Annotated in this window: 41 protein-coding genes (1 of these 41 only partly in view); 25 read left to right on the forward strand and 16 right to left on the reverse strand. The window is 45.5% G+C overall.

The window, feature by feature from the left end; all coding sequences use genetic code 11:
- The first annotated feature begins 112 nt into the window (after positions 1-112).
- The 4 genes from uxuA (at position 113) to JJU34_RS06190 (ending at position 5906) form a co-directional block, all read left to right on the forward strand.
- On the forward strand, positions 113-1273 hold the full coding sequence (uxuA, locus tag JJU34_RS06175) for a mannonate dehydratase (RefSeq protein WP_228691459.1): 1161 nt from the start codon (positions 113-115) through the stop codon (positions 1271-1273).
- A 294-nt stretch (positions 1274-1567) separates the two neighbouring features.
- Positions 1568-3457: a malate synthase gene (locus tag JJU34_RS06180; protein WP_228691460.1), complete on the forward strand. Its 1890-nt coding sequence runs from the start codon at positions 1568-1570 to the stop codon at positions 3455-3457.
- A gap of 27 nt (positions 3458-3484) precedes the next feature.
- Positions 3485-5188: an L-lactate permease gene (locus JJU34_RS06185; RefSeq protein ID WP_228691461.1), complete on the forward strand. Its 1704-nt coding sequence runs from the start codon at positions 3485-3487 to the stop codon at positions 5186-5188.
- Between the two features lie 112 nt (positions 5189-5300).
- Positions 5301-5906: a hypothetical protein gene (locus JJU34_RS06190; RefSeq protein WP_228691462.1), complete on the forward strand. Its 606-nt coding sequence runs from the start codon at positions 5301-5303 to the stop codon at positions 5904-5906.
- A gap of 73 nt (positions 5907-5979) precedes the next feature.
- On the opposite strand, the gene JJU34_RS06195 is transcribed toward JJU34_RS06190, so the two are convergent.
- Positions 5980-7491, reverse strand: coding sequence for a Gfo/Idh/MocA family oxidoreductase (locus JJU34_RS06195; RefSeq protein WP_228691463.1), 1512 nt, complete (start codon positions 7489-7491; stop codon positions 5980-5982).
- Positions 7492-7714: 223 nt separating this feature from the next.
- Between JJU34_RS06195 and JJU34_RS06200 the strand changes: the two genes are divergently transcribed.
- On the forward strand, positions 7715-8422 hold the full coding sequence (locus JJU34_RS06200; RefSeq protein ID WP_228691464.1) for a glycosyltransferase family 2 protein: 708 nt from the start codon (positions 7715-7717) through the stop codon (positions 8420-8422).
- A gap of 95 nt (positions 8423-8517) precedes the next feature.
- Here the strand turns inward: JJU34_RS06200 and JJU34_RS06205 are convergent, their stop codons facing one another.
- Both JJU34_RS06205 and JJU34_RS06210 read right to left on the reverse strand, forming a co-directional pair.
- Positions 8518-10359: a RagB/SusD family nutrient uptake outer membrane protein gene (locus JJU34_RS06205; protein WP_228691465.1), complete on the reverse strand. Its 1842-nt coding sequence runs from the start codon at positions 10357-10359 to the stop codon at positions 8518-8520.
- 25 nt (positions 10360-10384) lie between these two features.
- Positions 10385-13531, reverse strand: coding sequence for a SusC/RagA family TonB-linked outer membrane protein (locus JJU34_RS06210; RefSeq protein ID WP_228691466.1), 3147 nt, complete (start codon positions 13529-13531; stop codon positions 10385-10387).
- 835 nt (positions 13532-14366) lie between these two features.
- Here JJU34_RS06210 and JJU34_RS06215 point away from each other — a divergent pair.
- The 3 genes from JJU34_RS06215 (at position 14367) to JJU34_RS06225 (ending at position 21562) form a co-directional block, all read left to right on the forward strand.
- On the forward strand, positions 14367-17558 hold the full coding sequence (locus tag JJU34_RS06215) for a TonB-dependent receptor (protein ID WP_228691552.1): 3192 nt from the start codon (positions 14367-14369) through the stop codon (positions 17556-17558).
- A 33-nt stretch (positions 17559-17591) separates the two neighbouring features.
- Positions 17592-19151: a RagB/SusD family nutrient uptake outer membrane protein gene (locus tag JJU34_RS06220; protein WP_228691467.1), complete on the forward strand. Its 1560-nt coding sequence runs from the start codon at positions 17592-17594 to the stop codon at positions 19149-19151.
- 299 nt (positions 19152-19450) lie between these two features.
- A complete protein-coding gene (locus JJU34_RS06225; protein WP_228691468.1) occupies positions 19451-21562 on the forward strand; it encodes a carbohydrate binding family 9 domain-containing protein in 2112 nt (703 codons plus the stop codon).
- Positions 21563-21655: 93 nt separating this feature from the next.
- On the opposite strand, the gene JJU34_RS06230 is transcribed toward JJU34_RS06225, so the two are convergent.
- From JJU34_RS06230 to JJU34_RS06255, 6 genes are read right to left on the reverse strand one after another with little or no spacing between them, the layout of a single operon-like run.
- On the reverse strand, positions 21656-22234 hold the full coding sequence (locus tag JJU34_RS06230) for an HmuY family protein (RefSeq protein ID WP_228691469.1): 579 nt from the start codon (positions 22232-22234) through the stop codon (positions 21656-21658).
- Positions 22235-22275: 41 nt separating this feature from the next.
- The gene (locus JJU34_RS06235; protein ID WP_228691470.1) at positions 22276-24612 is read right to left on the reverse strand and encodes a TonB-dependent receptor; all 2337 of its coding nucleotides are present in this window, start codon (positions 24610-24612) and stop codon (positions 22276-22278) included.
- A 42-nt stretch (positions 24613-24654) separates the two neighbouring features.
- A complete protein-coding gene (locus JJU34_RS06240) occupies positions 24655-25701 on the reverse strand; it encodes a ChuX/HutX family heme-like substrate-binding protein (protein WP_228691471.1) in 1047 nt (348 codons plus the stop codon).
- Between the two features lie 2 nt (positions 25702-25703).
- Positions 25704-26510, reverse strand: coding sequence for a heme ABC transporter ATP-binding protein (locus JJU34_RS06245; RefSeq protein WP_228691472.1), 807 nt, complete (start codon positions 26508-26510; stop codon positions 25704-25706).
- 1 nt (position 26511) lies between these two features.
- Positions 26512-27582 (reverse strand): iron ABC transporter permease, encoded by a 1071-nt coding sequence (locus JJU34_RS06250; RefSeq protein WP_228691473.1) that lies wholly within the window; start codon positions 27580-27582, stop codon positions 26512-26514.
- 4 nt (positions 27583-27586) lie between these two features.
- Positions 27587-28435, reverse strand: coding sequence for an ABC transporter substrate-binding protein (locus JJU34_RS06255; RefSeq protein ID WP_228691474.1), 849 nt, complete (start codon positions 28433-28435; stop codon positions 27587-27589).
- 412 nt (positions 28436-28847) lie between these two features.
- Here JJU34_RS06255 and JJU34_RS06260 point away from each other — a divergent pair, with 412 nt between their 5' ends.
- The 4 genes from JJU34_RS06260 to JJU34_RS06275 all read left to right on the forward strand — a co-directional run bounded on the left by JJU34_RS06260 (position 28848) and on the right by JJU34_RS06275 (position 35799).
- Positions 28848-30131, forward strand: coding sequence for a Gfo/Idh/MocA family oxidoreductase (locus tag JJU34_RS06260; protein ID WP_228691475.1), 1284 nt, complete (start codon positions 28848-28850; stop codon positions 30129-30131).
- A 26-nt stretch (positions 30132-30157) separates the two neighbouring features.
- Positions 30158-32320, forward strand: a complete 2163-nt coding sequence (locus JJU34_RS06265; RefSeq protein ID WP_228691476.1) for a TIM-barrel domain-containing protein — start codon at positions 30158-30160, stop codon at positions 32318-32320.
- Positions 32321-32438: 118 nt separating this feature from the next.
- Complete coding sequence (locus JJU34_RS06270; RefSeq protein ID WP_228691477.1) at positions 32439-34313, forward strand: sulfatase; 1875 nt, start codon at positions 32439-32441, stop codon at positions 34311-34313.
- Positions 34314-34317: 4 nt separating this feature from the next.
- Entirely contained in the window at positions 34318-35799 is a 1482-nt protein-coding gene (locus JJU34_RS06275) for an alkaline phosphatase D family protein (RefSeq protein WP_228691478.1), read from the forward strand.
- A 621-nt stretch (positions 35800-36420) separates the two neighbouring features.
- On the opposite strand, the gene JJU34_RS06280 is transcribed toward JJU34_RS06275, so the two are convergent.
- Positions 36421-36600, reverse strand: coding sequence for a hypothetical protein (locus JJU34_RS06280; RefSeq protein WP_228691479.1), 180 nt, complete (start codon positions 36598-36600; stop codon positions 36421-36423).
- A gap of 100 nt (positions 36601-36700) precedes the next feature.
- A complete protein-coding gene (locus tag JJU34_RS06285; protein WP_228691556.1) occupies positions 36701-37018 on the reverse strand; it encodes a hypothetical protein in 318 nt (105 codons plus the stop codon).
- On the opposite strand from JJU34_RS06285, the gene JJU34_RS06290 reads away from it, so the two are divergent.
- Positions 37013-37162: a hypothetical protein gene (locus tag JJU34_RS06290; RefSeq protein ID WP_301005335.1), complete on the forward strand. Its 150-nt coding sequence runs from the start codon at positions 37013-37015 to the stop codon at positions 37160-37162. The genes JJU34_RS06285 and JJU34_RS06290 overlap by 6 nt on opposite strands.
- A gap of 677 nt (positions 37163-37839) precedes the next feature.
- Here the strand turns inward: JJU34_RS06290 and JJU34_RS06295 are convergent.
- Complete coding sequence (locus tag JJU34_RS06295) at positions 37840-39543, reverse strand: amidohydrolase (RefSeq protein ID WP_228691480.1); 1704 nt, start codon at positions 39541-39543, stop codon at positions 37840-37842.
- Positions 39544-40070: 527 nt separating this feature from the next.
- Between JJU34_RS06295 and JJU34_RS06300 the strand changes: the two genes are divergently transcribed.
- The 7 genes from JJU34_RS06300 (at position 40071) to JJU34_RS06330 (ending at position 47206) form a co-directional block, all read left to right on the forward strand.
- On the forward strand, positions 40071-40274 hold the full coding sequence (locus tag JJU34_RS06300; protein ID WP_228691481.1) for a hypothetical protein: 204 nt from the start codon (positions 40071-40073) through the stop codon (positions 40272-40274).
- A gap of 79 nt (positions 40275-40353) precedes the next feature.
- The gene (locus JJU34_RS06305; RefSeq protein ID WP_228691482.1) at positions 40354-41517 is read left to right on the forward strand and encodes a DUF4221 family protein; all 1164 of its coding nucleotides are present in this window, start codon (positions 40354-40356) and stop codon (positions 41515-41517) included.
- 547 nt (positions 41518-42064) lie between these two features.
- Positions 42065-43273, forward strand: a complete 1209-nt coding sequence (locus JJU34_RS06310; protein WP_228691483.1) for a glycosyltransferase — start codon at positions 42065-42067, stop codon at positions 43271-43273.
- On the forward strand, positions 43263-44039 hold the full coding sequence (locus tag JJU34_RS06315; protein ID WP_228691484.1) for an FkbM family methyltransferase: 777 nt from the start codon (positions 43263-43265) through the stop codon (positions 44037-44039). Before JJU34_RS06310 ends, JJU34_RS06315 begins: the two co-directional genes overlap by 11 nt.
- 3 nt (positions 44040-44042) lie before the next feature.
- Positions 44043-45257 carry a glycosyltransferase gene (locus tag JJU34_RS06320; RefSeq protein WP_228691485.1) on the forward strand — a complete coding sequence of 405 codons (1215 nt, stop codon included), beginning with the start codon at positions 44043-44045 and terminating at the stop codon, positions 45255-45257.
- 534 nt (positions 45258-45791) lie between these two features.
- Positions 45792-46001: a hypothetical protein gene (locus tag JJU34_RS06325; protein WP_228691486.1), complete on the forward strand. Its 210-nt coding sequence runs from the start codon at positions 45792-45794 to the stop codon at positions 45999-46001.
- A gap of 59 nt (positions 46002-46060) precedes the next feature.
- Entirely contained in the window at positions 46061-47206 is a 1146-nt protein-coding gene (locus JJU34_RS06330) for a DUF4221 family protein (RefSeq protein WP_228691487.1), read from the forward strand.
- A gap of 104 nt (positions 47207-47310) precedes the next feature.
- Here the strand turns inward: JJU34_RS06330 and JJU34_RS06335 are convergent, their stop codons facing one another.
- Entirely contained in the window at positions 47311-47619 is a 309-nt protein-coding gene (locus JJU34_RS06335; RefSeq protein ID WP_228691488.1) for a DUF4221 family protein, read from the reverse strand.
- Positions 47620-48062: 443 nt separating this feature from the next.
- Here JJU34_RS06335 and JJU34_RS06340 point away from each other — a divergent pair, with 443 nt between their 5' ends.
- From JJU34_RS06340 to kdsB, 5 genes are all read left to right on the forward strand, one after another.
- Complete coding sequence (locus JJU34_RS06340; RefSeq protein ID WP_228691489.1) at positions 48063-49484, forward strand: glycoside hydrolase family 97 N-terminal domain-containing protein; 1422 nt, start codon at positions 48063-48065, stop codon at positions 49482-49484.
- A gap of 29 nt (positions 49485-49513) precedes the next feature.
- Positions 49514-49972, forward strand: a complete 459-nt coding sequence (locus tag JJU34_RS06345; RefSeq protein ID WP_228691490.1) for a glycoside hydrolase family 97 C-terminal domain-containing protein — start codon at positions 49514-49516, stop codon at positions 49970-49972.
- A 303-nt stretch (positions 49973-50275) separates the two neighbouring features.
- Positions 50276-51901: a sulfatase gene (locus tag JJU34_RS06350; protein WP_228691491.1), complete on the forward strand. Its 1626-nt coding sequence runs from the start codon at positions 50276-50278 to the stop codon at positions 51899-51901.
- Positions 51898-53832, forward strand: coding sequence for a sulfatase (locus tag JJU34_RS06355; protein ID WP_228691492.1), 1935 nt, complete (start codon positions 51898-51900; stop codon positions 53830-53832). The genes JJU34_RS06350 and JJU34_RS06355 overlap by 4 nt, the downstream gene beginning before the upstream one ends.
- 1138 nt (positions 53833-54970) lie before the next feature.
- On the forward strand, positions 54971-55711 hold the full coding sequence (gene kdsB / locus JJU34_RS06360; protein ID WP_228691493.1) for a 3-deoxy-manno-octulosonate cytidylyltransferase: 741 nt from the start codon (positions 54971-54973) through the stop codon (positions 55709-55711).
- A gap of 1 nt (position 55712) precedes the next feature.
- Here the strand turns inward: kdsB and JJU34_RS06365 are convergent, their stop codons facing one another.
- From JJU34_RS06365 to truB, 3 genes are all read right to left on the reverse strand, one after another.
- Positions 55713-56198, reverse strand: a complete 486-nt coding sequence (locus tag JJU34_RS06365) for a hypothetical protein (RefSeq protein ID WP_228691494.1) — start codon at positions 56196-56198, stop codon at positions 55713-55715.
- A gap of 180 nt (positions 56199-56378) precedes the next feature.
- Positions 56379-57305 (reverse strand): bifunctional riboflavin kinase/FAD synthetase, encoded by a 927-nt coding sequence (locus JJU34_RS06370; RefSeq protein WP_228691495.1) that lies wholly within the window; start codon positions 57303-57305, stop codon positions 56379-56381.
- Positions 57292-57671 carry the 3' portion of a tRNA pseudouridine(55) synthase TruB gene (truB, locus tag JJU34_RS06375; RefSeq protein WP_228691496.1) on the reverse strand. 298 nt of this gene lie beyond the right edge of the window, so the window shows 380 of its 678 coding nt (coding positions 299-678); its start codon lies off the right edge, out of view; the stop codon is at positions 57292-57294. The genes JJU34_RS06370 and truB overlap by 14 nt, the downstream gene beginning before the upstream one ends.

Genomic DNA, 57671 nt, shown 5'->3' on the forward strand with positions numbered 1-57671 from the left:
GAAAGCCATGGTTTTACCCGCTCAGGTCTCTCCAGAGAGCGCTTGGCAACGGTAAGGGCATGGTTTTTTTTTGCAATTATCTTGATACCTACCATTTTAACTTAATAAAAGCATGAGTTCACTAGTGGAGACCTGGCGTTGGTTTGGCCCCAATGACCCGGTTAGTTTATCAGATATCCGCCAAGCTGGAGCAAAGGGGGTGGTGTCCGCCCTGCACCACGTGCCGCACGGTGAAGTATGGAGCCTGGAGGAAATCCGGGAGCGAAAGCTCATCATTGAGCAGGCAGGCCTGAAATGGATGGTAGTAGAAAGTGTTCCAGTCCACGAAGCCATCAAAACCAGAGGTGCCGAATGCGAGAAATATCTGGAGAACTACCGAACGTCGCTACGAAACCTCGCTGCCTGTGGGTTGCGCTTGGTATGCTACAATTTTATGCCGGTACTGGACTGGACTAGGACGGATCTGGGCATCACTCTGCCCAACGGAGCAAAAGCACTTTATTTCGATTGGAGGGATTTGGCGGCTTTTGACATGTTCGTTTTGAAACGGCAAGGAGCAGAGCAGGATTATCGGCCTGAGGTATTGCGGCAGGTAGAAGCCCGATATGCAAACATGAACGAGGCAAGAAGAACGGAACTGTCGGATATTATCCTCATGGGTGTTCCTACCGAAAAGGGGATCAGTCTGGAGCAACTTCAAAGTAGCATCGATCGGTACGCTGTTATTGGAAAAGAGGGGTTGCGGGATAACTGGGCTTATTTCATGAAGGCCATTGGTCCTGTATGTGAAGAGGAAGGGATTACGATGACCATGCATCCAGATGATCCTCCCTACGCCATTTTAGGCCTACCCCGTATCGTATCTCATATCGAGGACTTGGAGTACTTGGTTCAAGCAGTGCCGGAATCGTACAACTCCATTTGTTTTTGCACCGGATCTCTCGGTGCCGGCCCTTTCAATGATCTTCCAGCCATGCTCGACCGCATCGGAGAGCGAGTGGAATTTGTCCACCTTCGGAACGTACGCAAGGATGAAATGGGGAATTTCTATGAATCAGATCATTTGGATGGAGATGTGAACATGGTACAGGTGATGGATAAGCTGCTTCAGCTAACTAGCCGAAGAAAATCACCTCTACCTTTCCGGCCAGACCATGGGCATCAGATGCTGGATGACCTCCACAAAACCACCAATCCCGGATACTCTGCAATTGGCCGATTGAAGGGATTGGGTGAGCTAAGAGGGCTGATCGCAGGACTCGCGACGCACTGAAACATAGCCATGGGTCCAACTGCCTAGGTAAGTACATCAAAGATGGACTGGCCCTTTTTATGTATATCGGTAGTAGGGATGGTTCTTACCAATTTCCATTCAGATTACATAGTAGCAGTCATTCGTTGATGATTTCAAGACGTTCTATCGGTGTTTTGCAGGTAGATGGAGGAAGAATGCAGAATATCTACACAAAGCGTAGAAAAGGAGGAAAATTAGGTATATTTCTTTCTAAATTGGAATTAAGTCGTAATTTAAAACTTTGAAAACAGCGCATTAACCCAAATAATTTCTATGACTAACCCAAAGACCATCGTTATCAGAGATCATCTAGTTGACACGTATCGGGATGTGTATACTACCGAGGTATTGGCTGCCCTGGAGTTTATGGCCCTGTTTAATCAGGAGGTCAAGGAGTTAATGAGCAAACGCTTAGAACGGCGAAATAGGCGGGCAAAAGCAGGGGATCGGATAGGGTTTTTGGGCGAGCACGAAACCATTGGTGGGACGTCGATTCGAGTTAAGGATGCCCGTGAGGGGAATTTTGAAGGAGCGGTGGTGCCTGCTGATCTGCAGCGTCAGTGGATTCAGGGTACCGGTCCGGGAGCGAAGCCCGGAGCCCCGTTGGAGAATAGTATCCGAAATGTAGCGTATGCCTTGTTATCAGGTGCAGATGGCTGGATGTTTGACGGTGAGGATGCGTTGGGTCAAACAGGAACCATGTCCCTGGACAATCAGCGTAACCTGAAGCTTGCCATCCATCAAGACCCACTTTTTCTTAAAGTCGCTGAGCGGGTAGCCCAACAGATGAACGATTGGTCACAATCTTTTTTTGGAGAGGCGAAAATTCAGGATTGGAAAAGTCAACTGGGGTTTACGACCAAAATTTTTCGGGCCCGAGGATTACATTTGGATGATCGGCATATCCGCGAGGCTGGCGGTAGATCCTTTTCCGCTTCCATCGCCGATCTTACCCTCTATGTCACCAATAACTACCGCATGCTGATACAGTCTGGTGCCTCTATCGTGCTTTATTTGCCTAAAATCCAAACAGCCGAGGAAGCTGGGCTTTGGAATCGGATGATTTCCGCACTAGAGCAGCACTTGGATTTGGAAGTGGGAACAGTGAAAACGTATGTTTTGGTGGAGCAATTGGAGGCTACCTATCAATTGATGGAGATTCGAGCGGCTTTGGGGAAGCATTTTGTTGGGTATAACACTGGCAGGTGGGATTACATCAACAGTGTTTCGGATGCGTTGGCCTGGAATAAGGACTTTATCAATCCAAATATTGAATCCATTGGGATGACATATGGGTATATGAGAAACTACGAAGACCGCGTACGCCGTGCGGTGAATACACCTGATAAAAACGGCAACTTTGCCCTTTGGCAGGGCGGAATGGAGCCGAATATCCCTGTAGGATCCAAGGAAGGAGTTGCGTCAAGTATGGAAAAAGCAGTGGCCGGAGCCGAGCGAGAACAACGAGAGGGAGCTAGTGGCAAGTGGGTGGCCCATTGGAAGATGGTACACATCGTACGTCCCGTATGGTCCGAGGTGGGCCAAGATAATCAAATGGGGCGTACTTTTCCACCGCTAACCTATACCCAAGCAGATGCAGATGGCCTGATCCTCCTTGAGCCGGCACCAAGAAATATTCGGGGTGCACGAAACCTAATTAGCGTGGCGGTGCAGTATGGCAACGCCTTTGGGCAGGGCATGCAGGCAGCGGCGTTGAAACCTGCTGATTTTTTTGGTAACGAGGATGTATTGTATCTGATGGAGGATATGGCCACCGGTGAAATTCGTCTGAGCATCCTTTGGGAATGGGTACACAAGCAGGCCCAACTAACTGAAGCTGATGAGGAGTCCGGTTTGAAATTGGGTACCGTATTTACCTTGGACTTGTACCGGAAATTGCTCGCCGAAGAGTACAATAAGCTGCTGAAAGCAGGAAATAAGGATGTACATGATTCTTCTAAGAAGACTACGTTGCCAATTGCACGTGAAATTGCAGAAAGGTATGTGGCGGAGCCTCAAAAGATCCCGTGGTTTATTGATTTGCTAAATATCAATCTCAACAATCTGGATTTGGACTTGGCAAGGGAGCGGATCGCTCTTTACCTGAAAACCTGGAAGGAAAAAAATGATCGCATCACAGAAAACCTGGATTTTCGGGTGTAGTGGGGGGAGCTCCGAAAACCTAGCATTATGTCACTGACAGGTTTGTTTTTACTGGGCACCCTGCCTATCGCTGTGGCGGCAGTCATGTTGGTTGGCTTCCGCGTATCTGCTAGGAAGACCATGCCGGTCACGTTTTTGTTCACAACCCTCATCGGTTGGTTTTTTTGGGAAATGTCTTGGATACAGGTGATCGCATCGGTGTTTCAAAGCTTCTTCATTACCTTTGACATCCTGTACATTGTTTTTGCCGCTATCTTGCTTCTGAATTTCCTGAAGCATTCCGGTGGTGTAGAGTCCATCCGGCGTGGATTTGCGGGCATTAGTCCCGATCGTCGGGTACAGGTCATACTCATTGTTTGGTTGTTTGGCTCCTTTATAGAGGGGGCCGCGGGATTTGGTACGCCGGCAGCCATCGTCGCTCCGCTGTTGGTGGCATTGGGTTTTCCGGCTTTGGCAGCAGTGATTTTGGGCATGATGGTGCAAAGCACTGCAGTCACCTTTGGAGCGGTAGGTACACCCGTGCTCGTAGGCATACGGGGAGGTCTCCAACACCCCGAACTGGATGCATTGCTTGCATCCGGTGGGTATACGTTTTCGGATGTGTTGCAGGCAGTAACTGTAAACGCAGCCATCACTCATGCACTGGTGGGTTCCTTGATGCCATTCTTGATGGTGCTTATGCTCACGAAGTATTTCGGGAAAAACCGATCTTGGAGGGAGGGAATGGAGATGTTTCCTTTTGCGTTGTTTGGCGGACTGGCTTTTACTGTGCCTTACTTGCTAACCGGCATATTTCTGGGGCCAGAGTTCCCCTCCCTGTTGGGGTCCCTGGTTGGGATGTCAATGGTCGTGCTCGCGGCGAAAAAGGGTTTTTTAGTCCCCAAACGGATTTGGGAATTGGAGGATAGGGATCAGTGGCCTACTGCTTGGCTGGGTACTCTTGAGTTCCGGCTGGCGGAAAATCAGAAAACCCTGTCGCTTGGAAGAGCTTGGATGCCCTATGTGCTACTGGCGCTCCTTTTGGTGCTCAGTAGGCTGCCAACGTTACCTGTAAAGGCATTCCTGACTTCTATTTCATTCAATTGGGATCGAGTGCTGGGAACCGGGATTTCTGCGAGTAGCACGCCCCTATACCTTCCCGGATCCATTATCTTGGTGGTATGTCTGATTACCTATTTTATCCATGATATGAGGGCAAATCAGGTCCGGCTTGCGTTTTCGGAGAGTGGAAGCATGATCTTCAAAGCCGGTTCGGTCCTCCTTTTCGCAGTTGCCATGGTAAGGGTCTATATCAATTCAGGTGAAAATGTATCGGAATTGGCATCAATGCCCATCGTGATGGCCGAGTGGGTAGCGTTGAAAGTGGGTGAGGTGTATCCTTTTTTTGCCCCGTTGATCGGCGCGCTTGGGGCATTTATTGCCGGTAGCAATACGGTCAGCAATTTGATGTTTAGTTTGTTTCAATACGGTGTGGCAGAAAGGCTAAACATGGCGCCAACTTGGATTATCGCGTTGCAAGCGGTGGGAGCAGCTGCCGGGAATATGGTTGCCATACACAATGTAGTAGCGGCCTCGGCAACGGTAGGGCTATTGGGAAAGGAAGGAATGGTATTACGTAAGACAGTTATTCCTACCGTTTATTACCTGGTGCTTACTGGTATCATTGGTCTATTAGTGATTGGGTTTTGGGATGTGGCTGATCTTTTGATGCAGGTGGATACGGGACGTTAGGTGTTTTAATGTTAGTTGTGATGAAATCGAGTATGACGTAGCCGTCACACACTGGGATGACTATCGACCATGCGAGATTCCATGTGACCTTTGAAAAATCAATTATAAACACATGAAAACGGTAATAACAGGGGAAATTATAGGTTTGGATGTCATGCAGCCGGGTAGTTGGTTGGATCAGCTTGGTGCGGTTTTAGCCCGTTGGGGCATTGATCCTAGCCGTTTTCAGGTGTTTCGGGGAAATGGCTTTCAGTTGTTGTTACAACCGGACCAAACGTGGGACGCATTGATATGGCTAAAAGCGGGGATTCGGGCCATTCCCGGTTTAGATTTGCGGATGGGTGTAGGAGTCGGAAAAGTATCGGAAACCGAAGGTATCAATGTGTCCGATGAGGAGGCTTATGTCTATTCGTTGGAGGCCTTTGAGCGATTGGCGCAGTTGCGTCAGTACATGGTGTTCAAGAGCCGTTGGCCTGACCTGGACGGGGAGGTTAATCTGACGTTTAAGATGATATTAACCATTATGAATACTTGGACACCTGTGTCCTGTGAAGCGATATTGGAGAAGTTGGAGTATGCGACCCTCTCTCAAAAGGAGTTAGGCGTTCGGTTGGGGATATCGCAGCACGCAATCAGTACGCGCTTCAGCCGTGCCCAGTTTGATTTGGTACAAGAATGGGCAGCATTCTACCGGGCTAAACTGTTGGGCGGAATATAAACTAGCTATCACCACAGCCAAAAATCCGGGAAATGCCCTACTTACTTAATTCACCTACGGCAAAGCGGGTAGATTAGGGCATGGGCGGTAGGTCCCAGCCAGTTCGGTAGGTGTGTTTGATGTATTCCGACGCCGTTTCCTTGGCGTTGAAATCAGCGTACTGGGTTTCAAACGATGGCTTTCCGTTTTTGATCAAAAACCGGTCTCGTACCATGACGCGGAGTTTATCCGTAGCACCGATATTGGTAAAGGCCATGGCATCACCGTCCCATTCCAAGGTTTTATGCAAGCTTTGTAAGCGGATAGCCAATACACCCAGAAGTACCATTTCGTTGAATGGTCCCGATACCCCAAAGTGGGATCCAGCTTCTGTCCTATTTGAAGGGGATTCTTTGCAGGCTCGGATCCAATCCTGTTCGTGGGGACCGTCTTTATAGCCTTTTGCTTCCGGGATTCGCCGGAGAGTGGGCGCTACCTTGGGTTCCCTTCCAGAAAGCGACCTGCGACCTACGCCGCCGCACCCACAATACAGTGTGTCTTTACTTCCAACGAAAATGCAGCCGCCCAAACGGTCTGCCATCATGTCTATGCCTGCCGGCAAAAGATCTGGACGGTAGGGAAGCAATCCACCGTCGTACCAGTACACGTCCACGGCAGGGAGATTCAATGTAGGCAGGGCGGTACGCGCTGGAAACCTAAATTTAACCTGTTCTGCTTGGGGTGCACTTTCGGTGTTTAACGGAGAGGAATTGCCTTCTATGTGGCTGGGGTATTTCAGGTTCAGTGCAGTATAAACGGGATCAAGTACATGGCATGCCATGTCACCAAAGGCTCCCGTGCCAAAATCCCACCATCCGCGCCAGTTCCAGGGCGTATAGATTTCGTGATAGGGTCGCATAGCCGCAGGACCAATAAAGAGATCCCAGTCCATGCTGTCCGGCACCGCCATACCTTGCTCGGGCCGCTCCAAACCCTGCGGCCAAATGGGTCGGTTAGTCCAAGCGTGTACTTCCTTCACTTCACCGATTTCACCGTTCCATATCCATTCGCAGACTTCTTTAGCATCAATCCCCGAATTGCCCTGATTTCCCATTTGGGTGGCAACCGGATATTGTTGGGCGAGACGGGTTAATAGGCGTGATTCATAAATGGAGTGGGTGAGGGGCTTCTGACAGTACACGTGTTTGCCCAAGGTCATGGCATGAGCCGCAACCACCGCATGGGTATGGTCTGCGGTAGCGACCATGACTGCATCGATGTCTTTGCCCATTTCATCCAGCATACGTCGCCAGTCGCGGTATTTACGGGCGTCCGGGAAGTCCGAAAAGCACCCTTTGGCGGTATTCCAATCCACGTCACACAATGCCACGATATTTTCACTTTTCATCGCGTTTAGGTTGGGTCGTCCTTTTCCTCCTACACCGACTCCTGCAATATGAAGCTTGTCACTGGGAGGGGTGTGGCCTAAGCCGCTCACTACGTGACTAGGCACAATGTAGAAGGATGCCAAGGCTGCGCTACTTGTTTTTAAAAAGTTTCTTCGCTCTTCGCGCTGTTTCTGGGGTGGGTTGTTTTGGGATTGCATAAAGCCAAATTAAGTGGAAAGCGTGGTATTTCCAATAGGGACGTGAAAAAGGCGGAAATTGCATAAATGGTAGACATCCTTCGTGGGTGAATGCCTACTTTTGGGATGAAATCGAGCACGACGTATCCGTCACACACTGGGATGCCCCGATAGCTATCGGGGTAACCATGCGAGATTCCATCTGACCACTGAAAAACAATTATAGACACATGAAATAGCTAGTATGATAGAAGCTTCCAATGTAACCCCACCTATTATTGATGTACTGATTCCGGCCTACAACGAAGAAGGTTCTATTGGCAAAGTAATCGCAGCTATTCCGTCTGTAGTTCGTCAAATAGTTGTCGTCAATAACGGTTCGGAAGATCGGACAGCTGAGGTTGCCACTGACTTTGGCGCTTTGGTGGTGGACGAGCCGGTAAAGGGATATGGCCAAGCTTGTTTAACGGGTATGGCGTTTCTGACAAGACAGGAGGTTACACCCCATATACTGGTTTTTTTGGATGGGGACTACAGTGATTTCCCGGAACAATTGGAAGAGGTTATTCGGCCTATTCTGGAGGACGGGATGGATATGGTGATCGGTTCCCGTGCACTGGGTACTAGGGAAATAGGCTCCATGACGCTTCCACAGGTATTTGGGAATTGGCTTTCCACCACGCTGATGCGTTGGATCTACGGTACGCATTACACGGATTTGGGTCCATTTCGCGCGATCCGATGGGAAGCTTTGTGGGATTTGGGTATGGAAGACAGGAACTATGGCTGGACGATTGAAATGCAGATAAAAGCAGCGAAAAAGGGCATGAAGACCACCGAGGTTCCGGTAAATTACCGGCGGCGGATTGGTGTTTCGAAAGTAAGTGGAACGGTAAGGGGAGTTATTGGTGCGGGTTACAAAATATTGTGGACTATTTGGAGGTATAGTTAAAAGTATTTGTAACATTATTCAAGAAATGTAAATGCGGTATAAAAAAACCCGGAGTATTGTGCTCCGGGTTTTTTACTATCTGCCAAAATCAGGTATCAGTTTCCTGGATCCTCAATCGTGGTCAAAGGCGGCACGTTGTCTTCGAAGCCCGAGTACCCTTTATTTTGGTTGATTTGCCCTCTGGTATTCGAATTGATTGCATTGGCCGGTACGGGCCAAAGCACGTGGTAAGGACTCATGGTGTAGGTATCGCCGTGGCGGGTAAATACGCCTTTGTTATAATAGTCCGTAACCGACATAATACGATCGTAGTAATAATTGTCCTCTGCGAAGCTGGCCATATTATACGTTTTGCCGTTGGGCGCCTGAATACCGGTTTTTGCATAGATAAAGGCAATTCGGGTGAGTTCTGTGTTCCGTGGCTCTTCGTAATACAACTCTCTGGCTCTTTCGTCCAAAACAGTTGCCATGGTTACCTGATCCGGTGTATAAGGTGCTGCACCTGCACGGGTTCTCACCGCATTTACATCCGCCGCAGCGGCAGCCGCATTGCCTTTCCACATATGGGCTTCAGCTCTTAGCAAGTAGGACTCAGCCAAGCGGAATATATACCAGTCACTATGACCACCAGCAGGTCGGATATTTTGCGGTTGGGGGACGAATACTTTGTAATGGGGCCAGGAAAACCAACTTCGGATGGTATCCACCACCAGCACTTGGCCTTGCGCATTTCTGAATTGTAGTGGTTTACCATAATATTCATCGGTACCTTGAATACCGGGGTTATTATAAACCAGGTCTTGCATGTTCATCCAGTTGCCTGGCGCATGGCGCAGGTCGTTTTCGTCGTCCCAGATCATGCTTTGATGGTACCAAGTACCTCTCATGCGTCCAATTCCCCTGCCATAATTGGTTACGTGGTCGAATTCGATCCCAGGCTGGTCAATGGTACCCCGGTTACCGTTTGGCGTATTGATATTTGTCAGCCAAAAAGGTACTGCTTGCCGCATGGAGGACATTCCTCCGGAATTTCCGTCGGTATCTATACGGTCCATTACCATTAATATAGCCTCCTTATTTGCGTTTAGGGACTTATTTTCCGGGCGGTGAAGATCCCAGATTACATTTTTGCCAGGATAGCTGGAAATAGCTCCGAACCGTTCGGTCATCAATGCGTACTGTCCACCGTCGATAAGCCTAGAGGCAGAGGCAATGGCGTCGTCAAATTCCCCCAATGCAAGATTTACCTTAGTCAAAAGGTGTTGAATAGCCCCTTTTTGTACCTGTCCCCTATCCATTACTTCCGGAACCCAAGGTTCTGCCCATTCCAGATCTGCTTTCATTTTTCGGAGAATCACTTCCCGATCGGTAGAATAGAAATCCAGTCTCGGTTCCAAAATTTCCTGAAGGATAAGAGGAACATCGCCAAACTGATGGGTCAACCGATAATACCTAAGCGCCCTGTGAAAGTAAGCTGTTCCCAAAATATGGTTTCTTTCCGCCTCGGAGGAATAGTCCGTAGGATCGTCTATCCTTGATATCACCGTATTGGCGTACTTTATTCCATTATATCCTTCGTACCAGTACCATCCGATTCGGTTGAAATCCGCACTGTTCAGGTTGGCATCGGGTGTAATCAATAGGTTGAGGTCCTGTGCCGGTCCGGACTTATCGGTGGTACCTTCAATAGCTACTTCCGAGAAGATATGTTCGGTGAGTATCGGAGGTCCGTCTCCAGTGTATTCGTGGCGCATATTTCGTTCGCAGGCCACTAAGGCACCCCAGAGTCCACTCGCAGAGTTGAAAGTGTTTTCAGGTGCGTAAAAAGACAATGGTCTCGGCGTCAGCCACTCATCGTCACAAGATGGGGCGATCACCAAGATGATCAGCCCTAGTATCCAATGAAGGGGCTTTTTATGATTGAGTTGATTTTTCATGATTCAGAAATTTTTTGTCCAACAATTACAGGGTGATATCCAATCCCAAGGTAAATAATCTGGGAGTAGGAGCGGCGGTCTCTGGATCCCAGAAGTTAAACTCCGGCGCAAAGAATCCCAGGTTCCGAATATTTCCATAGACCCGTAAATTCTGGATACTAAACTGATTTACGATGTTTTTTGGAATGGTGTAGGCCATGGAAACGTTTTCGAACCTGATAAAGGAACGCATTACGTACACGTTTAATGGGCTAGACCCACCTTGGCTGGAATACAACCTCGCCCATTCGTTGTTGGGGTTTTCTGCTGTCCAATAAGGCAGAATGTGGGAGTTTGACCGATCTAGGAAGCCTTGGCGGTTTTGACGCTGATTGAAGGTCCCCATGTGTCCCCAATACGCATACATCATAAAGGAAAGGTCAAAGTTGTTGAAAAGCTTGAATTCGTTTCGCAAGCTCCATCGGGACCTGGGTTCCGTGAATCCTAAAAACTGACGATCCGCGTTGGTAAACACTCCGTCGTTATTGACATCTTCTACCTTAAAATCACCGGGTCGTACGCCGTAGGCAGCAGCTTGGTCGGCCTCATCACTCTGCCAAATTCCCTGGGTTCTGTAGTCCCAGATTTCGTCTATTGCTCTTCCGATAAACCAGCGGTTTCCGATGTCATCCAGCTCTCTGCCGTCTTCATCTAGGTCACCATACAGACTGACAATACGGTTTCTGTTTAGTTGGAAGTTCAGGTTTGATCTCCACGTGACATTTGCCCGGTTAAGGTTCAGCGAGTTTAAAGTAAGTTCCACCCCACGGTTTCTAACCTCACCTAGGTTATCCCACACAAAATCAAATCCTAGGATATCAGGTAACCTTCGCTGCACCAACAGGTCGGTAGTGGACATGTCATATAACTCAAGTGTACCGTCCAATACACTATTAAACAGAGAGAAATCCAACCCCAAGTTAACAGAAGTGGTTCGTTCCCAACGTAGGTTTCGATTTTCCATCGAGTTCACATAGAGTTGACTGACAAAGTACAATTGGCCGTTTGGGCGTTGGTAAAAGTACTTGCCGGTTTGCAGGTTAGACAATGCTGCATATCTACCGATGTCCCGGTTTCCGTTGCTACCCCACGAAGCACGTATTTTACCGTAGTCTAGCCAAGGGATGTTGATAAAGTCCTCATCCGTAAACAACCACGCGAAGGCAGCAGATGTAAAAGTGGCTCTTGGATTACTTTGTCCAAAAGCAGAATAACCGTCCCTTCTGACTGATACGGTAGTAACGTATTTGTCGTTAAAAGAGTAAATCATACGTCCCATCAAGGCGTCCGCTGTATGGTATTGGTCGTTACTTGAAATGATCGGGTTGATACCTGCGCCGATGTTGTGGAAGCCCAAGCGGTCATGCGGCTCAAAACCGTTATTTGTCATGGTATTGTCCCAACTCTGGAATTTCTCGGCATTGGCAAGGAAGGTGAAGTCAAAGTTGTGGATGTCGTTGATACTTTTGTTCCAACTCAAGATATTATCCACTTGCCAGAAATACACCTTACGCTGCTGTCGACTAGCTCTTCCACCCATAGGGCCAAAATCTTGGTGCTGTGCAGATTCGTGGTTGTAGCGCTCATAGAACTCATATCTAGGAGTGAAGTTTGTGCGGAATTTAAAGCCCAAGGGTAATTCTAAGGCTGCGTAAAGCGTGGAGTTGATGGTGGTTTCCTTTTGCAGCCGGTCGGTGTATCCGGGAGTGTAGTAGGGGTGACGTCCACCACTGACCTCTTCGTTTGGCATAAATCGTAGGGAACCATCTTCCATAAATGGTTCCGCCCAAGGGGAGAGGTTTACCAGGTTGCCCCACGCTACGGGCACCTGACTTTCGTCTCTGTCTGCAAATTGGGTGTTCATACCGACTGTTAACCACTTATTTACTTTACCCTCTATATTAAACCGGCTTCGGATAGTGGTGAATTTATCGCCTACGATCAACCCGTCATTGTCCAAGTAGCCCATAGACCAGTAATATTGAAAATCCTCGCTTCTTCCAGCCAAGCTGACGGTGTGGTCTTGCCTTAGACCGTTTTGAAACATCATGCTGTACCAGTCGGTTTCCTGTCCACGCTTGAAGTTGGCGATTTCAAGAGGTTGCATGTTAAGCCGTTGAAGCCATACAGTCTCCGGGTCACCTTCGGAACCGTCGTAGCTCATCCAAGTATCTAGTGAGATATCCGATGGCAGCGTGTTGGGGTTGGAGAACCGGTAAGGTTCGTAACCACCCGCAAAGATGGATTTCATCACATCCTCTCGCCAGGAGATAAAGCCAGCACCATCATAAACGGGTTCATGCTTTGACATGCCTTGGGTACCCCAGTTGGTATTGATCTTGATGGTGGGTTTGCCCAACGTACCTCGTTTGGTGGTGATCAGGATTACCCCGTTGGCCGCCTTGGCTCCAAAAACCGCTGCAGAAGAGGCGTCTTTCAATACATCCAAGGTTTCGATGTCGTTGGGGTTGATATCCGCCAATTGACCGTAGTAGATGGCACCGTCCAAGACAATCAGCGGGCTTCCTCCTGCGTTTAACGACGTTCTACCTCGTACTTCCAGGTTTCCGCCACCTTTAGCAGATGTGTTAAGACCCACATTCAACCCGGCGGCATTTCCCCGAAGGATATCTTGCACCGAGTTAGGGTTTTCATTTTCCAGGCGAGTAGCAGTGACCGATGAAACGGCACCGGTGAGGTCTCTTTTCCGGGCAGTACCGTATCCGATGACCACCACTTCTTCGAGTGATGCCATGTCGGTCAGTAGGGTAATGTTCAGTTGGCTCTGATTGGTAATTTGGATTACTTGGGTAATGAATCCAACATAGGAAACGGTAATCTCCGAACCCTCTGGTACCGTCAAGCTGTACTTTCCGTCAATGTCTGTGACCGTTCCAACTCCTGTTCCGGCGATAAACAACGTAACACCTGGAATGGGTTCGCCACCTTCGTCTGTTACAATTCCAGTAACGGTGACATCTACTTCATTTGCCAACAAACTAGTGGTTAGTAGCTCGGTGTTACTGGTTGGTGTGGCTGCTTCAAGGCTTTGATGGAAGCCCGTAACAGCACCAATAGATAGGTAAATCAGACCTTTAGAGGCCCAATTTAGTCTGGGTATGATTTTTTTCATAAAGATTGAGTTTATTAATAAAATTGACTTTTTGAAATGATATTACAGGTGTCTATTCCTCATAGGCAGTTGAAAATAAGGTAAATAAGAAAGTTTTTGGATACATAATAGGTGTTAATAGGTTGCTAATATTAACCATACATACCTAAACATGCAACCGATTTCATAAAATTTAAATACTAAAAAATTAGAAAATAATGAATTAAATTTTTAATATTAACTAAAATAAGAAATATTGTATTATAGTTTGATTAGAATAATTAGTCTCTTGAAATAAAATTCCGAAAAAAAATATTTTTCAGTATAAAATACTTATTGTGCTCATCGTGAAAAAAATGAAGAGATTTTGATGGCTGATTGGAAAATGAGGAAATATTATTTGCTGCGATGGTTAATGAACAGCTATACAATTTCATCTTACTGTCAATCAGCTATTAATAACTTTATTGTTAGTTTTAACAATTAAATAATTTGCAGAAATTGATTTATTTTATTTTTTATTTTATATTTACACTACAAATTAAAATTTGATTTTACAACTCTCAATTTGTAAAATATATAATTTTATTCATGCTAAAAATTGTACGAATTTATGATGTTTAGCTTTTTTTCACCAATAAACCCAGATCTATGATAATATCCTTTGACACAGGGTAGCTTATTCAGACTACCAATCTTCGTTACCAAGTTATTTATTAAACCTTTCAACAAGTATCCCAAATAACTGATTTGTAAGTTTCTAAGGTGATTTTTCTACAACACCTATTCTTTTGAACCTACGCAAGCCAGCATTTTCGAAGGCTGTTGATACAAACACTACATCCATATGTTTACAATGTTACTATCACCCCCCAAGAGGTGGGGGGTATGCTTGTTGGCTTCCGCATGTTTGTTGGGAAGTCAGGCAATGCACGTGCAGGCGGCTTCGCCACACACGTCAACCGTGACCACGCTGGACGACGTCTTCTTTGATGTCACCGTTCGGGGTAAGATCACCGATGAAACGAATCAGCCCTTGCCAGGGGCGACTATTTCTGTACAGGGAACTTCCCGGGGTACGGTTTCAGACATCGATGGGGAGTTTTCTATCGTTGTGCCAGAAAATGCCACCTTGGTGATCTCTTTCATCGGGTATGAAACCCAGATGATTCGCATCACCAATCAAACTGTACTTAACATTAAGATGCAGCAAGATGCGTCCGCGATGGAGGAAGTCGTGGTGATTGGATACGGTACGCAGCGAAAATCTGACTTAACGGGTTCGGTAGGCTCGGTAGGTGCGCAGGAACTTAGTGAGCGCCCGGCCCCATCGCTTAACCAAGCCCTCGCAGGAAGGGTAGCAGGGGTGCAGGTAAACACCAATTCCGGTCGTCCGGGTGGCCGTACCAACGTACGTATCCGAGGATTCAGTTCTATCAACTCTTCCAATAACCCACTTTATGTGGTGGATGGCGTGATGTTACCCATGGGAACCATGGATCAAGCCAGTAACCCCATCGATTACATCAATCCCAACGACATTGTGTCGGTAGAAGTGTTAAAGGATGCTTCTTCCACGGCCATATACGGTTCCAGGGGTGCGAACGGTGTGATTCTGGTCACTACCAAAAAGGGCAAAGCCGGAGAGGGAACGGTCACCTACAACGTGGATTTCAGCGTGAATACCATTGGACCCAACCGACCGGAAGTATTAAATGCCCGCGAATACCTAGAGGTAGAAGATCTGGCATGGAGAAACATGGCCAAATACGATCCGGAAGGATGGGCAGCCGGTAGGTGGGCCTATTTGAATCCGGCCCTTAGAAGGACAGATCCCCGGATTTTTGATGCAAACGGAAACCCACTCCACGATACCAACTGGTTGAAAGAGACCACTCAAAATAAGATCTCCCAAAATCATCAGCTGGGCTTTACCGGAGGTAACGAGCGCACGACATACTCGCTATCCTTAGGCTACAGGGATGATCAGGGTCTGTTAAAAACCTCTTACCTCACCCGATATGCCACTCGGTTTACCATCGATGATCAGGTAAAGTCCTGGCTAAACATCGGCGGAACCATAAGCTACAACAGCCAGGAGGAAAACCTAGTGGACGTGTCGGATGCGGTTCCAAGACAGATAGTGGAGGATTTTCCTTTTATGCCGGTCCGGTACGAGGACGGAACCTTTGCCAACAACAGGGATTACCCCTTTGCCGAAGGTACCATGAGTTCCATGCACCGCCTGTATGGCAGAAGGTATGTTTTAAATACGCAAACTACCCTCGGAAGCGCATACACCAATATCACTTTTGCAAAGGGTCTGGAGATGCGCACGGTGCTAGGCGTGAATATCATGACCCAGGAAAACAGTCAATCCAGTACACGAACCCTGTCTATTGCGCAAAACGGCACTGCTTCCAAAAGCATGCGTAGAGACAGTTTTTGGTCGTTGGAAAACTACCTGACCTACAATAAAACCTTTGCGGAGCGACATGCTTTCACAGGTTTGTTGGGGATTTCTTGGCAGGAAAATACGCTCACTTCCATGAGTGCGAGCATTCAGAATTTCGCGACTGACTTCTTCACCTTTGACAACTTAGGTGCCGGATCTCAATTGCCTCGGGTAGGTTCCGGCGCTTCCCGTCATGCGTTGAGTTCTTACTTTGCACGGATCAACTATAGCCTAGATGGAAAGTATCTCTTCACTGCGACAGGTAGGGCAGATGGTGCGTCGAAGTTTGGTGAAAACAACAAATTTGCATTCTTCCCTTCCACCGCATTGGCGTGGAGGCTTTCCGAGGAGGGTTTCCTAAAAGGCAACGCCACCATTTCTAATTTAAAGCTGCGGGCCAGCTACGGATTGACCGGAAACTCAGAAATTCCACCGTATTCCTCGTTGGCCTTGTTGAGTTCGAACTATTCTGCGATCTACAACGAATCCCAAGTGGGCGGTACCGGTATCAACCGATTGGCTAACCCAAACCTAAGATGGGAAAAGACGGCACAGAGCGATATTGGCTTGGAATTGGGCTTGTTCCAAAATCGGATTACCATCGAAATGGACTATTATTACCGGAAAACTACCGACATGTTGCTTGACTCCCCGGTTCCAAGGACCAGTGGGTACGCCACGATTCGAAGCAATGTAGGTTCCATGCAAAACAAGGGTATCGAATTTACGCTGAATACCGTAAATGTGGAGAAGGCAGACTTTAGCTGGAATACTTCCTTTAATCTATCTGCCAACCGAAATAAAGTGTTGTCGCTAGCTACACCCGCAGATATCTTTGGTGTAGGAGGACCGAATTTTACCAATCAGACCAATATCATCCGTGTAGGTGAGCCTGTAGGATCTTTCTGGGGATTGGTGCGACTCGGTACTTGGAGTGAAGCCGAACGGGATGAAGCCGCCGAATTTGTCAGTTATCGGAATGGTCTTACCATTTTGCCAGGAGATATCAAGTACCTGGATGTAAACGGTGACAAAGCCATCAATGACTCTGACCGGATGATTATTGGAAACGGCAACCCAAATATGTGGGGAGCTATGAATAACAGCGTGCGCTACAGAAACTGGGACTTCACTCTGGAACTCCAATACATGTATGGCAACGACCTATTGGATATGAACCTCCACCCCAGTGAAGACCGACAGGCTCTAGCAAATAGCTATCGTACGGTATTGAATGCGTGGACACCCACAAACCAAAACACGCCGATCGCAGAGATTCGGGATACTCGGGCAGGGTACGTGACGAATGTGGACTCCCATTGGGTGAAAGATGCATCGTTCCTTCGCGGTAGAAACCTGCTGATTGGCTATACCTTCCCAGTTGATTTTGCCAATCGAATCAAGCTTAGTAGGCTCAGAGTCTATACCACAGCTCAGAATTTCTTCTTGGTAACCGGCAAAGACATCATCGGAGACCCCGAAGTGGCACCTATCCGAGGCGGGGATGGCAACAACGTGTTTTCGCAGGGCATGAACTGGCACGCGTATCCAAAGCCTACTACCTACATGCTGGGCCTACAGGTCACCCTTTAAATTTTTGAGGATTTACCCAAAACGATTAAAAAAATGAATTTAGATAGTATATATAAAGGCTGGACCTACCTGATTGTGGGAGTGGTCTTGGCAGGCACCTTGGGATGTTCCGACTTTCTCAAGGAGGAAGATCCCTCTAACTTGACGCCGGAATCGTTTTATACCATTCCAGACCATGCAGAGGCGGCACTAGCATCCGTTTACGCGGATATGCGGTTTTTTGGCAATGACGGAGGGATTTTCTCCTCTACTTGGCAGCTATTGGAAGCCCCAACGGGAACATCTACCACAGAAACAGCCCAGAATTCTGACTTGAACAACCTCTATGGGTTGATTTACGATGGACGTACCCAGCACGTGATCAACTGGTGGAACGGGCTTTATAAAGTGATAGCACAGGCTAATCTGGTGTTAGACCGAGTTCCGGCCATTACCCCAATGGATGAAGCACAAAAGCGAAAGATACTGGGAGAGGCGAGATTTCTCCGCGCGTGGGCCTATTTCTATGCGGTTAGGCTTTGGGGAAATATCCCCTTGATCACAGCGCCGCAGACAGCCAGTTCGGAGGATTTCCGACCTTCTCCGGCACCGCAGGAACAGGTGTACGATCTGATCGTTGAAGATTTGATTGCTGCGGAGGCAGCTGGTATGCCTTGGATGGATCATAGTGGCAGGGTATCCATGGCGGCTGTGAAATCACAGCTGGCCAAAGTATATCTGACCATGGCCGGTTTTCCCTTAAATAGGGGAAATCAGTACTACCAACTGGCTGCCAACAAATCGCTCGAAGTGATCGAGTATGCCAACGGCAATCCCGGTTCCATAAACCTGTATCCCAATTACGGTGACCTGCACAATGAGAACAACGGTAATCGCTTGGAACACCTGTTTATGATCCAATACAATGTCATTGTAGCGGGAAACCCGATGAACAACATGTTTCCAAACTTTAAGCCGGTGACCTTTCAGGGTCCATCAGGCACAGGAAGTACCGTTCCAACCATCGAGTTTTACAATTCGTATGAAGCCGGTGACCGCAGAACAGTAAACCAAGAGGGCTTTTTCTACACCAGCTATTACACCAATGGCAGCGGTGATCCCTTTGATCTAGGGGCTCCTTATATCTTCAAACACTTCAATCGTGCAGCCTTGGGAACTTTTGGAGTTCCTGGAAATCGCGCAAATAACCTCAATGTTCCGTTAATTCGCTTTGCAGAGGTGTTGCTGATGTATGCCGAAGCGCAAAACGAAGTGGGTGGACCCAATGCGTTGGCGCATGAAAGCCTCAAGCGGATAAGAGATAGGGCCCGGCTAGCCACTCCTTCGCTTGGCGAGTTTACTACAGACACTTTTCGAGAGGCCGTATGGAGAGAGCGGTGGCACGAACTCTGCTACGAGCAAATTACCTGGTTTGATATGATTCGACTCCGGAAGGTTTACAATGAGCTAACCAACGGATTCGATAATTTTGTGGGGCATGTGAACCTCAGTTCTAATCAGCCGCTACGTAACATGCATTTACTGATGCCTTTTCCGCTGCCGGAGATGCAAAACAATCCGAACCTGACTCCTCAGAATCCGGATTATCCATAAACAATACAGATCCTGTATTCAAAAAGCGGCTGATTTTCGGCCGCTTTTTTTATTAGTCTACATTCCTGATTCTCTCTTGGCGCCAACGATAAAAGTATACAAATTGCACTTTTTAACCCAGGTGCAACCTGGTTCCTACTAAAAAACCACTATTCCATTCATATAAAAAACTCCACCATGCCTTCAGTATTCCGTTAATTTCGTCTTTCTGTTCATCCATGCTTGTAAGATATTCTTTTTTATGTTGGTTTTTGTGTTGTGGCACCCTCCAGGGAGCAAATGCTCAGCAACCGGGAGAATTGGAAGCTTATCGCCTCACTGACGATGAAGCCCTGGAGCTGGACGGTCGGCTTGACGAAGCGTTTTGGTCCAAGGTGCAGGCGGCTACCGGATTTAGGCAGCAGGAACCCCTAGAGGGACAGTTGGCCTCTGAGCAAACCTCCGTTCAGATTGCATTTGACGATAAAAATCTCTACCTAGGCGTCAGGCTATACGATAGCGAGCCGGACAAAATCAAGGCTTTTCAGAAGAGAAGGGATGCGGTCTTGGATACCGACGATATGTTCGCTTTTATCTTGGATACCTACAACGATCAGCGGTCTGCATTTTATTTTGAGATTAATCCTCATGGACTGATGGGAGACGGTATCTTACGTACCGGGCAAGGGTCCCAGATAAACCGGGACTGGAATGGTATTTGGCGTGCGTGGGTCACTCGGGATGACAAAGGATGGTCTGCAGAGATCCGTATCCCGTTTATGACCCTAAACTTTGACCCTAGCAACAGCACTTGGGGCGTGAATTTTCTTAGGACGATACGACGAAAAAACGAAATTACCCTTTGGGAAGGCTTTAAGCGAAACCAAGGTATTCAGCGGCCACAAGATGCCGGTAAATTACTGGGCTTGAAAAGTATAAACCAAGGTATTGGCGTAGAGGCGATTCCGTACGTGATCAGTTCCCAAACCAGGGTTCGGTCAGACCCCGAAGCTCCCATGGATCCGGTTACCCGTTTCAATGCAGGTGGAGAGCTCAATTACAACATTACCCCCAATCTAAAAGCAGGTATTACGGTAAACACGGATTTTGCCGAAGCCGATGTAGATGATCGGCAGGTAAATCTAACGCGCTTCCCGATATTGCTGCCCGAACGACGTGATTTTTTCCTTCAGGGCGCCAATGTGTTTTTATTTGCACCTTCCAGCAATCCCAATCCGTACTTTAGTCGACGGGTGGGGCTTCAGGATGGTCGCCCGATTCCGATCCAGCATGGAGGGCGTCTGATCGGACGAATCAAAAACACTGACATTGGCTTTTTGCAGGTACGGACCGGGGAGTTGGGGGAGTTGCCGGGGGAGAATTTCACCGTGGGGAGGGTGCTCCAAAATATTTCCGCAGAAAGTACCATCGGGGCAATGTACACCCGGCGGGATACGGATGGAGACAGTTTGCCTGTCCGGGAGACCTTTGGTGCAGATCTTAGCTTGAATACGTCGCGTTTTTTCGGGAATAGAAACTTCCAATTTGAGACCTTTTTTGTGGGTCACACACCTTCCTTCTTCATGGATAGTAGCAGCTTATTGGACCGTTCTGTAAGGGGTTTCCGCTTTAACTTTCCCAATCAGCCGTGGAATGCGCATGTTTCATACAGGGAATTTGGGGTAAACTACGACCCGGCGGTTGGATTTGTACCAAGGGTGGGTTTTCGTAGGCTTCAGCCTTCTCTTTCCTATAACCCGCTTTTGGAAAGGAGTCCAGTGCTTCGGGAACTTAGCTGGCAGTATTATTTTGAGTACTTAATGTTGATGGATTGGAGACCAGCAACGGTAAATCATCGGGTGCGGGTTTTAGGGCTACGCTTTGAAACGGGTGATATTCTCAATTTCTCCCTGTTGCATAACTACGAATACCTTGATTTTACCTTTGATATTTTAAGGGATGGGGTCTATCTGATTCCAGAAGGGATTTACCAAAATAGGGGGTATTCGGTTGAGTTTTCCTCGGCACCATTTCGGAAAATTGGAGGGATCGCCACCCTGACAGAAATAGGATTCTGGACCGGGAAGCAATTACTTTTAGAGGCAGATGTGTTTATGCGGCCGTTTGTGGGGCTAAATATGACCGCCAGCTATATTCACAGCAACGTAAGCTTGGAGCAGGGAGCATTTCAGACCCACTTGGTCCGTTTGAATAGCAGCTATGACTTTTCCCCTTGGGTGTCGATCAATTTTAACATTCAATACGATAATGTCACGGAGCAAATAGGTACCAACAGCCGCTTTTCATGGGTTATTGATCCTGGTAATACCCTGTTTGTAGTTCATAACCACAATTGGCAACGCTTCTCCGATAGGTTTACGGTAATGGAAACCCAGTCCATCTTAAAACTAGCTTATACGCTACGGTTTTAGGGAGACATTATACCGAAAAACACCCCTAGATGCCTCAAAAAAGACCTCCAGGCTTTCGGGAGCGAGAGCCTGGAGGATCATCCTATTGGTTACCTAAAAGAATGTTGATCCATTGGGTTGAAGGACATACCGAAAGGTGTAATATGGGCTAGGAGTAGATAACCCATTTACTTCGGATAATGGTGGGTTATTCTCGTAGTAGGAAAGGATCTCAATTTTTGCATAGTTTCCTGCATTGGTCTTAATTAACAATACCCGGCCGGGAATGGGGCTTACAATATGTGTTTGGAAATTGTAGTTATACCAGCCGTTGCCCGATCCTGTAGGAATAGCTAGCCCCTCTGAACCATCACTGACAAAGGTAGCTGATGCAGGGATGGCATCCATTTCATCGAAAATGCCTGTGGCTACCGTACCTTGGGCACTGCCGGATCCGCTAACACCGCTATTGACAATTATCGTGGTGCCTTTGAATCCAATATCCCAATTTCCTCCCTGACTTTCGACCAACTGGTTGTTTTCAAGACTAAAGTATCTAAAGGGCCTTGCCTCGATGACCTCACCGGTACTCCGGTCGATCACATCGTTTGGTGCGTAGATATTTTCTACCATCAGTGCCTCCAGTACAATTTCTGGTTGTGGGTCATCGCTACTGTTACAACTTGTCGTCATACCAATAGCGATTAAGCTGGATAGGATTGCATTCACTCGTTTCATTTTTTGTTTAATTTATGGGTTGTTTTTATTAGTTGGTGTAGGGGTATCTTGGCCCCTACAAAAAAGACCCTGCCCGGATTAGTAGGGTCAAATAGGTTGAGTTGGTTTAATAGATTGTAGCCCCCCGCTTCAAGCATCAGGCTATTTACCAGGGTTTTGCTTAGTGTGAGGTTCCAACTGGCAAGACCTCGGGCATATTCCTTAGGGTCATCCAAAATCAGGTTGCCGTTCACATCTCCAAACCCGAATTTTCCGCGGTAAATGGCCCTCAAAGCGAAATTGATACCCGAAGCCGGTTCCCGATAGGTTACTTTCAGATTACCGCTGTGCCTACTTCTGTTAAATAATCCCCCATAATCGCCGCGGTGAACCCGTTGGGTGCGATTTTGTCCATCCCTTTTAAAGATTTCTCCGTTTGAAATCCGCTCAACTACCTCCCTATCTCTGGCATCCAAAAACACATATCCCATGGAGATTTGGAGGTTTTCGGTGATCCGATAGGTCCAATCAATCTCGGCTCCGCGGGTCACGACGCTAGCAACATTGAAGTAAGAGAAGGCATTCTGACCTGAAGTGAGTCTAGCCACCGGGGCCGTTTCAATCAGGTTTGTGATGTGGTTTAGAAAAAAATTACCTGTTACCAACAGATCATTGGTAATGTTCCAACGGAAGCCTGTATTGACGGCTTGGGAGCGCTCTGCTTCTAATGTACCGAATTGACCAGGGTCAATCAGGATTTGCTGAACCAACCCTTGGGCTTGCAGCCGGACGAGACCTTCTTGGACCATATTGGCGCCAAATACGTAATATCCGGATGAGGCATTGTTGAAGTTTAAAAGCAACTGACGAAAGTCCGGGGCCTTGAATCCCGCTCCTACAGAGGCCTGCCACCGAAACCGCTTGCTGAAGGCATACATCCCAGCTACCTTGGGACTCAACTGTTGCCCATATTGGCTATGGATATCCGCCCGGAGTCCCGAAACAATATTCCAACGATCAGTGGGATCCCATTGATGTTGTAAAAACAGGTATCCTGCATCGAAACGATTGGTTTCGTCATAACGGGTAGCATTTACAGACTCCATCAGGTGGCCCATGCCAATGGTGAGCAATTGCTTGCTCGTTAGTTGATGATCTAGTTGAAGTTCGCTCCGGTGGTAGTATTGCCTGAAATCCTGATTGTCTAGCACGGAATGATCCTCTTGAAAACTAGTAAGCATGGCAGTTTCAAAGATCGAACTCATACCCCGCAACGTGAGTAACCAATGCTTGTTTGGTCGAAAGCTGAGGGTAGGATTGACGTTTAATTCGCGGCGTTCCCCCGTTAGGTTGGCTAGTCTCGAGGTGCTACTCTCCCGTATTTCTAGGGTGTTTTCGGAATTTTCTAGGTAAAACCGGGAATAGACCTTCAGATCCCATTTATTAAACTTTTTGCCCAATTTCAATTGAGCCGTATTTGCCTGAAAAGGGCTTTGCGTCATGCCCACTACCTCTGGTGTAAGGTCAAATCCATCCGTTGTATACCGGTTGTAGTAGGCATAGAGACTCCAATCTGCTTTGTTGAGGCCAACTTCAGCACTGAGGTCCGCGGTGTTGAAGGAACGATACCTGGTATCAAGGTTTGCTATAACCGGTTCGTCGCTGCTTTTGGTAATGATATTGATCACCCCTGCCATGGCTTCACTGCCGTAGAGGGAACTGGAAGGCCCTCGTAGAATCTCGATGCGTTCAATGTTAGAAACCGATATTCGGTCTAAGTCAAAGGTACCTGCGGTACGTCCAATCAGTGGTTCTCCATCCAATAGAATCAGGATATAGTCCGAAGAAAGACCCTGGATCTGAAGTCCCGAACCATGGTCAGCGACTACCTGTAGGCCCGTTTGCTCTCTAAGTACCTCGGACAGCCGCATACCACCGGTTTCTTGAATTGCGTTTTTGCCGATGATGGTCACCGGCATAGGCAAGTGCTCTACACTTCGGTCGGTTCGGGTTGCCGATACGACTACTTCTCCCAACTGACCGATTCTTTCGGTTAGGGTTAGTACGGAAGTAGCAAGGAGCTCTTTGACTTGAATCTTCAAAGGATCGTAACCAAAGGCCGTAATCTCCAGCCAAGTCATTGGATCCAGTTGGCTGGGCAGTTCAAATCGGCCATCGGGTGATACCGGTATGGTTTGAGTACTTTCTGTACGTACAATGGCGTGAGGGATGGGTTGTCCGCTACGGTCTCTCAGCAAGATCAGGTCACCAGGATTTGCCAGACCCTCCACCACTACCATGAAAAGTAGCAGCCAAGTGGCGGTTTTATATTTATTAAGACTAATTCTATACATGTTGCAAATTTTTTTCCCGGTGGAGTTGCCCACCGGGAAGAATTACAGGCTATCAACCAGTTGCTTCCATCGGTCATTCTGTGGAAGTCCCGGTTTTCTGAGACCAAAGAATTGGGCTATAAGCTCTTTTTGATCGTCAAATAATTCAATGGAGGAAACCAATCCTTCGTCGGTATTTTTATGAACTACCCACGCGGAACCTACGTGGGATTCATTTAAGTGCATATTGAAATCGGGATCCATAACATTCAGCCAGTTGCCCAATTGCCGGATGGTTCGAACCTTTCCTTGATGAATTTGGATGTTGCCTTTATTGCCTACAAAGATCATGATCGGCATCTTTTCGGCTGATGCAGTTTCCAAGATGGTTCGAACCGATAGTTTGTCAATTTGGTAGGCCCATTTTTTACCTATCCACCGGATAGCATCGAGCCGATGCAGATTGAACTTTTTGAGCATACCGAAGAAGTCGTGGGTGTCTTTCATGCTTTCCCATGCTTCGGAAAAGGCTTTTCGATCAATGTCAGAGGCAAATTCCTCTGCAGGAAATACTTCCACCTTGATGGGCTGGGACGGCTCGGGCATCTTGAAGGTATCCACCAGTTTGGTGTAAGCATCGAGGTTACTCCGTTCCTGTAAGTATATTTTCAAGACAGCCTCTCCTGCTTGGTCGAAAAACTGCAAGCTTCTTAGGGGACCTCTGGAAGTTTCATTTACGACGGCAAATCCATATTTCCATTTTCCTAGGAACACCCGTTGCTCTATGGGGCCAATGACCGTGGCGATTTGGTTGGGCGAAGTTCCATGTACGGTAATTTTCTGAAATGTGCCTTTGTGTTCCAGCACACAACCTTCGTTTCTAGTCAGTGACATCACTTTTCCAAGTTCTCGGCAGGAAAGAAGTATATTCGCCCAGTCTTCTTTTAGCCGCACAGTGGTTGGTCCTAAGGTGGTGGCGAGAAGTTCCAGCTCAGATACCCCGAGTTTTTTTGCCGCATCTCTGATTCGTAGGTTTGGTTCGTTTAGTCGTAACGTAGCCCAAGCATCGATTAGGGCGGTTTTAGAAGGAGTAAGCAGTGTGGTGTCCATAATTATGCGAGTTTGTAGTTGTACATAGGGGCAGTCCGGTTGGTTGGCAGACTGCTGATAAATATTGGTTTATGTGGGCCTTGTGAGTTGACTTGAATCGGGTAGTCAAATACCTGCTGAAGGTTTTGAGAAGTCATTATCTCTTCGGTTGGGCCTTGGTGAAGGATAGTGCCATTTTTGAGAAGTACCACCTTGTCTGCGTAGTTTGCAGCCAAGTTAAGATCGTGGAGGATGGCCAAAATGCCTATCTGTCTTCTTTTGAGTTGGGAGACGACTTGCAACACCAAGTGCTGTTGAGCGATGTCCATGCTGGAAGTAGGTTCATCTAGTAAGAGGTACCGCGGGAAGGGTTTCGCCTCCCATATTTGGGCTAAAACCCGGGCCAATTGTACCCGCTGTCGTTCACCTCCTGAAAGGTTGTCCACTTGCTGATCCCGGAGGTGCCAGGTTGAGGTAGCTGTCATCACCTCTTGAATGCTAGTAGGGCAAAAGGATTGTTTTGAAAGCAATAAACCAAGCTCCACGACCTCCAGCGCCCGAAACGGAAAAGTAACCGTACTTTGCTGGGGCATCACGGCCCGTAAAGTTGCTAATTGGGTTGTTTTTAGGTCTCTTATCCGATTGCCGTTGTAGGTGATACGTCCATATTGGCAGCTAAGCTCACCCGAAAGTAGTTTGAACAACGTGGACTTTCCTGCGCCATTTGGGCCTATCACAGCCGTAAATTCACCTGCTTTGATGCAGATATTGGCCTGGTCCAAAATAGGCCGTCTTTTGATGCAGAAATGAAGGTTTTGTGCTTCGAGCATGTCAGATTTGGTTTTTTTTTACGTTCAAAATCAGCCAAATAAAGAAAGGGGATCCTAAGATGGCGGTGATGATGCCTATAGGCAATTCAGCCGGCATCACGATGGTTCGGGCAATTAGGTCTGCAACCGTCAGCAGACCGGCTCCCAGAAGAAAAGATCCAGGTAACACCAGTCGGTGGTCAGCGCCAAATTTCAGTCGGATTAGATGGGGAACGATCAATCCCACAAATCCAATGGTACCGGTCATGGATACGCCTACCCCCACAGTAAGCGCACTGAGAAAGAGAATGGTAAATTTTACTTTCTGCACGTTTACGCCCATATGAAACGCCTCATTTTCACCCATGGAAAGGGCGTTTAGGTTTCGGTGTTGAGAAACGATCAACGTGGCGGGAATAAGAATGAGGAGTAGGGCAATGCGGACCTTATTCCAATTTGCTCCGCTTACGTCTCCCAGACTCCAGAAGGTGAAGTTTCGCAATGCAGCTTCGTCGGCATAAAATATTGTCAGACCAATAAGGGCTCCGGAGAGCGCCGTTAGCGCCACGCCAGCTAAGATTAGAAGAGAAATGTCGGTTTTACCTCCGCTATTAGCTGTACGGTATACTAGTAGCACGTTTACTAGGCCGCCAATAAACGCAAAGAGAGGGAGTCCAAAGTTGCCCAATAGTCCGCCTGCCCAAGGAACGTGGACACCAAAGACGATGAAGACGACCGCAAACAGGGCGCCACCACTACTGACACCGATCAATCCCGGTTCTACCAGCGGATTTCTAAAGAGTCCTTGTAGTGCAGCACCTGCCACGCCAAGTCCTCCACCTACCAAAATGGCCAGTAGTACTCTAGGTAAGCGAATATGTAGCAATACATTTGCTTCCTGAGGCGAGTGCAGAAGGGAGGCAACTCCCGCTTGCTCTAATAAAATAGAGACGGTGTTCGCCCACGATATTGGAAAGGCACCAACTGTCACCGAAAAAAGGGCTACCAGCATCAATGAAAACGCCATCCCTGCTAATAGCCTGTTTTGACGGGTAGTCTTCGAAATAGTGTTGGTTTGCAAGGTGCGGATCATACCGTTAGTTTTTCACGGCTTTAGCCAATTCCAACGCTGCTTTACCTACTCGTGGTCCAAAACCAGATAGATAGAGCCCATCAAAGGCAAGAATACCTTCATTTTTAAATGCATTGGTCTGCTCGATCCCTCGGATTTGTCGGACACCCTCTTTGCCCCCAAGTGTCTGTAGGCCTGACTCGAAAAAAAGCAAATAGTCGGGATTCATGGAGATAAGCGCTTCTGGAGTTAACGGGATAAATTCCTTGAAACCCCGCCCTACGGACTGAATACCGGCTAGCCTAAAAAGCGACTCTGCAAATGTGTCTTCTCCGGCCACGAAAACCGTTTCGGTACCTCGGGCCATCACAAAGGCCGCCTTGGGCGCTCTATCTACGGTACTGAGATACTCCTCCAATTCACGAATATCCTTGCGGAGCTGATCGCGTACTTTTGCTCCTTTTTCAGGAACATTTAAAAATGTGGCCAGCTCTTCGATGATTCGGTAAGTACCTTCCAGGTCTTTTGGCTTTTCGAATTCATGTATTTCAAGACCTGTTTGCCTGAGTTGCGTGATAGCTTCCTCGCTGAGGTAGCCTTTTTCTGTCAGCAGCTGATCTGGTGCCAAAGCCAAGATGCCCTCGGCTTTGATCTGGTTTCGGTAGCCGATTGATGGGAGCTGCTGCATGCTAATCGGGTAGGTGGACGTAATGTCCGTGGCAATGATGGATGCTCCAAACCCAAGCTCGGCCACAATTTCAGTGATCGTTCCCCCGGCGGTGATTAGCTTCTGCTCGGTGGATTGTTTTTCGGTAGCAGGTGAGGTACAGGCCAAGACCGAAATGAGGAGGTATATCAGTAGGGTAGGTTTCATTTATTTAGATCAATTTTAAATAGTACGCAAATATTATATTAATTAGATTAAATCCAAATAAAAATAAATTGATATTTTCTATCGGGTTGGATTTTCAATTCGTCATCAATTAGGTGGGTATTTATTATAGAAAAAATCTATAATAAATTGTTAAACAGTATGATAGCACAGTAATTGTCTTCACTTAGCAGCTATTGGTCAGGGTGGATTTAAATAGAAAGCTTGCTAAGGCACTACCATGTGCCAAGGAATATGACAAAAAACTACTAAATTGTCATGCATAGTCAGATCTGCCAACAAGTTTCGCATGCAATAGTGAGGTACAAGCTCCTAACTTGTTGATAAAGTCCTATAGATACTTTCTTCGGTTGGCAGGTTTTTTAATGCCCAACGCTTTAAACAATAATACCCCATGATTTCAACAAACAGAAGATCTTTTATCAAAGGCGCAGCGGCCCTGTCCGCATTTACGGTACTCAGCCCCACAGCGGTTTTCGGCTTCGCCGCAAACTCTGCCATTCGGGTAGGGATTATTGGTTGTGGCAATCGGGGCACCTCAGTCATCACCTCCATGTCCAAGCATACTTCCATCCAAATAGTGGCTATGGCGGATTTGTTTCCGGATAAATTAAAAGAGGCAAAGCCAAAATTTGATGCATTGAATGCGGCCAAAGGACTCGCTGCTGTTTCGGATTCCCATGTTTTCCAGGGCTCTCAGGCTTACTTGAGGTTGCTGGAAAGAGCTGACGTGGATGCAGTGCTTATTTCTTCGCCTGCCTATACCCATCCAGAGATTGTGGAGGCTGCCGTTGCGGCGAAAAAACATTTTTACTGCGAAAAGCCCGCTGCGATGGATGTATTTGGTTGTAGGCAAATAGCTGCTGTTGGAAAGGAACTTAAGAACTTAAGTGGAGTCTTTGGCTTTCAAATCCGCTACGCAACTCCCTATGTGGAGCTGATGCAGCGGATCCACGCGGGTGCCATCGGCGATATCATCAACGCGCAGCTGTACTATTTTTCCTCCGGGCTGCCTGTTGTCCAAAGTCCGGAAATGTCCTACGATGAGGTACGCATCCGTAACCAGTTTTTCTTTCGTGACCTTTCGGGCGGCATCCTGCTGGACCAAGGGGTACATATGCTGGACGTCTGCAATTGGGCTTTGGGGATGACACCCGTAAGTGCCATTGGCATGGCGGGTTACAATGGAGGCAGCGGCTTTGGGGACGCGTTTAAGAATTACCAGGTGATCTATAAATACCCGCAGGACATCAGTGTCAGTTTTCATTCCACACAGTTTGGAGGAACCTTCGGCGATGTATGCGCCCGGTTTATCGGATCAAAGGGTATCGCCGTGGCGACCTACAGTGGAGGCGTATACATCAATGGAGAAAATGCCTGGGATTCGGGCATTCTTCGGGAAAGCACCAGTCAGGCCAGCCGGGAACAGCAAGCAGCGGGCGTGTTCACATCCTCCTTACACGACTCCAATCAGAAAAAAGTAACCAGCTTTGTAGAAAGCATCGAGTCCGGAAATTTTCTAAATGAATTGGATACGGCTGTAGATTCCACCCTCACTGCTATTTTGGGGAGGCAGGCAGCGACCATGCAGCGGCCTGTGACCTGGAATGAAATGCTGTTCTCGAACGAGCGCATTGATCCTAGCTTGGATCTTTCTCAGTTTGACCAATCTCGCTAACCAATTTCTTTCTAAATCTCAGCGAAATGTACCAAAATGCCTTCTTTACCCTCGCCCTTTTCCTTTTTCTGTCCCTTGCCGTGAGTGCCCAACATGGTTGGGAGGAAGTAGCTCCTGGCGTTTGGAAGATAGTGGTTGGGACGCCGGATGATTTTGACCTATTATCGGCTGCGGCAGTTCCGCCTAGGCTAGAAGGTTTGCGCAAGCTGGGAGCGGCTCCATTTCCATTGGATTCAGCTCAGATTGTAGGTGAGGTGACGGAAAATCAAACGCAATTGAGACTGCCGTTGGTACGAGAGGAGCAGATTTTTGGGTTTGGACTGAATTTCAAGACGGTTCATCAGCGCGGCCGAATCCTCCGCCTGCATGTGGATCACTATGGAAATAGCGACAATGGCCGTACCCATGCGCCAGTCCCTTTTTACGTATCTTCTGAGGGTTATGGGGTATTTGTAAATTCCGCCAGATACATCGATGTGTATGCCGGCACAGGGTCGCGACAGGACAGTCCAGATCCTCCCGAAGCCCGCGACCGCAACACCGACAATGCTTGGACTGCCCGTCCTTATTCGGATGCGGTAGAAATGCGCATCCCTGTGGGCGGGGTGGAAGTGTATTTGTTTGCCGGGCCGACTCCCCTAGACGCCGTGCGCCGCTACAACCTTTATACCGGTGGAGGCCCTCTGCCGCCCCGGTGGGGTCTTGGCTTTACCCAGCGGGTACACCGTCTATTTTCTGATGAGCAAGTCAGGCAGGAGGTCCAAGAATTTGAAGACCGGGGGTTTCCTTTGGACTTTGTGGGGCTGGAACCCGGATGGCTAAGCAAGTCCTATCCCAATACCTTTGTGTGGGATTCCGGAAGGTTTCCCGACCCGGAAGGATTCATGACAGATTTAAAGAAGAAAGGTATCCGGATTAATCTTTGGGTAAATCCTTTTGTATCCCCCGAATCGCCCATATATAATGATATTTTGCCCTATACGGGAACCCATACGGTGTGGGCGGGCGTGGTGCCCGATTTTACCATTCCCGCTGCACAGCAGGTGTTTTGGGGAATATTCGAACGAGAACATCTGGCCAAGGGAGTCAGTGGGTATAAGATCGATGAGGTGGATGGCTACGATGAGTGGCTTTGGCCGGATGTCGCCCGATTTCCATCTGGCATTTCCGCCGAGCAGATCCGACAGACCTACGGGCTATTGGTACAAAAGCAAAGTGCTGATCTGTATAGGAAAAAGAACGAGCGTACCTATGGCTTGGTGCGCGCATCCAATGGAGGTGGGACTTCTTTTCCCTATGTGATTTATAACGATTATTACAATCACCGAGATTTTATTACTGCATTGATCAATAGCGGCTATGCAGGGGTGCTGTGGACGCCAGAGGCGAGGGCCTCCAAGTCAGCCGAAGAGTGGTTGAGACGCATGCAAACGGTGGTCTTTTCGCCCATGGCCATGATCAATGCCTGGGCTAGCGGGACCAAGCCATGGTCTTTTCCCGAAGTAGAGGCAGAAGTGCGGCAAATGGCCGTTCTGAGGATGCAGATGATGCCCTATTGGTATACCGAGTTTGCCAAATACCACCACGAGGGAACGCCGCCTTTTCGCGGGATGAGCTTGGAAGAAGGTTTTGCGGTAGGCAGTGGGCCGCTTACGATAGCTGATAGTGAGGCAGATTTGGAAACCAACCCCTATGCGGAGGCTGTACGGAAGGAAGTAAAGGATCAGTACATGGCGGGGGAATACCTGCTCGTAGCTCCGATGTTTGAGGGGGAAACCACCCGTCAGGTGGTGCTGCCGGCCGGAAGATGGTATGATTTTTATTCCGGGGAGTTTGTCGGAGAGGGAGAGGTGATTACGGTAACCCCCGGTTTGGATAAGATTCCGGTATTTGTCAAAGATGGTGCGCTGATTCCGCTGACGGATGCCCGATTACATGCTCCGGGAAATGGAGAGAAATACAATTTGGAAGTCAGGCATTATGGCGAAAAGCCAGGCGAGTACTTGCTTTATGACGATGACGGGGAGACCTTTGACTACGAGAGAGGGGCCTATTCCTGGAGACGTCTGTCGGTAACCAGGCAGAAGAACGGTAGCTGGAAGGGTGAAGTGTCCAATCCGGAAAAAGGCAAGCCGAACAATTTGTCAACGGTTAGCTGGCGGTTTATGACGGCAAGGCAGGCTTTGTAAGGTGTATATTGATGCAAAATAATTTTGAAATAGGGTAGAAATAGCGTGGAAATATGGCCTGCGGCCGAATTATTTTTTATCTTTCTGATTGTTTCCTATTTACCCAATTAACCCGGACATGAGAAATCTTTGCCTTTTGTTGCTCCCATTTTTGAGTCTTTTTTGTTCCCCACCCGAAGAAGTGGAATTACCTCTTCCAAATATTCTTTGGATTACCAGTGAGGATAACAGTCCTTTTGCAGGCTGCTATGGGGATGATTTTGCGACTACTCCGAATATGGACAAGTTGGCGGCGGAGGGATTCCTGTATACCCACGCGTATGCCAATGCGCCGGTGTGTGCGCCCACCCGCAACACGATCATTACTGGGGTATATGCCAATTCGGGAGGTCACGAACACATGCGCAGTTACTACGATAAATCATCCCTTGTCAAGCTATATCCCGAATACCTCAAAGAGGCGGGATATTATTGCACCAACAGTCAAAAGGAGGATTTCAATATCAACCCGGAACTAACGGCAAATACCTGGGATGAATTGGGGCGAGATGCCCATTATAAAAACAGACCGGAAGGAAAACCCTTTTTTGCGATCTTCAATTCCACCATTTCCCATGAGAGTTCCCTGCACAAACGTACTCCTTTGGAAGAGTTGCGGCATAATCCCGAGGAAGTGAGCCTGCCCCCTTATCATCCGGATACACCGGACATGCGGCACGACTGGGCCCAGTATTACGATAAGGTGGAAGACATGGACACCTGGATGGGAGGTATCTTGAAGGAGTTGGAAGAAAGCGGTGAAAAGGAGAATACCATTATTTTCTATTATGGAGATCATGGGGGCGTATTAGCCAGAAGTAAGCGCTTTGTCTATGAATCCGGCACACAAGTTCCCTTTATTGTCCATATACCCGAAAAATATAAGCACCTCTATCCTGCCGAAAAGCCTGGATCAAAAGTAAATCGGCTGATCAGTTTTGTGGATTTGGTGCCTACGCTGTTGAGCATCATCGGAGTGGAAATCCCCGAATACCTACAGGGCCATGCCTTTTTGGGAAAGCAAAAGACGGCAGATCCCGAGTATGCTTTTATGTTTCGGGGAAGAATGGACGAGCGCTACGACATGAGTAGGGCGGTCCGGGACCAAAAATACCGGTATATCAAAAATTATATGCCGTATCGGATTTATGGACAGTTTATTGATTATCTCTGGAGGGCACCCTCCATCCGGTCTTGGGAAGCAGCTTATAAAGCTGGGGATTGCAATGACGTCCAATCCATTTTTTGGAACACCAAGCCGGTCGAGGAATTGTATGATACCGAAAATGACCCCTGGGAGGTAAATAATCTGGCGGGGGATCCCGCTTACAAGGAAGTATTGGAGCGCATGCGGGCTGCCAATCGGGACTGGATTATGGACGTCAAAGATGCGGGCTTTATTCCGGAAGCAACCATGGTAGATCTTACGAAAGATACCACCCCGTATGACTACATGCGTTCCGGAGAGGTGGATTTGACCGCGTTGGTGGATGCTGCCGAATATGCCACCAACCCCAATCCGGATCCCCAAAAACTTGCAGCTATGCTAGATTCTGATAGCCCCGCACTGACCTATTGGGGGGCGACAGGCTTGTTGATTTTGGGTGAAAAATCCCGTCCTGTTTTAGCCAACTTAAAGAAACTTGCATCGGATCAGGAACATAATGGAGCCATTGTTGCCGCGGAATGCCTGTACCTGATGGGTGAAAAAGAAACGGGTAAGCAGACCCTCTTACGGGCGCTCAAGTCAGAAAACCCCTTTGCCAGAGGACACGCCCTCAACGTGGTAGACAATGTGGATGACAATAGCCCTGAAATGCGGCAAGCGGTAGTGGATATGGTTAAAATGGTTGGGGAATTTAAAAGCCACAACTATGACCTACGCATGTCCAAGTTTCTTTTTGCCAAATGGGACATAGATCCCCAAAGCTTGGGAATTGATATGAACTGGTAAGTCTATGAAAAATTCCCTAGTAATCGCCTTTCTCTTTTTATCCCTCCCAACATTTGCACAAATGGTGGGGGATAGGACCCATCAGCAACTGAGCAAAAACCGCTCCTGGGAGACCAGTCTTTATATGTTAAACCATTGGACGCCAGACTTGGATTTGAGAAAGGAGAATGAACTCGCAGAAATCTTACATACTGTTTTTTCCAACCATAAAGAGGCCGATTTTGATAGGCTTTTGGCGGACCAGAACTATCTAAGCTGGGTGGAAACTCATCAGAAAATTCTCCTCGGAGGACCTGTATGGGGCAATGTAAGCCAAGAGGGAGTGGATCTTTGGGTGCGTACTTCCAAATCATCCATGGTGGTTGCGGCGATTGAAGACCATGGCACGGTCAGAATATTTGGCCCTGTGGAAACCGAAGCAAAAACAGACTTGAGTGCTGTCCTGAAAATTCACGGCTTGGAGCCGGGTACCTCGTATCCTGTCTCCACCATGATAGACGGAGAACCGGTGGAATTCGACAACCCGCTTATTTTAAATACCCTTCCCGAGGATGAACCGATAAGAATTGCCTTTGGAACCTGCTTTCACCGCTGGGGTTTGGGAAATAATGAGCAAGTAGGACAAATCCTTGCCAGAAAACCGCATGCGATGCTTCTCGGTGGGGACATTGCCGTGCAGGACCGAAGGGATCAAATTGGAATGCACCGCTTTGATTACCTGATGCGGGATCTTTTCCCAGCTTGGCGCCAGCTAAGTTCCAAAGTACCCGTTTACGCCACTTGGGATGACCACGACTATATGGACGATGACCTTTCCGGAATTCCGGAGGGTTTTACAGCAGCGGATAGGACATCCATTCGGGAAGTCTTTACCCAATCCTGGGCAAATCCGGGATATGGAAATCAGGATAAAAAAGAAGGTGTGTATTTCAAGACACAAATTGGATCGGTAGATGTCATAATGGTCGACAACCGGTTTTTTCGGGATGAGGAAACGGGAGCATTTCTCGGTGAGGAACAAATGGACTGGTTGGAAAAGCAGTTGCTGGAAGCCACTGGAGAATTTATCATTCTTTCCTGTGGCACCATGTGGAGCGATTATGTATCCAATGGAAAGGATTCCTGGGGAGTTTGGGATCCGGAGGGAAGGGAGAAAATTTTTCAACTGATCGAAAAGCACCGGATTCCCGGAGTTCTTTTGATCTCCGGAGACCGCCACGGGGCGAGGGGATTTACCATTCCCAGAGAATCAGGATTTCAGTTTTATGAATTCGAGCCTGCCAGCCTGGGAGGCCGGCATGGTCCAGCCGCCACCAATACGGACTGGGAGACGCAGCTATTTGGGTTTGACAATACCTATGCCTTTGGCGAATTCACCTTCGACACCCAATTGTCCGATCCCGAGGTAACGTTTCGGTTGATAAGCGAGGATGGGGAATCACTTTTTTCGTTGGTGTTGAAAAGGAGTGAGTTGACACCACCTTGAAATGATATTTAATTGATATTAGCTATGCGATATTTGCCTTCGGCGATATTGAATGATATATGCTGCGCGAAATAAGTAGAAATATGCCTTCGGCGAAATATTGGCTTCGCGGACATCTCTGACCTTTGGGGTTTTCCCAAACCCCGAAGGTCTTTAAATGCACCTCTCGAAAAGGTTTTTTTGCTACATAGTTCACAGTAGTTCATATAGAGCTTTATACGAAAGGTTGGTTTGCGGCATCTGACCTTTGTGGTTTTCCCAACCTCGAAGGTCTTTTAAATCGCAGACCGTACTTGGTTTATGGGGAGAAGCTGGACCTTATCGCCAAGGATTTCTATTTTAGTACAAACAGCGCCAACGGCGCAAAATCACTAGCCTAGGGTGAAGCACTAGGTACAAAGAAACCTATTTACCCAAGCACCAACGGTGCGGAATAAATGCGTTGATAGGTTAGGAAGAATATAGTAGTATTTTAACACTACGCTAACACGATCCAAATTTTGGATACGGGTAAAAGGAGTTTGATTATTTTCATTGCGTTGGGAATCCGCTCTGCGGGTAATGAAATATGTTCCTGGCTTGGAATAGGAATGTGTTTTGGCAACCTCAAGGATTTTGCAATTATTTAAAACCAAACTTCTTAAGGGAATCATGGCTGATCTGGATAGCCTCTAAAGGTTCCATACCATCAAAGGTCTGGTCCTGCTCTACAAGGTAATATTTCATTCCTGCTTTTTTTCTTTGTTTTTGGATCCTTTTGAAGAATAAGATACTCATCAGTGTTAATTCAAATTTTCTCATTGTGATCCTGGGTTTCGATTTTAGGAATTTTTCGGAAGATGGTTCTTCAATTTATGGGCAATAAAGTGCATAGCCCAATCTGGATTTTAATACTTGGCTGTTATTTATTTGTGGTGAATGTCAGGAACATGATGCTTTTGGATGGCATCACCAATTCTCCAGCCGATACCTTCTTACCCTGAATTTCAGGTAGGCTATCATCCGCTTTTAGTTTGAGTGTCTTGCCATTCAGTTTGACCTCTTTGGAAAGGAAATCATCAGCGGTGAGTAAATACTGCATTGCATCCGTCGGTAAATGAAGGGAAGCCTCAGCTTCTCTCGGGTTTACCAGCAACACCGCATAGCCATCGGAAGCATTTTTTAAATTATGCACAAACACATCCGCACCACCCAGAAGTTTACCATGAAAGAAATGCAACAGATTTACGAAACCATTTTCGAAAGGAAATTCACCCGCAGCAACTTTCAGAAGCGAATTTTGGAATTGGACGTGTTGCAACGGCAAGAAAAGATGTATACAGGTGCAAAAAATAAAGCACCTTTTCTTTATAGTATTAAATAACATCCAAGAATGGCCTATGCGGTCTAACCTTCCTGGACCGAAATCATCTATAAACATGGATCCCTTTGGGATCAATGGCTTAAAATAGAGAAAGGATGTAAGAAAGATCTCGGAGAGATCACATGTTTATATAAATACCGGAATCGCCCGGATCAATTTGACCCCGAATGGGGTCGTGGCATGCGTTGCTGAAATCGAGCATGACGAAGGCGACGCACGGAGGGATGATTGTAATTGCGAGATTCTCTGCCTACCGGCAGGCATCTGACCTATGAAAATCAAATTATAAACAGATGAAATCGAGCATGACGAGGTCGTCACACACTGGGATGATTATCGTTGCGAGATTCCATAGCCTGCCCCGATAAATCGGGGTGGCAACTGAAAAACAATTATAAACACATGAAATCGAGCATGACGTACCCGTCACACAGTGGGATGATTATCATAGCGAGATTCCATCCCGTTTCCTTCGTCACGGGACAAGTTATGACCTATGAAAATCAAATTATAAAAACATGAAATATCTCTTTTTGTAATCAAAAATAACAATGTGCCAGTTTGCTTGATGTATCAAAAATATACACCTTTCTCTCAATCTATCGTTTTCCTCACAAAGCCGAACCCATCATCTAAATTTTCAGATAACTCGATTTTTTAAAGAAGCAGCAATCCGATTAGTCGGCTTGGTATACCGTTTTTCCATTTACCACGGTCATAAAGACCCGGGTGTTTAAGATTTCGTTATCCGGAATTTCCATGATGTTTTGGTCAAAAACAGTAAAGTCCGCCGCTTTCCCCACTTCAATAGATCCCTTGAATTCCTCTTCAAACTCCGCATAGGCTGCGTCAAGTGTATAGGACTTAAGGGCTTGTTGACGCGTCATCTTTTGATCAGGTTCGTATCCTCCATCGGGCTGCATCTTTAGTGTTTTACGGGTTACGGAGGCATAGAAAGAGGGGATGGGGTCCAAAGGCTCCACGGGGGCATCGGTTCCATTGGAGATGACTGCTCCGGAGGCCAGCAACTTCTGCCATACATAGGCTCCGTCTTTGATGCGTTTGGCACCCAGTCTACCGATAGCCCAAGGGCGGTCAGAACTTAGGTGTATGGCCTGAATAGCCGCAATAACGCCCAAAGACCCAAAGCGTCCGATGTCATCGGGGTGCAGGTGCTGCGCATGTTCGATACGGAATCGATGGTCGGTCACTTCGGGAAATTTCGCAAAAGCTGCCTCATACTGATCCAGTACTTCACGGTTGGTCCGGTCTCCGATGGCGTGGGAGCAGATTTGAAATCCGCTATTAAGTCCCTTTTCGGCCATTTCCCCTACCAAGGCCATTGGCATGGTTTCATGTCCCCGGTGCCCGGCCTTGTCTGAGTAATCTTCAAGTAGCCAGGCACCCCAAGGTCCCAGAGCTCCGTCCATATTTAGTTTGATGGACCGAACGGTTACCATATGATCCGGGTCTACAAATGGTCCTTTTTGAAGCCACGAATCAATCAATTCTGGTTGTCGTCCCGAAATCATCACATACATTCGGGAGGTCAGTCGGCCTTCTTCCTTGAACCTGTTCAGTAAGTCGATGACTTCCTGCCCACTTCCCGCATCGTGAAAGGAGGTTATTCCTTTCTCGGCGAGCTCCTGAAGTGCCAGTTCCAGTGCTTTTTCAGCCCGTTCGGGCGTGTCCTTTGGTACAAGGCGGCTTACTAAGCCGGAGGCCCGCTCCACCAAGACACCGGTGGGATTCCCCAGCGCATCCCGGATGATTTCGCCGCCCACTACTTCTTGAGGGGTATTTTCACTACCCAAGGTGGCTATGCCCGCAAGTTCCATGGCCTTTTGATTGACAAAGGAGGCGTGGCCGGAAGCATGGGCCAGGTATACTGGGTTGTTTGGTGTGACTGCGCTGAGTGCATCATGCACCTGAAAACCCTTTACGGCATCTTTAGGAAGTTCTATCCACTTGTCCTGATGCCATCCCCGTCCCGTGATCCACTCGCCGGGTTCGGCCGACCGGGCAGCCTCAGCGACTTTTTCGACCAATTCCTCGTAAGTAGACACATACATCAGGTCAATTTCCAACTTGTTATACCCTATGCCCATCAGGTGGGCATGGGATTCGATAAACCCTGGAGTCAGCGTTTTTCCCAGTAAATCAATGGATGTTGTCTCCTTTCCTATGTAGGATTCAATTTCGGTGGTGGTGCCGACGGCAAGGATTTTCCCGTCGGCCACTGCCACCGCTTCGGCGGTGGGCTGCAGGTCGTTTACAGTATAAATGAGGCCGTTGAGGTAGACCGTGTCGGCCTTTTTTGCAGTTTCAGCGCAGGAAAAAAGCAGTAGGAGGGCAGTGGCTAGTGATAGTGTTTGTTTCATGATTCGAATAGTGAAGTCCAAATCTAATTAATTTTATGCTAATACGTATTTTCAGGACATAAACGACATACCTTCTCGCACTATAAAAACTTGGGCTATCAGCAACGGGCCGTACGCAGTGAGCATCATATCATGATATGGAATGCAAAACCGGACGGTTGGCCTGCAGGTGCTTCCTAGACAAATAAGCTAGAAACTGATAATGAACGGCTTCCCAGGTATAAAATAGATGAAAACGAAGTACACCAGTCCACTTGGGCTTTTATCGGTGTGGATGCCTCACCCACCAAATCATATATTGTGGAAAATTCGAAAGTTAGGTATTTATTGATTTCGCAAACTTTACATCTTATCGTTAAATATCTTAAATTTTTAGTACACCATTTATGGCAGATCGTTAAAAATTTACTTTTTATTGCAACAGGTGTTTTATATGATGTAAATAAATTATCGTAAAATAATTTGGAAATATCATCTTTTTTTTTCTACTTTAGATAAATCATTTTACAACTCAAAATAATACTCTTATGAAAAAGTTCTTTAAAAAGCCAGTTCTTTTATTTGGATCGTTGGCAGCGGTGGTGGGCTTGGGATTTGTTACTGGGCAAAGTTCAGAAGTAAAGGCTCAAAATGATGTTGAGTTGTGCCATTGGTTTGATGCACCTGGTGAACCTCATGATGGCTGTGTGATAGCGGTTTTTAATCTTCCTTGCATATGCGAAGGGTGCTAAAATCAGTAATTATCAAAAGATGAATATAGATAGCTAATTTGTTATCTATATTCATTGTTTCTATTAATTTTTATTAATTATGAAAAAGATCATATTTATTATTTTTTTGAGTTTATTATCTTCTGGTTGTAAAAAGAAAACTCAAGAACGACATTTTAAAATGGAAATAATTGAAGAAATCTCCATAAAGACAAATGACCTTATTTCAGTAAATCCTGGAAACACAAAGTTTATAGAAACTGACTCAGGCACATTTCTATTTGCTTATAATCATGTAGAAAAAAACTACCAATTTATTGATTTTTCTAAGGGGGAGGTGAATCATAAAATTCCTCTAACCTTTGAGGGTCCAAACAGTGTTAAGGGATTTCTTGGAGCAACCCTTACAGGTGCGGATTCGATTTGGCTTACCTTTTCTCCACCTGCAATTGGACTAATCAATTTTAAGGGAGAGCTTCTATTAAAAAGACAAGTACCCAATGAAATGGTTTCTGTTACAGCCTTAATAACTACATTTTACAAACCAATTATACAAATAGGGGCGGAAATTTATGGTCCCCAACCTTATTTTATGGATCATCACGAAATGGGCAAGGAACTGATTGCTAAACATCAATTGGTTTTTAGCTATTCCTTTGGTACCGAAAGTACATCTTGGCATGAGGTTTTTTATTCAAATACCTACTGGGATAATGGGAAGAAGCTTACGGATTATTCATGGGATGAGAGAGAAGAAAAAATTTATATCGCCCCATATTATGATCATCAAATTCAGGTTTTCGATAGTGCCACCAAGAGGGTAGTGAAAAGAAAAGAGGTTAAATCTGTTTATGTTAACCGTTTCAATTTTGTGGATAATATTCCATCCGGTTTTGAAGAAGCTAATAAAAACACCTTAGAAAGTGAGCAATATGGTCCTTTTATTTACGATCGTTTTAGAGACATATTTTACCGGGTATTTATACCCAGCTATAAGTCAGATAATGAGCTATCATCAGAGGAATTGCGGTTTATTGTCAGGTCTCGACCATATGCCGGAATCATGGTTTTGGATAATGAGTTGAACGTTCTTGGTGAACATTTATTTGATAAGTTTGAAATACATACTTCAACAAACATGTTTGTTGGAGAGAAAGGACTATATATTTCGCTAAATAATGAAAACCATCCTGACTATGACGAAAATCATTTCAGGTATAGGGTGGTGCGATTTAATGTGGGTGGTGACTATGAGAATCAATAAGAACTCCAAATTGATTGCCCTGCTATTTATATTTTTTACATGTAGTCAAGATTCAAGATTCAATGATTATAGAGTTAGAATGGGATTTCCTTTGTTGTATGACTCATATATAATAGTATTGGACTATGGCTGCCACACGTGCAAGGACCGGTTTTACGACTATGCTGTTAGTCACCTACCGGACTCTACTGCATTAATATTTAAGAGAAAGCCGGAACAAGAGACTATTAAGGCGTACCCTGATCTATTTAAAAAAAGCTATGTGTTTATTGACTCGTTGGATATTTCCTTTGAGGTCGGTCTGACGAAAAAAAATTCGGAGATAACCTTAATTAGGAAAAATAAAATAAATCACTTTAACTTTATTGAGTACGAATCTCTTATTTCTGAATTAGAGAAAGAGTAATGGATATGTAGAGTTAGGACTATGAGAACGATCCTTTTTACAGTATTAGATACCAGTAGTCATTTAAATGCGATGTTTAAATTGGCAAAAGGATTAAAGAATGCTGGGTTTTCCATATTATTTTTAAGTAATCCTAAGAGCATGAAAATCATAGATAAAGAAGGATTCAGGCTAGTTTTACGTCAGGAAGCCTTTCAATTCGAAGAGATTTCCAAGAAAATGCACCATCCAAAAGAGTTAAAAGAAATAGTTGAAGGAACCTTTCGCAGTAAGAATTTTTTTGGGGAAGCCATTCGGATTTATAACCCTAAACTTGTGATTTTAGATGCTTCTTTTATATATTACTCAGTTCATCTTTTAGAAAGTAAGATACCGATTATTACCGTTTCCACGAAGGTATGTCAAAACAAAGCTCCTGGGATTCCGCCTTTTCAATCTTCTTATATTCCGGGCAAGATCCCACTTTTCACAAATTTGCTTGTAGAGGGTCTTTGGATCATACATTTGATTAAAAAGAAATGGAAAGATCACCGGGATAATGTCAGCCCTGAACGTCTAAGCTGGTACCACATGGCTAGGCGGTATATGAAGCAACTAAACAGACATCCCAAATTTGTTACAAAACGAAGTAGCCATTTTGGATGGAAAGACATTCCCGAACTGATCCTTTCCCCCAGGCACTTTGATTTTCCCAGGCCCTTTCCCAGTAATCAAATTCATATAGGGCCTGTGGTAGATACCGAGCGAAGGGAAGATCAAAGCGAAATAGATAAAGTCAGTGAAGTTTTATCCACAGAGGGTATCAAAGTTTACTGTGCTATGGGATCCTATGACACTGAATTCCGCAATGACAGAATCAAGTTTTTTGTTTCATTGATTAATATCTTCCTGCTCCGAAGAAACTGGCAGTTGATCCTGTCCACAGGCAGGGATATTGATCCCTCCGGATTCAGACCGGTTCCAGACAATGTACACTTGTTTCAGTCGGTGCCCCAGTTGCATCTGATAAAAAACGTGGACCTGATGATTAATCACGGAGGGATGCAGTCCATTACCGAATGTATTTTGTTGGAAACCCCCATGCTAGTGTTTCCCCTAAATCCCAACCTGGACCAGCCGGGAAACGCGGCCAGGGTAGTTTACCATAGATTGGGAATGAGAGGAAAGCTTAAAAAAGATACTGCAAAACAGATAGAAAACAAGGTTGACGAATTACTTACCAATAGAAGCTTTTATGTAAAAAACATCCAAAGGCTTAAGCAGCAAATGCTTGACTCCGGGGATTTTGAAAGGGGTATCGCATTTATTGAATCGTATATCAAAAGTCAGGAGGTAATCCATGAAGCCTAAATGGAAGGGGAGAATTGGACTTCCGTTTAAAAACGAAGGTGCTTCACCAATGTCTCAAATCAGTTGGATTTCAAAAGCAATCTCAAATCAACATGCTTCCGTAGTTCAGATTGGTTCCAATGATGGAAAGACGAGGGATCCGCTTTATCCATTGATGAAGGAGCGTATTGGGTGGCGGGGTCTTTTCGTAGAGCCTGTGCCCTATTTGCTGCACAGATTGAGAGATAATTATATGTCCCTTGATTCCCCAGAACGGTTCCGTTTTTATAACGGTGCGGTCAATGATGGCAATCAAGGGGAATTTTTTTACGTCGACCGACATGCGAAATACGTTATACCGGACTTACCTGAATGGTATGATCAAATTGGTTCTTTTAACCGACAGCATATCCTCAATCATTTGGGAGGCATTTTAGCCCCATTTATCAAAGAACTTGAACTAGCGGGTTCGACACTGCAAGAATTGCTGGATCAGTTCCAAATTGAGCGTGTTGACTTGCTGCATATTGACACAGAGGGGTATGACTGGGTGATTTTATCACAGTTTAATTTGGAAAGGTACAAGCCCACCGTCATACTTTTCGAATACAAGCATTTAAATGAGACAGATTTAAATCGATCGGTAATGCATGTGTCGGATCGCTACGAAATATTTCGGTTCAAAAACGATCTGTTTTGCCTTCTACGGGAAAATCATGACCTTTCAAATGAAGAATTGAGTGTCTTGAGAAAACAGTATTCTTTTGCGAGGCAACAACTTATTTAAGTTATGAGGATTGCGTTTATAGTGGAATCATTTCCCAAACTTTCAGAAACCTTTATTCTCAACCAGGTCACCGGTCTATTGGACCTTGGATATGAGGTAGACATCTTTCCTTCCAAGTTCCAGCTAGAAGAAAAGATGCATACGGAAGTCTCTAGGTTCGGGCTTTTAAGCCGGACCTACTATCCGCCATCATCACCCACTTCCAAATGGGCTGCCAAACTGAAATGCATCTGGTTGATCATCAGAAATGTGGGGAATATTGAAACCATAAGCCGCATGTTTTCTTCTAATTATCCGTCGGATGTTAAAATCTCCCTATTTTTTCGATTGTTGCCATTAATAGGTAAGGAGGCATATGATATTGTCCATTGCCATTTTGGGCCCCTTGGAAAGATCGCTGTCTATGCCAAATCGCTGGACATCATCCGGGGGAAGTTACTGTTGAGTTTTTACGGCTATGACGCTACTAGGTATAATCTGGATGCAGCATACTACAGGAGTTTAATACCCTATTTTGACGGCTTTATAACCATCTCCAACTACCTGAAATCGAAGCTAAAAGATTTAGAGTTTCCAGAGGGTAAACTTATTACCATACCGTTAGGCGTGAATTTGGAGGAATATTGCGTTCAGGAATCCTCTAATCTTAAATCAGGAAAAAGATTGTTGACCGTAGCGAGACTGGTAGAAAAAAAGGGGATTTACTATGGTATCATGGCTTTTTCTAAACTGCTCCGCAGCTATCCGGATTTGGAATATCATATTGTCGGGGATGGGGTTCTATTTGAGAAATTGAAAGAGTTGACTGATGAACTTTCATTAAATGGACATGTTTTTTTGCATGGCGCAAAGAATCGGGAAGAAATAAAGGAGTTTTATGCTGCTGCGGACATTTTTGTGTTGCCCAGCATCACAGCTTCGGACGGGAATTCAGAGGGACAGGGGCTCGTACTTCAGGAAGCGCAGGCCATGGAAGTGCCAGTGGTCGCTACCCGTCATAATGGTATTCCAGAAGGCATTTTGGAGGGCATTACAGGCCATTTGGTACCGGAGAGAGATATTGATGCGCTTTCAGATAGTATTCGTAACTTATTAGACGACAATGAACTAAGGAATACGATGGGCAAAAAGGGAAGAGAATTAGTCGTCGCCAAATTTAGCAATAAAAAATTGGTGGGATCACTCGCCGAGTACTATGAAAGCATCCTAAATGGCTAGGTTTTAACCGCATGGATGGGCAGCTTGTGCCGAAGGTTTCGATTCGTAGTCGTACATAGATTATTATATATGATTGCCTCGGGCTTGAATTCTTTTAGTCCATGTTTCAGCAACGGCCCTAAGCAGGGAACATCATAACTTGTTATGGAATGCATAACCGGACTGTTGGCCTGCAGTTTCTCCCCAGACAATTAAGCTAAAAACCGATAATGAACGGCTTGCGAGGGAAGGAATGGACGAAAATGGGATTCACAAGTCCAATTGGGCTTTTACAGGTGTGGATGCCTCACCCACCAAATCATATATTGTGGAAAATTCGGAAGTTGAAAATTTATTGATTTCGCAGACTTTACATCTCATCGTTAAATATCTTAAATTTTTAATACACCATTTATGACAGATTTTTAAAAATTTACTTTTTATTGTAACTGGTGTTTTATATGATGTAAATAAATTATCGTAAAATAATTTGGAAATGTTATCTTTTTTTTTATATCTTAGGCAAATCATTATAAACCTCAAAATAATACTATTATGAAAAAGTACTTTAAAAAGCCAGTTCTTTTATTGGGATCGTTGGCAGCCGTGGTAGGTTTAACTTTATCTACAAACTCAAATAGGAGTGCAATTGCTCAAAATGATGTGCCTTGGTGCGATTGGATTAATAATCCAAATGATCCAAGTCAGGACGGTTGTAAGCAACCCATTACTACAGTTTCATGTATCTGCGAATCAGGCTGTTAAATGATAGACTACAGTCATTATTTAATTATGGCTGTAGTCTTAATTATTTCCATTTTACGATGAGAAATATTATTTTTGTATTGTTTATTACTTTTTTTTGTTCCTGCGAAGGGACAAAAAGTAATCAAATTTTAGATTTTAAAATTGTAGATGTATTGGAGGTTATACCTGAAGTAATGCTGTCTCCAAATCCTGCACAAATTAGATTAATCGAATCAGATTCTGGTAGGTTTATTTTTGTACTAAGTCATATTTCCAAAAATTTTAATATTTTTAATTTAGAGAATGGAAAATTAGTAAAGGAAATAATCCTTGATTATGATGGGCCAAATAGTGTGCGGAATTTTACAGGTGTTGGAAATTTAGAAAACAACAGGATTTGGCTTACTTTTTCTCCACATGCAATAGGTTACACCGATTTTGACGGTAATTTATTATTTAAAAGGAGTATTAAATTAGACCTAATTGATATTACGGTAGTATATTCAAATTTTTATCAATCATTATACTTGTACCGAAATAAAGTATTTGGAATGCAGCCGCTATTTATGGGTCACCATAAGATGTCAGAATCTGATATAATGAGACATCCTTTGGTATATAGTTTTGACTTGATTTTAAATAAAGAAAAGTGGTATGATGTTTTTTATTCTCAAAATTATTGGAGTAAAGGAAAGAAGCTTTCCAATTTTTCATGGGCCAGAAGAGAAAATAAGTTATACATTTCACCTTGGTACGACCATGAAATTCAGGTTTTTAATATGGAAACAGAAGTAGTAGAGGAGAAAGTGATCGCCAAATCAGACAAAATAAATAATTTCTATTATGTGAATGAGATACCTGGTAGCAATGAAGAGGGTTTACGCAATCGAATAAAGCATGATTTGTATGGAATTTTATTGTATGATAAGTATAGAGATTGCTTCTATAGATTTTTTTTCCCAGGATACGAAGACGATGAGCAATATTCGATGGAAGATTTATGGAGATTGGATAGATCCCGTCCTTATACGGGGATTATGGTTTTGGATAAGGATTTGAATGTGGTGGGAGAATTTGTTTTTGAAAAGTTTCAGATTCACGCTACTTCTAATATGTTTGTCGGGGAAAGGGGATTATACCTATCTTTGAATAACGAAAACAGTCCAGATTTTAATGAGGAGAGCTTAAGATATTTAGTGGTACAGTTTGATAAGCAGGAATGACCATTATATGAATAAAGAAGGTAGCAATCGATTGGTTTTTGTTGATGTATCGAAAATATTCACTTTTCTCTCAATCTATCGTTATTCTCACGATCCCCAACTCATCATACATTATAGGATCCCATTCCATTGGGGCCTTCTTTTTCAAACTGCAACATCTCCTCCAATTCGAAATTCTCCAGGTTGATCTTATCGAATTTCGCTTGTCCATGGGTATAATGGTAAAGGTATTTACCGTCTGGGGAAAGCTCGGGATTGGTAAGCCCATACCTCAGGTTGATGATGCCCCCTTTTGGATCAATCATTACGGTATCCTGGCTTAACAAAAAACCCAAATCGCTTTCGGATGAAGACTTGTTTTCTGAGCAGCTTAAAAGAATAAACAAGGCGCATATGACTGTAAAATTTTTCATGTTTTATTACATTTGGGTCTTCAAAATGATTATCGTTTTTTATTCTGACAATTAATTTACTGTATAACAATCATTTAAAGCTACATAGATTTACAGTTTAAATTAACCCTATTCAAAGAGGTTTAACTTTTTTTAGATAATTTTAACAAATAACCTTCAAATTTTTTGTAAACTTGGTTAAAGATTGTAAAGTTAAATTCAAGCTCATTTTGTCCCTTAAACGGAAATTTGCATTTTCCACACCCAATATCTTTCCGTCTAGCATTACAAATGATACATTTCAAAACCACACTGTTCTTTCTATTGGGCTATCAAGTGATTTGCTCAACCCTTCCTGCACAACAGACACCCTCCTCCAATCGCCCTGTTCATTCGGATGCCCGACAAGCGGAGGGCATTTTGTTAAATAATTTGATGCGTAGCTGTTATAAAATAAAACACAGATGATTCCATTGAAAAATAACATATGTTGGATTTTTATCCTGGCACTTTCTATAACAGGTTGCAAAAAGAACATTGATAAAGTTAAGTTAAGCAGCCCGGATAATTTGTACACGTTTAACCTCGATGTAAAAGATGATTTTGCCTACTCCATTAACTGGAAAGACCTATCAATTATCGAAAAGTCAGCTTTAGGTTTTAAACTAAACGATGGTACAATACTACCGGACAGTGTGACGCTTGTGAAAATCGAAAAGGCATCCCATAATACAACCTGGAAACCTGTTTATGGCGAAAAAAGTGTGTATAACGACCATTATAACGAGATCGTCGTTCACCTGAAAAGTACCGGTTGGCAGGGAGAATTTGCACTTCGCATTCGTGCCTACAACGAAGGTGTGGCTTTCAGGTATGAGATTAACAGCAACGTGGATTTGCAAATTGATAAAGAATTAACTGAATTTATCTATCCGGTTGATGCAACTATTTGGGTAAGTGCTGCTGCCCAAGGTGAAATTAAAAAACACAGGCTTTCAGCGCTTTCGTTTATTGCGGAACGGCCATTGCTGGCTGAACTTTCGGATTCGGTTTTTACAGCAATTGGTGAAGCTGCTTTGGTGGATTTTGCCCGCATGAAATTTGAAAAGCATGAAAAAAAGGCCAATACACTGCTAGCCTCACTTGAAAAAGGCGATAAAGATCAATACCCTGTCGTTGTTCCCAAGGGTGGTTACAACACGCCATGGCGTTATGTGATGGCGGGTAAAAACACAGCACAGATTTTACAAAATAATTACTTGTTGTTGAACCTGAACGAAGCAAATAAAATTGCGGATGCTTCCTTTATTAAACCCGGGAAAGTGATACGCGAAGTTACCTTAACCACACAGGGAGGAATTGCATGTGTAGATTTTGCCGTAAAACACAACTTACAGTTCGTTGAATTCGATGCCGGTTGGTATGGAAATGAATACGATGATGCATCAGATGCAACAACGGTAACTGTTGATCCTAACCGCTCGCCTGGCCCGCTTGATTTACAAACGGTGATTGACTATGCCAATGATAAGGAGATAGGAATAATCCTCTACGTGAACCGCAGGGCACTGGAAAAACAATTGGATGAGGTTTTACCCTTGCTGAAATCGTGGGGTGTGGCAGGTTTAAAATACGGATTTGTGAATGTAGGTCCGCAAAAGTGGACAAGTTGGCTTCATGACGCCGTAAGGAAAGCCGCCGAACATGAATTAATGGTTGATGTGCATGATGAATACCGGCCTACGGGTTACTCACGCACTTATCCTAATTTAATGACCCAGGAAGGAATTCGGGGCGATGAGGAAAGCACGCCAAATGATGGTGTTATCGCTACCATTTTCACACGGATGATGATCAGACCAATTGTTATTTTGCCCCTCGTGTAACCGAAAAAATGGGATCCCACGCTTCGCAAATGGCAAAGGTAATTTGTATTTATAGTCCCTGGCAATTTCTATTTTGGTATGATAGGCCTGCAGGCGCTCCTTCCAGAACGGGAGGTGCCGGCGGTGCGGAAGGGGCAATTCCTGAAATAGATGACCTGCAATTTTTTGACGATGTGCCAACAGTTTGGGATGATACCAAGATTATTGAAGGTTATCCGGGAAAGTATGTGTCCATTGCACGTAAAAATGGCGATAAATGGTACTTGGGTGCTATTGCCGGGACCGGGGAATACAAGCTTTCCTTAAAACTTGATTTCCTTGATGAGAACACTACCTACAGAGCAACCGTGTATTCTGATGATAAATCCCTAAATACCCGTACCAACGTGCGTATCGAAGATATGGAAGTCAACTTCAAAACTATTTTTGAAAAGAATATCCTAAAACAAAACGGTTTGGCTGTGATTTTTTCTCCAGTAGAGAAGTAACATTTTAAAGTAAACTCCTTACGAAAAGTTACCGTGAAATACACGAGTTGATAGGAGCGTTCAACCAGTAAAAAGTAATTTTTTTACCCCATTCCCTAAAAGATGGTAAAATATATGTTTTGAACAGGTTCAATTTAACTTTTCTATTTGACTTAACGAAAAATTTGTATTTTTATAAATTACCATCTCCTAAATGGCAGACAAGGTATGCTGAGAAGATAGTAGGTAGAAATTAACTTGCTATCTTTTCTTCACTTTCTACTGATTTTTCATCTCTATGTCATTTACCTTCAATACAAAACAATGAAATATATACCTTTCGTAGTAAGCATTTTAATCATTTCCCACTTGACGGGATGCTCAACCGATCCGGAAAAATCCATCGACAAAAAACCCAACATTCTATTTGTCATCAGTGACGACCAATCCTTTGCCCATACAAGTTTTGCGGGAAGTACTTTTGTCAATACCCCCGGATTTGACCGGGTAGCTAGAGAAGGGGTGTATTTTAATCATTGCATGGCAGGATCCCCAGGTTGTGCGCCCTCTCGAAGTGCCATTGTCACCGGCAGGTACCATTGGCAAAATGAACAAGCGGGCCAACATGCCGCTCCCTGGCTGAAAAAGGTTGTGCCCTTTGTCGATATGCTTGACGGCAATGGGTACATCACGGGAAGAACCGGCAAAGGCGTTTCTCCATTCCGATATGCCCGGGATGAGAATGATTCCCTTTGGAGGGAAACGGATGCCGCGGGAATTACCCATTCCAATATCCGCTACGAGGCAGGTAATGACCCAAGACCAGCCAATAAAATCAGCGATTTGAATTATTTTGAAAACTTCAAGTACTTTATGGACAGTGTCCGCTCCGACCAGCCCTTTTTCTTCTGGTATGGTGCCACGGAGCCACACCGGGACTATGAAAAGGATTCGTGGAAACGAACAAATAAAAAGTTAAGTGATGTGCAGGTTCCTGGTTTCTTCCCCGACCATGATATCGTTCGTGGGGATATGCTGGATTATGCCGTGGAAATTGAATGGTTTGACCATCAACTGGAATTGATGCTGAATTACCTGGAGGAAATTGGGGAGCTTGAAAATACCATCATCATCGTGACAGCCGATAACGGAATGCCCTTCCCAAGAGCCAAAGCCAATAGTTACGACTACGGCGTACATGTGCCTTTTGCGGTAAGGTATCCCAAGGCTTTCCCGGGTGGAAGAAAGGTGGATGATCCTATCAGCTTTTCGGATTTGGCCCCCACGATTTTAGATGTGACAAATACCAGTTCCGCTGGCATGCTGCCCATATCTGGAAGGAGTTTCCGACATCTCCTGGAGTCTGACAAGCAGGGCAAAATTGACGAAAACTTTAACTATGTGTTTTCAGGACGGGAACGGCATTCTTCCTCACGCTATCAAAACTGGGGCTATCCGCAACGAGCCGTACGAAGTGTGGACCATATCCTGATATGGAATGCAAAGCCGGACCGTTGGCCCGCAGGTGATCCCCAGGCAATTAAACCGGGAACGGAAAATGAACTGCTTCCCTTGTATGGGATAGATAAAGATGGCGTTCATCATTCCGATTGGGCCTTTACAGATGTGGATCCCTCTCCGACCAAATCGTATATTATTGAGAATTGGGAAGATGAAGAGGTAAGGCCATTTTTTGATGCAGCCTTTGCCAAAATTCCCGAATATCAACTATTTGACGTAGCTAACGACCCCTACTGTCTTGTTAACCTTGCCGAAGATCCCGATTATATCGGTTTAAAAAATGAAATGCAGGAAGTATTAATGGCGGAGTTAACTGATTCAAAAGACCCCCGGGTGGTAGGACCGGATACCGAAGTGTTTGATTCCTATATCCGCTATAGCCCCATGCGGGAATTTCCCAATCCGGATGAATTATCGATCAACAGATGATACCTAAAATCTACCTGGTATATTCTTTTGTCCTTTTTGCATGTGTCAATGCGGTATTTTCCCAAGAAAATACCGTCTCCGATAAAAGCGAAAAACCCAATATCTTATGGATAACTTGTGAGGACATCAGTCCTTACCTGGGCAGCTATGGTTTTTCGCAGGCATACACCCCCAATTTGGATAAACTGGCCAAAAAATCCATCCAGTTTTCGCATGCCTATGCCAACGCACCCGTCTGTGCCGTGGCACGGGCAACCATTTTGTCGGGCATGTATGCCTCCACCACAGGAACTCATCAAATGCGCAGTAGGGTACAGTTACCCGATGAAATACCCGCCTATCCAAAACTGCTTCGGGAAAACGGGTACTATTGCACCAACAACAGTAAAAAGGATTACAATTCAAACTTTGAAACGGATCCGGACGTATGGGATGAATCCAGTAATCAGGCGCATTACAAAAATAGAACGCCCGGTCAACCCTTTTTCGCCGTATTCAATAATACGGTCACCCATGAAAGCCCGTTAAGCGAGGATAGGATCAACCATTACATCGAAACACAACAAATCCCGGCTAAACCCCGAATAGATCCCAGCGAAATTAATTTGCCTCCTTACCATCCCGATTTGCCTGAAATTAGAAAAGATTGGGCCAGGTTGCATGATCTGATCACGCTTATGGATAAGATGACGGGAGATTTATTGCAGGAACTGGAAGATGAGGGCCGTGCCGACAATACCATCGTTTTCTTTTATTCCGACCATGGAGGCCAATTGTCAAGGTCCAAGCGTTTTATATTTAATGTGGGCACGCAAGTTCCAATGATGATCCACATACCGGAAAAATGGAAGCATCTTTCGCCTAAATCTGACTTCTCTATAGATGAAAGCTTAGTGAGTTTTGTTGATTTGGCCCCGACACTGCTATCCCTTGCGGGTATTGACATTCCTGACATCATGCAGGGAAATAATTTTCTGGATGCGAAAACGAAAAAGCCCTTTATTCACTTTTACCGGGATCGGATGGGAGAGAGGTATGATTTCTCACGTGCGGTTACTGATGGAAAGTTTTATTTTATTAGAAATTTTATGCCACATAGACCCTTGGGAAGGGATTCACGGTACGGTTTTGAGGTACAAGCCAACTGGAGGGCATGGGAAGCGCATCATGAGGCGGGCAAAACCAATGACTTGCAGTCCAAGTTTTTCGAGCCAAAGGAAGCGACGGAACTGTTCGATTCGAAAAAAGACCCTTGGCATGTAGAAAACCTTGTTGCTGATAATGTCCATCGGGATAGAGTTACCCAACTTTCCGAAGAGTTGGATGCTTGGATGATTAAAACCCGGGATGTGGGCTTGATTCCGGAACCCATGTTCCATGAGTTGACAGGGGAGGGGAAAAAGTTTAAGACCATCTATGAGTTTGCCCAAAGCAGGGATGATTATCCAATTGTTGAGATTCTGGAAATCGCCAAATTATCAAGCCTAGGGGCTTCAACGTATCTGTCTGAATATATGGCAGCCATGGATCATGAAAATCCAATTGTCAGGTTTTGGGGGATTTATGGGTTATTCCAAGTCAGGTCCGCCACTGATTCTGTCCAGCAAAAATTAAAGGAATGTATCGGAACGGATCAATTTGCCGCAAATAGGATTTTAGCCGCCCAAGCCTTAGGAGTAAGTGGGGATAGGGAGAAATCATTTAGTACTATTTGGGACGAGGTAAAAAGCACGGACAATGGCTATGTGTTCCTGTTTGGATTAAATGCATTTCAATATAGCCATACAGATGACCAATTAACTTTAAAGGATTGGGAGAATTTTGGCAACCAAAAATTTAAAGAAGGAGACGAGGGAACGTTTTTTGGTTATGGCCAACGGATTATTAAAGATGCCATGACTTTGTACCCAACTAGGAGGATTGTTGATTGATTTGATCTAGACCTTTTTGAAATGATATTTACTTCGTGATATTCGCTATGTGATATTTGCCTTCGGCGATATTGAAATGATATATGCAATGCCTTCGGCGATATAATGGACTAGAGAATCGGGGATGTCATTGACCTTTGGGGTTTTTCAAACCCCGAAGGTCTTTAACTGAAATGGCTCCTCGAAATTTGCAATTTCGATGACAGATAAAAGGAATTTGCAATTCCCATGTCCCGTTACAATGGCTGTAAATCCATTCTATCTGGAATTTTTACCACATAGAAATATAGTTCACATAGATTTTTGAGAGACTGGTCGAAAGGTGTCTAGTAAGAATTTATTTTACAATTCATTTAAAAAGTTAGTTTTAAAATTGTATCTTTATTGAATTCCGGTCAAAGAGGACAAATAATCCGATCAGAATAGGGTCGGAGACTAACGGTTTCAAGGATTGAAAATAAGTAATCATTTTATTAAAAATCAATGCATCCAAAAAGATTTATAAGATTGACTTTCACTGCCACAATTTGGGCGGTTTTAATCGGCTGTGAAAAAGAAACTTCGAAGGGTTCTTTGCGGCTTGTCGAAGTGGGAAAGGAAGTCTTTCCAGCCAAAGATTTTATATTGGTAAATCCATCATCTACCCGTTTGATCGAAACGGATACCAGTCGTCTACTCTTTGCCTATAACCACGTTTCCAAAACGTTTCAGTTTATCGATATGTAAAATGGCAATGTGGAGAAGGAAGTGCCGTTGCGGTTTGAAGAGGAGTAGGCAACGTTTACATACTAATATTTCGAGCTTTGGCCAGCAGGGCGGTGATCAACCCGTTCGGAATTTAATTTTCTAATTTCCCCACAATTACAGTTTTTCCTTGATCTAATTTCGATTTCATTGAATGAGGTTTCCAAATCGCCAAACGTCAACCTAGTCATCACCTATGATCAAGGATATGGCTATCTGGGTTTTACGGGAAATCCCCTAGTGCAACCCCCTGATTTTTTTGGGTACCGGGGTATTTTAGCATCAATTTTGCCTAATTTTGTTCTCCGAAGGAAATTTTGTTGCTATGTCCGGTTTGGTGGAGCTTGTAGCGAATTTCTGAAAAAGGATTGTACCTGCGAAATTTTATATAGAGATGAAAGTTGTAGCCCTGATTCCCGCCCGATTTGGAGCCACCCGTTTTCCCGCAAAGTTAATGGCCGACTTGTACGGCAAGCCGCTGATCGCCCGTACCTACTTAAGTACAGTGGCTACGGGGGTTTTTGACGAGGTGGTCGTGGTGACGGATCACGAGGATATTGCCCGGGTGATCCGGGCAGAAGGCGGGAAGGTCTTTATGAGTCAGCGTGAACACGAAAGTGGCTCGGACCGAATTGCTGAGGCAGCAGCAGAAATGGAAGCCGACGTGGTCGTTAACGTACAGGGAGACGAGCCTTTTCAGGATCAGCTCTCCTTGAAGCAGTTGGTTGATGCCTTTCGGAATGAGGATGTTCAGGTGGCTTCTTTGATGACTACCCTATTGGACGGTTCGCAGGTGCAGAACCCGAACACGGTGAAGGTAGTAGTCGACAAAGAAAATTTTTCGCTGTACTTTAGCCGTTCACCTATCCCCTTTATCAGAGAATCTCCTGCGAAAGTGAATTTTTACCGGCATATCGGCATTTATGCCTATCGAAAGAACCTTCTGATGGCTTTTACGCAATGGGATAAGTCAGGCTTGGAACGCACGGAAATGTTGGAGCAGCTTCGGCTACTAGAGAACGGCGTTCGTATCAAGATGGTGCATACCGATCATCAAGCTGTTGCTATCGACACTCCAGAGGACCTGGACAAGGCCAAAAGCTACTTCTTGGCCCATTTTAGGCACTTGCTTTAAGCTAGAAGCGTACCGGTGAACTGCGGACCAGAGGTTCTTGTATACGGATAAATCCTTCACCTTCCTTTGCATGGCAAGCATTACAACCCAGCGTGAGGACTTGGAATCCTTCATCAAAGACGGCCTTTTCGCCACTTTCAATAGCTTTCTCCACGTTGGGTAAGGTCGTTTCCAAAAAGTCTTTTGCGGATGCTGCCCGTACGGGACGGCGAGTTAGTCCATCTTCCAGTGCTTCGATCAGGTGCTCTAACTGATGTTCCGCGTACTTCCAGTTTTCATCTTCTCCAGCCCAATAAAGCTCGCTGTAGCGGTAGCTTACTTCTACCATGGTGCGGCTAAATCCCCCAAGTTGATGGGCCACTTCTTCTAATTTTTGTTCATCTGTCCCTTTTAGCCAACCGTCCGTTCCTAGCTCGGAGTAGGTGTTTGATCGGTGGTTACAGGCAAGTAGACCTGCTGCAAGGAAAATGACTAGTAGCTTTTGCATATAAGATAGATCGATACGTTCTCCGGAAAGATAGCGAATTTGGGAGAATTTTAACGGATGCCTTCGGCAATAAATTTGCTCAAGACGGGGGACGTGGTTTTTTCACGGGGTCGAGGCTTGGTGGATGATGTAGCTTTGTAAACAATGCACCTGCCAACCATTTTCAATTTTCAACCACCCTCATTGAAAGAAATCCAACACCGCTTGCTTGTCGCTATTCAACTGATCAGTGAGCTGCTGTAGATTGTTGAACTTTCGTTCTTCGCGGAGGTATTGATGAAAGTGTAATTCCAGCTCCTCCCCATACAAGTCCCCCGAAAAGTCGATTAAATGTACTTCAACGGTTTTGTTGACTCCCTGAAGGGTAGGGCGGTTGCCAATATTCAGCATGCCGCGGTACGCCTTATTTCCATGCAGGACACTCACCACGTAAGCCCCGTCTGTAGGGATAAGCTTGTGGGCTTCGCCGATCTCAAGGTTGGCGGTAGGAAAGCCGATTTTCCGCCCCAGCTGATTGCCAGAGACTACCTGACCTGTCAATTCGTAGGGTCTGCCCAAAAAGCTACTGGCGGTTTCCAGGTCGCCTGCCTCTAGTGCCTGACGTATTTTGGTACTGCTGATGCCGATATGGTCGATATCTTCTCGCGAGATTTCCTCCAGTTCAAAGCCAAACCTACTTTGGTTGGCCTGTAAATAATCAAATCCTCCTTCCCGTCCTTTGCCAAAGCGGTGATCATAGCCAATGACCAATTTCCGTGTACCAATCTTTTCGAGCAGGATGTGCTGAATAAACTCTTCAGAACTCGTGGCGGCAAAGCTCTCGGTAAAAGGGATGCTGACCAAGTGGTCAATGCCAAAACGGGCTAGCAGCCGTTGCTTTTCCTCTTGTGTGGAGAGAAGCTTGATCTGATGGTGGTCAGGTCTCAGGACCATACGGGGGTGTGGCCAGAAGGTCAGCAACACAGACTCTCCATCGGTCTCACTGGCAAGTTCCCGGACTCGGTTAAGGATCTTTTGGTGGCCTAGGTGTACCCCGTCAAAAGTTCCGATGGTCACTACGGGTTGTTGGATGGCAGGAAGGTGATCTAAATCCTTATGGATTTTCATGCTGCGCTTGTTTCAATTTTTCGATCAGGTCTGGAAGTTGTTCCGCGTCTTTTAACCGGAAATCACCGATCCGGGTTCGAACCAGTCTGGAAAGGTAAGCGCCAACGCCTAGTAGTTCACCAAAATCACGGGCAAGGCTGCGGATGTAGGTGCCTTTGGAACAGACTATTCGAAAGTGTACCTCCGGTAGGGATACTGCTGTAATCTCAAATTCACTGACTGTGATCGGTCTAGGATCAATTACTAAAGTCTGCCCACTCCGTGCCGCTATGTAGGCTCTTTTTCCGTCTTTTTTGATGGCTGAGTGTATGGGCGGTACCTGCATCAGATCTCCGGTAAGCTGTCGGCTTGCTTCATGTAGCTGTT

The organism is Lunatimonas sp. (assembly GCF_020832325.1).
Taxonomy (GTDB): domain Bacteria; phylum Bacteroidota; class Bacteroidia; order Cytophagales; family Cyclobacteriaceae; genus Lunatimonas.

Coding starts and splice junctions, on each gene's coding strand:
- uxuA (WP_228691459.1), top strand. CDS start 113: ATGAGTTCACTAGTGGAGACCTGGCGTTGGTTTGGCCCCAATGACCCG.
- JJU34_RS06180 (WP_228691460.1), top strand. CDS start 1,568: ATGACTAACCCAAAGACCATCGTTATCAGAGATCATCTAGTTGACACG.
- JJU34_RS06185 (WP_228691461.1), top strand. CDS start 3,485: ATGTCACTGACAGGTTTGTTTTTACTGGGCACCCTGCCTATCGCTGTG.
- JJU34_RS06190 (WP_228691462.1), top strand. CDS start 5,301: ATGAAAACGGTAATAACAGGGGAAATTATAGGTTTGGATGTCATGCAG.
- JJU34_RS06195 (WP_228691463.1), bottom strand. CDS start 7,491: ATGCAATCCCAAAACAACCCACCCCAGAAACAGCGCGAAGAGCGAAGA.
- JJU34_RS06200 (WP_228691464.1), top strand. CDS start 7,715: ATGATAGAAGCTTCCAATGTAACCCCACCTATTATTGATGTACTGATT.
- JJU34_RS06205 (WP_228691465.1), bottom strand. CDS start 10,359: ATGAAAAATCAACTCAATCATAAAAAGCCCCTTCATTGGATACTAGGG.
- JJU34_RS06210 (WP_228691466.1), bottom strand. CDS start 13,531: ATGAAAAAAATCATACCCAGACTAAATTGGGCCTCTAAAGGTCTGATT.
- JJU34_RS06215 (WP_228691552.1), top strand. CDS start 14,367: ATGTTACTATCACCCCCCAAGAGGTGGGGGGTATGCTTGTTGGCTTCC.
- JJU34_RS06220 (WP_228691467.1), top strand. CDS start 17,592: ATGAATTTAGATAGTATATATAAAGGCTGGACCTACCTGATTGTGGGA.
- JJU34_RS06230 (WP_228691469.1), bottom strand. CDS start 22,234: ATGACGACAAGTTGTAACAGTAGCGATGACCCACAACCAGAAATTGTA.
- JJU34_RS06235 (WP_228691470.1), bottom strand. CDS start 24,612: ATGTATAGAATTAGTCTTAATAAATATAAAACCGCCACTTGGCTGCTA.
- JJU34_RS06240 (WP_228691471.1), bottom strand. CDS start 25,701: ATGGACACCACACTGCTTACTCCTTCTAAAACCGCCCTAATCGATGCT.
- JJU34_RS06245 (WP_228691472.1), bottom strand. CDS start 26,510: ATGCTCGAAGCACAAAACCTTCATTTCTGCATCAAAAGACGGCCTATT.
- JJU34_RS06250 (WP_228691473.1), bottom strand. CDS start 27,582: ATGATCCGCACCTTGCAAACCAACACTATTTCGAAGACTACCCGTCAA.
- JJU34_RS06255 (WP_228691474.1), bottom strand. CDS start 28,435: ATGAAACCTACCCTACTGATATACCTCCTCATTTCGGTCTTGGCCTGT.
- JJU34_RS06260 (WP_228691475.1), top strand. CDS start 28,848: ATGATTTCAACAAACAGAAGATCTTTTATCAAAGGCGCAGCGGCCCTG.
- JJU34_RS06265 (WP_228691476.1), top strand. CDS start 30,158: ATGTACCAAAATGCCTTCTTTACCCTCGCCCTTTTCCTTTTTCTGTCC.
- JJU34_RS06270 (WP_228691477.1), top strand. CDS start 32,439: ATGAGAAATCTTTGCCTTTTGTTGCTCCCATTTTTGAGTCTTTTTTGT.
- JJU34_RS06275 (WP_228691478.1), top strand. CDS start 34,318: ATGAAAAATTCCCTAGTAATCGCCTTTCTCTTTTTATCCCTCCCAACA.
- JJU34_RS06280 (WP_228691479.1), bottom strand. CDS start 36,600: ATGAGAAAATTTGAATTAACACTGATGAGTATCTTATTCTTCAAAAGG.
- JJU34_RS06290 (WP_301005335.1), top strand. CDS start 37,013: ATGCAACAGATTTACGAAACCATTTTCGAAAGGAAATTCACCCGCAGC.
- JJU34_RS06295 (WP_228691480.1), bottom strand. CDS start 39,543: ATGAAACAAACACTATCACTAGCCACTGCCCTCCTACTGCTTTTTTCC.
- JJU34_RS06300 (WP_228691481.1), top strand. CDS start 40,071: ATGAAAAAGTTCTTTAAAAAGCCAGTTCTTTTATTTGGATCGTTGGCA.
- JJU34_RS06305 (WP_228691482.1), top strand. CDS start 40,354: ATGAAAAAGATCATATTTATTATTTTTTTGAGTTTATTATCTTCTGGT.
- JJU34_RS06310 (WP_228691483.1), top strand. CDS start 42,065: ATGAAAATCATAGATAAAGAAGGATTCAGGCTAGTTTTACGTCAGGAA.
- JJU34_RS06315 (WP_228691484.1), top strand. CDS start 43,263: ATGAAGCCTAAATGGAAGGGGAGAATTGGACTTCCGTTTAAAAACGAA.
- JJU34_RS06320 (WP_228691485.1), top strand. CDS start 44,043: ATGAGGATTGCGTTTATAGTGGAATCATTTCCCAAACTTTCAGAAACC.
- JJU34_RS06325 (WP_228691486.1), top strand. CDS start 45,792: ATGAAAAAGTACTTTAAAAAGCCAGTTCTTTTATTGGGATCGTTGGCA.
- JJU34_RS06330 (WP_228691487.1), top strand. CDS start 46,061: ATGAGAAATATTATTTTTGTATTGTTTATTACTTTTTTTTGTTCCTGC.
- JJU34_RS06335 (WP_228691488.1), bottom strand. CDS start 47,619: ATGAAAAATTTTACAGTCATATGCGCCTTGTTTATTCTTTTAAGCTGC.
- JJU34_RS06340 (WP_228691489.1), top strand. CDS start 48,063: ATGATTCCATTGAAAAATAACATATGTTGGATTTTTATCCTGGCACTT.
- JJU34_RS06345 (WP_228691490.1), top strand. CDS start 49,514: ATGGCAAAGGTAATTTGTATTTATAGTCCCTGGCAATTTCTATTTTGG.
- JJU34_RS06350 (WP_228691491.1), top strand. CDS start 50,276: ATGAAATATATACCTTTCGTAGTAAGCATTTTAATCATTTCCCACTTG.
- JJU34_RS06355 (WP_228691492.1), top strand. CDS start 51,898: ATGATACCTAAAATCTACCTGGTATATTCTTTTGTCCTTTTTGCATGT.
- kdsB (WP_228691493.1), top strand. CDS start 54,971: ATGAAAGTTGTAGCCCTGATTCCCGCCCGATTTGGAGCCACCCGTTTT.
- JJU34_RS06365 (WP_228691494.1), bottom strand. CDS start 56,198: ATGCAAAAGCTACTAGTCATTTTCCTTGCAGCAGGTCTACTTGCCTGT.
- JJU34_RS06370 (WP_228691495.1), bottom strand. CDS start 57,305: ATGAAAATCCATAAGGATTTAGATCACCTTCCTGCCATCCAACAACCC.